At 72.9% G+C, this 56,654-nt stretch carries 48 protein-coding genes and 3 pseudogenes (2 of these 51 only partly in view); 28 read left to right on the forward strand and 23 right to left on the reverse strand.

Annotation, left to right across the window (positions count from 1 at the left end; all coding sequences use genetic code 11):
* On the reverse strand, positions 1-357 hold the 5' portion of the coding sequence (locus ACLF5H_RS25995; protein WP_421678433.1) for a hypothetical protein. It extends 126 nt beyond the left edge of the window; 357 of the gene's 483 nt are visible here — the first part of the coding sequence; it begins with the start codon at positions 355-357; its stop codon lies off the left edge, out of view.
* Between the two features lie 212 nt (positions 358-569).
* On the opposite strand from ACLF5H_RS25995, the gene ACLF5H_RS26000 reads away from it, so the two are divergent.
* Positions 570-1,775, forward strand: a complete 1,206-nt coding sequence (locus ACLF5H_RS26000) for a PP2C family protein-serine/threonine phosphatase (protein ID WP_421678434.1) — start codon at positions 570-572, stop codon at positions 1,773-1,775.
* 118 nt (positions 1,776-1,893) lie between these two features.
* Positions 1,894-3,108, forward strand: a complete 1,215-nt coding sequence (locus tag ACLF5H_RS26005; protein WP_421678435.1) for a hypothetical protein — start codon at positions 1,894-1,896, stop codon at positions 3,106-3,108.
* 18 nt (positions 3,109-3,126) lie between these two features.
* On the opposite strand, the gene ACLF5H_RS26010 is transcribed toward ACLF5H_RS26005, so the two are convergent.
* From ACLF5H_RS26010 to ACLF5H_RS26020, 3 genes are all read right to left on the reverse strand, one after another.
* Positions 3,127-5,085 (reverse strand): Ig-like domain repeat protein, encoded by a 1,959-nt coding sequence (locus tag ACLF5H_RS26010; RefSeq protein WP_421678436.1) that lies wholly within the window; start codon positions 5,083-5,085, stop codon positions 3,127-3,129.
* A 121-nt stretch (positions 5,086-5,206) separates the two neighbouring features.
* On the reverse strand, positions 5,207-6,469 hold the full coding sequence (locus ACLF5H_RS26015) for an amidohydrolase (RefSeq protein WP_421678437.1): 1,263 nt from the start codon (positions 6,467-6,469) through the stop codon (positions 5,207-5,209).
* Positions 6,470-6,580: 111 nt separating this feature from the next.
* Positions 6,581-6,760, reverse strand: a complete 180-nt coding sequence (locus ACLF5H_RS26020; RefSeq protein WP_421678438.1) for a hypothetical protein — start codon at positions 6,758-6,760, stop codon at positions 6,581-6,583.
* Positions 6,761-6,872: 112 nt separating this feature from the next.
* Between ACLF5H_RS26020 and ACLF5H_RS26025 the strand changes: the two genes are divergently transcribed.
* A complete protein-coding gene (locus ACLF5H_RS26025; RefSeq protein ID WP_421678439.1) occupies positions 6,873-8,216 on the forward strand; it encodes a tetratricopeptide repeat protein in 1,344 nt (447 codons plus the stop codon).
* 66 nt (positions 8,217-8,282) lie between these two features.
* On the opposite strand, the gene ACLF5H_RS26030 is transcribed toward ACLF5H_RS26025, so the two are convergent.
* Positions 8,283-9,068 (reverse strand): hypothetical protein, encoded by a 786-nt coding sequence (locus tag ACLF5H_RS26030; RefSeq protein ID WP_421678440.1) that lies wholly within the window; start codon positions 9,066-9,068, stop codon positions 8,283-8,285.
* Positions 9,069-9,303: 235 nt separating this feature from the next.
* Between ACLF5H_RS26030 and ACLF5H_RS26035 the strand changes: the two genes are divergently transcribed.
* The 5 genes from ACLF5H_RS26035 (at position 9,304) to ACLF5H_RS26055 (ending at position 14,627) form a co-directional block, all read left to right on the forward strand.
* Entirely contained in the window at positions 9,304-10,272 is a 969-nt protein-coding gene (locus ACLF5H_RS26035) for a nucleoside hydrolase (RefSeq protein ID WP_421678441.1), read from the forward strand.
* 94 nt (positions 10,273-10,366) lie between these two features.
* The gene (locus ACLF5H_RS26040) at positions 10,367-12,013 is read left to right on the forward strand and encodes a glycoside hydrolase family 13 protein (protein WP_421678442.1); all 1,647 of its coding nucleotides are present in this window, start codon (positions 10,367-10,369) and stop codon (positions 12,011-12,013) included.
* Positions 12,014-12,146: 133 nt separating this feature from the next.
* A complete protein-coding gene (locus tag ACLF5H_RS26045) occupies positions 12,147-12,848 on the forward strand; it encodes a DUF6445 family protein (protein WP_421678443.1) in 702 nt (233 codons plus the stop codon).
* A 58-nt stretch (positions 12,849-12,906) separates the two neighbouring features.
* On the forward strand, positions 12,907-13,575 hold the full coding sequence (locus ACLF5H_RS26050; RefSeq protein WP_421678444.1) for an SDR family NAD(P)-dependent oxidoreductase: 669 nt from the start codon (positions 12,907-12,909) through the stop codon (positions 13,573-13,575).
* Positions 13,576-13,682: 107 nt separating this feature from the next.
* Positions 13,683-14,627 carry an MIP/aquaporin family protein gene (locus tag ACLF5H_RS26055; protein ID WP_421678445.1) on the forward strand — a complete coding sequence of 315 codons (945 nt, stop codon included), beginning with the start codon at positions 13,683-13,685 and terminating at the stop codon, positions 14,625-14,627.
* Between the two features lie 41 nt (positions 14,628-14,668).
* Here ACLF5H_RS26055 and ACLF5H_RS26060 read toward each other — a convergent pair whose 3' ends face one another.
* Genes ACLF5H_RS26060 through ACLF5H_RS26070 form a run of 3 tightly spaced genes read right to left on the reverse strand, consistent with a single transcriptional unit; the run spans position 14,669 to position 16,619 of the window.
* Positions 14,669-15,079, reverse strand: coding sequence for a VOC family protein (locus tag ACLF5H_RS26060; RefSeq protein WP_421678446.1), 411 nt, complete (start codon positions 15,077-15,079; stop codon positions 14,669-14,671).
* Between the two features lie 48 nt (positions 15,080-15,127).
* Positions 15,128-15,517, reverse strand: a complete 390-nt coding sequence (locus ACLF5H_RS26065) for a helix-turn-helix domain-containing protein (protein WP_421678447.1) — start codon at positions 15,515-15,517, stop codon at positions 15,128-15,130.
* Between the two features lie 49 nt (positions 15,518-15,566).
* Positions 15,567-16,619, reverse strand: a complete 1,053-nt coding sequence (locus ACLF5H_RS26070) for a PucR family transcriptional regulator (RefSeq protein WP_421678564.1) — start codon at positions 16,617-16,619, stop codon at positions 15,567-15,569.
* A 251-nt stretch (positions 16,620-16,870) separates the two neighbouring features.
* Here ACLF5H_RS26070 and ACLF5H_RS26075 point away from each other — a divergent pair.
* The 3 genes and pseudogenes from ACLF5H_RS26075 to ACLF5H_RS26085 form a co-directional block, all read left to right on the forward strand.
* Positions 16,871-19,112: pseudogene (locus ACLF5H_RS26075) on the forward strand (SPFH domain-containing protein); the annotation flags it as partial.
* A 136-nt stretch (positions 19,113-19,248) separates the two neighbouring features.
* The gene (locus tag ACLF5H_RS26080; RefSeq protein ID WP_421678448.1) at positions 19,249-24,093 is read left to right on the forward strand and encodes a DNA repair ATPase; all 4,845 of its coding nucleotides are present in this window, start codon (positions 19,249-19,251) and stop codon (positions 24,091-24,093) included.
* A 246-nt stretch (positions 24,094-24,339) separates the two neighbouring features.
* The gene (locus ACLF5H_RS26085) at positions 24,340-24,921 is read left to right on the forward strand and encodes an HD domain-containing protein (protein ID WP_416484539.1); all 582 of its coding nucleotides are present in this window, start codon (positions 24,340-24,342) and stop codon (positions 24,919-24,921) included.
* Here the strand turns inward: ACLF5H_RS26085 and ACLF5H_RS26090 are convergent, their stop codons facing one another.
* The 3 genes from ACLF5H_RS26090 to ACLF5H_RS26100 form a co-directional block, all read right to left on the reverse strand.
* Positions 24,922-25,104: a DUF397 domain-containing protein gene (locus ACLF5H_RS26090; protein WP_421678449.1), complete on the reverse strand. Its 183-nt coding sequence runs from the start codon at positions 25,102-25,104 to the stop codon at positions 24,922-24,924.
* A gap of 250 nt (positions 25,105-25,354) precedes the next feature.
* Positions 25,355-25,660: a hypothetical protein gene (locus ACLF5H_RS26095; RefSeq protein WP_393953733.1), complete on the reverse strand. Its 306-nt coding sequence runs from the start codon at positions 25,658-25,660 to the stop codon at positions 25,355-25,357.
* Between the two features lie 23 nt (positions 25,661-25,683).
* Complete coding sequence (locus ACLF5H_RS26100) at positions 25,684-25,878, reverse strand: hypothetical protein (protein ID WP_421678450.1); 195 nt, start codon at positions 25,876-25,878, stop codon at positions 25,684-25,686.
* Between the two features lie 123 nt (positions 25,879-26,001).
* Between ACLF5H_RS26100 and ACLF5H_RS26105 the strand changes: the two are divergent.
* Positions 26,002-27,347: pseudogene (locus ACLF5H_RS26105) on the forward strand (hypothetical protein).
* Here the strand turns inward: ACLF5H_RS26105 and ACLF5H_RS26110 are convergent.
* The 3 genes from ACLF5H_RS26110 to ACLF5H_RS26120 all read right to left on the reverse strand — a co-directional run bounded on the left by ACLF5H_RS26110 (position 27,325) and on the right by ACLF5H_RS26120 (position 29,007).
* The gene (locus tag ACLF5H_RS26110; RefSeq protein WP_136100445.1) at positions 27,325-27,858 is read right to left on the reverse strand and encodes an NUDIX hydrolase; all 534 of its coding nucleotides are present in this window, start codon (positions 27,856-27,858) and stop codon (positions 27,325-27,327) included. The pseudogene ACLF5H_RS26105 and the gene ACLF5H_RS26110 sit on opposite strands and share 23 nt — an antisense overlap.
* Positions 27,859-27,971: 113 nt before the next feature.
* Positions 27,972-28,163: a DUF397 domain-containing protein gene (locus tag ACLF5H_RS26115; RefSeq protein ID WP_136100444.1), complete on the reverse strand. Its 192-nt coding sequence runs from the start codon at positions 28,161-28,163 to the stop codon at positions 27,972-27,974.
* 7 nt (positions 28,164-28,170) lie between these two features.
* On the reverse strand, positions 28,171-29,007 hold the full coding sequence (locus ACLF5H_RS26120) for a helix-turn-helix domain-containing protein (protein WP_421678451.1): 837 nt from the start codon (positions 29,005-29,007) through the stop codon (positions 28,171-28,173).
* A 195-nt stretch (positions 29,008-29,202) separates the two neighbouring features.
* On the opposite strand from ACLF5H_RS26120, the gene ACLF5H_RS26125 reads away from it, so the two are divergent.
* Positions 29,203-29,637 carry an ATP-binding protein gene (locus ACLF5H_RS26125; RefSeq protein WP_136100442.1) on the forward strand — a complete coding sequence of 145 codons (435 nt, stop codon included), beginning with the start codon at positions 29,203-29,205 and terminating at the stop codon, positions 29,635-29,637.
* 55 nt (positions 29,638-29,692) lie between these two features.
* Here ACLF5H_RS26125 and ACLF5H_RS26130 read toward each other — a convergent pair whose 3' ends face one another.
* Positions 29,693-30,886, reverse strand: a complete 1,194-nt coding sequence (locus ACLF5H_RS26130) for a permease (RefSeq protein WP_421678452.1) — start codon at positions 30,884-30,886, stop codon at positions 29,693-29,695.
* Positions 30,887-30,997: 111 nt separating this feature from the next.
* Here ACLF5H_RS26130 and ACLF5H_RS26135 point away from each other — a divergent pair, with 111 nt between their 5' ends.
* Positions 30,998-31,429, forward strand: coding sequence for a GNAT family N-acetyltransferase (locus ACLF5H_RS26135; protein ID WP_421678453.1), 432 nt, complete (start codon positions 30,998-31,000; stop codon positions 31,427-31,429).
* 35 nt (positions 31,430-31,464) lie between these two features.
* On the opposite strand, the gene ACLF5H_RS26140 is transcribed toward ACLF5H_RS26135, so the two are convergent.
* Both ACLF5H_RS26140 and ACLF5H_RS26145 read right to left on the reverse strand, forming a co-directional pair.
* Positions 31,465-32,499, reverse strand: coding sequence for an aminoglycoside phosphotransferase family protein (locus ACLF5H_RS26140; RefSeq protein WP_421678454.1), 1,035 nt, complete (start codon positions 32,497-32,499; stop codon positions 31,465-31,467).
* Between the two features lie 49 nt (positions 32,500-32,548).
* Positions 32,549-33,178, reverse strand: a complete 630-nt coding sequence (locus ACLF5H_RS26145) for a phosphatase PAP2 family protein (protein ID WP_421678455.1) — start codon at positions 33,176-33,178, stop codon at positions 32,549-32,551.
* A 312-nt stretch (positions 33,179-33,490) separates the two neighbouring features.
* On the opposite strand from ACLF5H_RS26145, the gene ACLF5H_RS26150 reads away from it, so the two are divergent.
* From ACLF5H_RS26150 to ACLF5H_RS26185, 8 genes are all read left to right on the forward strand, one after another.
* Positions 33,491-34,909 (forward strand): hypothetical protein, encoded by a 1,419-nt coding sequence (locus tag ACLF5H_RS26150; RefSeq protein ID WP_421678456.1) that lies wholly within the window; start codon positions 33,491-33,493, stop codon positions 34,907-34,909.
* Positions 34,910-34,985: 76 nt separating this feature from the next.
* Positions 34,986-35,765, forward strand: a complete 780-nt coding sequence (locus tag ACLF5H_RS26155) for a GntR family transcriptional regulator (protein ID WP_421678457.1) — start codon at positions 34,986-34,988, stop codon at positions 35,763-35,765.
* 245 nt (positions 35,766-36,010) lie between these two features.
* Positions 36,011-37,273 carry an MFS transporter gene (locus ACLF5H_RS26160; protein ID WP_421678458.1) on the forward strand — a complete coding sequence of 421 codons (1,263 nt, stop codon included), beginning with the start codon at positions 36,011-36,013 and terminating at the stop codon, positions 37,271-37,273.
* A 159-nt stretch (positions 37,274-37,432) separates the two neighbouring features.
* Positions 37,433-38,488: a sphingomyelin phosphodiesterase gene (locus ACLF5H_RS26165; protein WP_421678459.1), complete on the forward strand. Its 1,056-nt coding sequence runs from the start codon at positions 37,433-37,435 to the stop codon at positions 38,486-38,488.
* Positions 38,489-38,786: 298 nt separating this feature from the next.
* Positions 38,787-40,847, forward strand: coding sequence for a TolB family protein (locus ACLF5H_RS26170; RefSeq protein ID WP_421678460.1), 2,061 nt, complete (start codon positions 38,787-38,789; stop codon positions 40,845-40,847).
* Positions 40,848-40,971: 124 nt separating this feature from the next.
* Positions 40,972-41,916, forward strand: a complete 945-nt coding sequence (sigJ, locus tag ACLF5H_RS26175; RefSeq protein ID WP_421678461.1) for an RNA polymerase sigma factor SigJ — start codon at positions 40,972-40,974, stop codon at positions 41,914-41,916.
* A gap of 119 nt (positions 41,917-42,035) precedes the next feature.
* Positions 42,036-43,232 (forward strand): NAD(P)/FAD-dependent oxidoreductase, encoded by a 1,197-nt coding sequence (locus tag ACLF5H_RS26180; protein ID WP_421678462.1) that lies wholly within the window; start codon positions 42,036-42,038, stop codon positions 43,230-43,232.
* A gap of 198 nt (positions 43,233-43,430) precedes the next feature.
* A complete protein-coding gene (locus tag ACLF5H_RS26185) occupies positions 43,431-44,159 on the forward strand; it encodes a hypothetical protein (protein WP_421678463.1) in 729 nt (242 codons plus the stop codon).
* A gap of 485 nt (positions 44,160-44,644) precedes the next feature.
* On the opposite strand, the gene ACLF5H_RS26190 is transcribed toward ACLF5H_RS26185, so the two are convergent.
* Complete coding sequence (locus ACLF5H_RS26190; RefSeq protein ID WP_421678464.1) at positions 44,645-47,704, reverse strand: AfsR/SARP family transcriptional regulator; 3,060 nt, start codon at positions 47,702-47,704, stop codon at positions 44,645-44,647.
* Between the two features lie 336 nt (positions 47,705-48,040).
* Between ACLF5H_RS26190 and ACLF5H_RS26195 the strand changes: the two genes are divergently transcribed.
* Complete coding sequence (locus ACLF5H_RS26195; RefSeq protein WP_421678465.1) at positions 48,041-48,478, forward strand: PPOX class F420-dependent oxidoreductase; 438 nt, start codon at positions 48,041-48,043, stop codon at positions 48,476-48,478.
* Positions 48,479-48,545: 67 nt separating this feature from the next.
* Here the strand turns inward: ACLF5H_RS26195 and ACLF5H_RS26200 are convergent, their stop codons facing one another.
* Positions 48,546-49,166, reverse strand: coding sequence for a rhomboid family intramembrane serine protease (locus ACLF5H_RS26200; RefSeq protein ID WP_421678466.1), 621 nt, complete (start codon positions 49,164-49,166; stop codon positions 48,546-48,548).
* A 114-nt stretch (positions 49,167-49,280) separates the two neighbouring features.
* Entirely contained in the window at positions 49,281-49,724 is a 444-nt protein-coding gene (locus ACLF5H_RS26205; protein WP_421678467.1) for a VOC family protein, read from the reverse strand.
* A gap of 95 nt (positions 49,725-49,819) precedes the next feature.
* Here ACLF5H_RS26205 and ACLF5H_RS26210 point away from each other — a divergent pair, with 95 nt between their 5' ends.
* Positions 49,820-50,845 carry a helix-turn-helix transcriptional regulator gene (locus tag ACLF5H_RS26210; protein WP_421678468.1) on the forward strand — a complete coding sequence of 342 codons (1,026 nt, stop codon included), beginning with the start codon at positions 49,820-49,822 and terminating at the stop codon, positions 50,843-50,845.
* A 204-nt stretch (positions 50,846-51,049) separates the two neighbouring features.
* On the opposite strand, the gene ACLF5H_RS26215 is transcribed toward ACLF5H_RS26210, so the two are convergent.
* Entirely contained in the window at positions 51,050-51,928 is an 879-nt protein-coding gene (locus ACLF5H_RS26215) for a hydrolase (protein ID WP_421678469.1), read from the reverse strand.
* 92 nt (positions 51,929-52,020) lie between these two features.
* On the opposite strand from ACLF5H_RS26215, the gene ACLF5H_RS26220 reads away from it, so the two are divergent.
* The gene (locus tag ACLF5H_RS26220; RefSeq protein WP_421678470.1) at positions 52,021-52,623 is read left to right on the forward strand and encodes a TetR family transcriptional regulator; all 603 of its coding nucleotides are present in this window, start codon (positions 52,021-52,023) and stop codon (positions 52,621-52,623) included.
* Here ACLF5H_RS26220 and ACLF5H_RS26225 read toward each other — a convergent pair.
* Positions 52,593-53,648: a ScbA/BarX family gamma-butyrolactone biosynthesis protein gene (locus ACLF5H_RS26225; RefSeq protein WP_421678471.1), complete on the reverse strand. Its 1,056-nt coding sequence runs from the start codon at positions 53,646-53,648 to the stop codon at positions 52,593-52,595. The genes ACLF5H_RS26220 and ACLF5H_RS26225 overlap by 31 nt on opposite strands.
* A 119-nt stretch (positions 53,649-53,767) precedes the next feature.
* Between ACLF5H_RS26225 and ACLF5H_RS26230 the strand changes: the two genes are divergently transcribed.
* Entirely contained in the window at positions 53,768-54,424 is a 657-nt protein-coding gene (locus ACLF5H_RS26230; protein ID WP_421678472.1) for a ScbR family autoregulator-binding transcription factor, read from the forward strand.
* Positions 54,425-54,536: 112 nt separating this feature from the next.
* Complete coding sequence (locus tag ACLF5H_RS26235; RefSeq protein ID WP_421678473.1) at positions 54,537-55,325, forward strand: Fpg/Nei family DNA glycosylase; 789 nt, start codon at positions 54,537-54,539, stop codon at positions 55,323-55,325.
* Positions 55,326-55,757: 432 nt separating this feature from the next.
* On the opposite strand, the pseudogene ACLF5H_RS26240 reads toward ACLF5H_RS26235, so the two are convergent.
* Positions 55,758-56,314 (reverse strand): annotated as a pseudogene (locus tag ACLF5H_RS26240) (flavodoxin family protein).
* 217 nt (positions 56,315-56,531) lie between these two features.
* Here ACLF5H_RS26240 and ACLF5H_RS26245 point away from each other — a divergent pair.
* Positions 56,532-56,654: the start of a hypothetical protein gene (locus tag ACLF5H_RS26245; protein WP_421678474.1), read on the forward strand. The gene runs 1,290 nt beyond the window's last position; the window shows 123 of its 1,413 coding nt (coding positions 1-123); its start codon is at positions 56,532-56,534; its stop codon lies beyond the right edge, outside the window.

Here is a 56,654-nt window from a genome sequence, read left to right on the forward strand (position 1 = left end):
GTAGAGCCAGCCGAAGGCGATGCCGACGAACGCCGTCCACAGCAGCGCGTGCACCTCCCGGATCATCCGGGGGGCCAGCGCCAGCAGCGCGACGCAGACCACGGCGAAGACGAGGGCGCTGACGAACCCGAGCAGCAGGTTCCAGCCGGTGATGGGGCCGCCGCCGCGGTTGTCGGCCGCGACCCAGTAGCCGTAGACGAGGGCCAGGACGACGGGGACCGCGATCCGGGCGATGCGATGGGTGCGGGCGCCGAGGACGTCGGGTGTCCGGCGCTGGTCGGGGGAGGCGCCGGCCTGCACCTCGGGCGCCGGGGCGCGCCGGGGGATTCCGCCGGGTGCGGGTGCCGCATGAGTCATGAGAGCACTCCTCTCTCCTCGCCCCCGTTTCGCTATCCAATGCACACCTGGGGGCGGGCTCTGGCAAGTCGGCCGCCGCGCCGGGCCCGCAATCACGGGGATCGCGGGGGTTTCGACGGCGGGCCGGTTCCGGACACCCGCGCCCGGAGCGCGGGTGCCCGATAGATACCCGTTTCCGGTGTTCATCCGGGAATCCTGGAGACTCGAACGGCATGAGCGGGACGAGGTACCAGCGGTGGCGCCCAGGCATCTGCGGACGCGGATACGCCTGGCTGCTGCCCTCGCTCACGCTCGTCGGCATCGCGATGCTGGATCTCAACACCGGCGCCGAGTTCCGGATCGTCTCCTGGATCGTCCTGGTGCCCGGCATCGCCTCCGCGGTCTGCGGGGTGTGGACCACGGCCGGTTTCGCCGTGCTGTCGATGGTGACGTACGTCCTGGTGGACAACGCCTGGCCGGAGCAGTACAAGGCCGGTCTGCCCGACTTCCTGCTGATCGCCCTCGGCGGTGTGCTGGCCATGGTCGCGGCGGCGGTGCGGATGCGGCGTGAGCGGCGCGTGCTGCACATGCAGGACATCGCCGAGACCACTGTACGAGCCGTGCTGCGGCCGCTGCCCAAGCGCTGGGCCGGTCTGGAACAGGCGGGCGTGTATCTCGCCGCGGACGTGGAGGCGCAGGTCGGCGGCGACTTCTACGACATCCAGCCCGGTCCGTACGGCACCCGGGTGCTCGTCGGCGATGTGCAGGGCAAGGGCCTGGGCGCGGTGGAGGCGGCGGCCGCGCTGCTCTGCAGCTTCCGGGAGGCGGGCTACTTCGAGGAGGACCTGCGGACGGTCGCCGAGCATCTGGAGACCCGTATGGTCCGGCACCGCATGCACACCGCCGTGGTCGGCAGCCAGAGCGGGGACCGGTTCGCCACGGCCGTACTGGTCGCCTTCTCCCTGGAAGCCCCCGGGATGGTCGACGTCATCAACTTTGGTCACGGGGCGCCGCTCGCGGTCGGGCCGCACGGGGTGCGGGAACTGCCCTGCGGCGACGGGGTGCCGATCGGGCTGGGCGACCTGGTCGGAGGGCTGCCGCCGCTGCACCGGGTGCCGCTCGCGCGGGACGAGACGCTGCTGCTGCTCACCGACGGGGTGACCGAGGCCCGCGACGGCCGCGGCGAGTTCTACGACGTGGTCCGCGACATCGGCGCCGCGGTCGCCGCCGAGCCCCGCTGCGCCGAGCCCGGCCGCCTGGTCCGGCGGGTCCGCGACGGCGTGCTCCGGCACAGCCGGAGCCAGCTGGCCGACGACACCACGGTCTTCGCGGTGCGCCGGCTCCCGGAGGGCGAGGTGAGCCCGGCTCCCGCGCCGGCGCCGGGGATGTGGGAGGCACGGGCCCTGCCGGGGCGGGGCCGCGGATGGGGGGCGGGATAAGAGCCCCGAACGGGGCCGATCCCCCGTCCCGTGGCGCGTCGCGGGGGGCACAGCGGTTACGGTGCTGACGGGAGAGAGCGGATCCGCAGGGACCGCAGGGCCTACAGGGGGAGGGACCATGCCCGGAACCGTGCTGCTGCTCGCGGCCTCGCCGCTGGGCCGGGGACGCCTGGTGGACGCGGCCGCCGTGCTGCCGGTGCTGGCCGCCGTCGCCCCCGCCGTGCTGTCCGGCACCGACACCGCCAACGTCGTGGAGCTCGCGGACCCGGTGGAGCCCCAGGGCGTCCTCACCCGGCTGCGCGCCGCCGCGGCCGCGCCGGGGCCGCTCACCGTGTATCTCACCGGCCAGCTGCACCTGGACCGGCGGCAGCGGCTGCCGCATCTGGCGCTGGCCCGCACCACCCCGGCCACGGTCCGCTACACCGCGGTGCCCTGGCACTGGATCCGCGAGGAGCTGCGGCTGCGCGCCCCCGGGCAGACGGCCCTGGTGGTCGACCTGCACGCGGACCCGGAGGTCTGGCGGCAGCTGCACGAACAGCCGCTGGACTGCGGTCGCACCACCGCGGTCTACGGCCGGATCGCCCCGCCGCACGGGCGCCGGAGCCCGGCCGAGCCGTCGTACATGAAGACGGTCGCCACCCTGCTGCGCAGCGGCCACCGCCCCCCGCTGGACGAACTCCACCAGCAGGCGCTCGCCCGCATCCCGGAGGAGACCCCGGCCAACATCCTGCTGGCCCCGGTCGCGCCCGCGGGGCCGTATGCGGGGATCCCGCACCAGGCGCCCGGCGGGACCTCCGGGTTCGGGCCGGGTGTGGGCGCGCAGCAGACGTACGGCGGTCCCGTCGGCGCGGGCGGGGGACCGGGTGTCCCCCTCGACGTGCCCCCGCCGCCCGGGAACCCCGTCCCCGAGGCCCCGGATCCGCACGCCGCCGTCAGCACCGCCGTGCGGGCCGGGCGGCACGAGGAGGCGGACGCGATCGCCGCCCGGCACCAGGAAGCCGCCGCGGACGAGCACGGCCCTGCCTCCGAGGACGCCCTGCACTGGGCCGAGGTGCGGGCCGATCTCGCGATGTTCGCGGGGGACGCGGCGCGCAGCTGCCAGGGCTGGATGGCGGTCGCCGAGAGGCGGCTCGCGGCCGGGCAGGAGGGGGACGCGCCCGCCGTGGAGGCCGCGGTGGACCGGGCGCACCACCAGTGGGGCCGGATCGACGAAGCGGCGCGGGCCCGTGAACTGGGGCCCGCGCTCGCTGAGTTGCGGGCCCGGGTGCCGGGCCGCCGGCAGGGCGCGCTCGAAGACGTACGGCGGCAGCTCAGGGAGCTTCAGGAGATCTGAACCGCCGCCGCCCGGCGGCTACTTGGTGAAGGTGAAGTACTTCCAGGCGCCGTGCGTCGTGGAGTTCACGATGTCGCCCGAGGTGCCGTTGATGTACGAGGACCGGACCCGGAAGCGCCAGCCGACGTCCTGGCCGTGGTCGCCGGTGATCGTGACCGAGGAGGTGCCGTTGTCGGCCAGCCCGAAGTACTCGGGGTCGCCCGGGTACCACTTGCCCTGGTAGTACACCTCGAACTCGAACTTCTGCGACCGGCCCGGGTAGTACGTCATCTTGGTGTTGACGACCGGGTTCTTGGTCTTGTGGAAGAAGTAGTAGGTGTGGCCCCAGGTGGACTTGGACTTGTACGAGCCCGACACCGAGGTGGAGACGCTCACCCGGTCGTACACCGTGCTGGTCGCCGTGGCCGAGCCGTAGCGGGCGTCGCCGGTGAACCTGGCGGTGACCTTGGTGTCCCGGTACAGGTTCATCCAGACCGAGAGATTGCCGTGTGAGTCCACCTTGCCGGACTTCATCAGCTTGTTGGGCCGGTCGGTGCCGTAGGGATCGGCCCAGATCTCCACCGAGCGGTTCTTGTACGTCGAGCCGAGGTGCGCGGTGAACTTCACGGACTTGCCGTAGTCGTACGTCTTGCCGTTGTTGCCGATGCCGATCGACGGCTTGGCGCGGGAGACGTCGACCGTGCCGGAGCCGGAGCCCGCGGTGTGCTGCGCGTCGCCCGCGTAGGCGGCCCTGTACGTGACCTTGCCACCGGCCGGCGGGGTGTCGGTGAAGGAGAAGGTGCCGTCGGCCTTGACCGTGACCGCCTTCAGGGCCTTGCCCTTGGGGGAGTCCAGGTCGGTGCGGGTGACGGACAGCGTGGTGCCCGCGGGCAGCGCGACCGTGGCGGTGACCTTGCCCTTGACGGTGAGCTGCTTGGCGCGGGCGGCGCTGGCCGGGGCGCTCACGGTGACGGCGGTGACCGCCTTCGCGGGCGCGCTCAGGACGCGCAGCGAGTAGGCGCCCAGGCTGTTGTACGACACCGCGAACAGCCGGGAGGCGTCCGGCGCCCAGGCGAGCGCGGAATCGGCGAGCTCGTCCGAGCCGGACGAGTTGCCGGTGTTCGGGAAGTCGTAGGTGCGCACCGCGCTCTTGGCGCCCGGCTTGTAGACGAAGACGTCCGGGTTGTACCAGCCGTCGACACCCGCCGCCACGGTGCCGTCGGGCGCGACGGCCACCGCGTTCGGGTAGGTGTCGCTGGCGTAGACGCCGTCCGGAGTGAGGTCGGCGGTCTTGAACACCGGGTGGTGGTACGGCGATCCGCTCGCGGTGATGACGTCCTTGCCGTCGGGCGTCACGGCGAGGTCGCGCAGACCGTCGCCCGCACTTGTGCTCGCGAGCCGGGCGGGCGCGCCGGTGGAGACGTCGTAGGAGACGACCGTGCCGGAGCTGTCCCCGCTCTCCCCGGCGACGAGGGTGTCCGAGCCGGGTGCCGCGTCCAGGAACGGACCGGCGTACCAGCCGCCGCCCTGGCCGAGGGTGACCTCGTGCTGCTCGGAGGCGAGGTCGACGGAGCCGATGTCGCCGCTGCCGCTCGCGCCGTAGCCGAACCAGAGCCGGCCGCCCGCGATCGCGACACTGACCGGCTGACCGCCCACGGCGTAGGGCGCGCCGGGCGTATCCGTCGCGGTGTCGACGACCGCGATCTGGTCGGCGCCCTTGACGGCGGCGTACAACGTGCCGGAATCCGGCGACAGTTCGAGGCCGGTGACGCCGGGCAGCGAGGTCAGCTGCTTGCGCACCTTGCCGCTGTAGTCGGTGACGACGATCTTGCCGTTGCTCGGGTCGCTGACGAAGACCTGCTGGTGGAGCCCGTCGACCACGACGTCGCCGACCTGCCTGACGGGCAGGGCGGTGGCGGTGTCGGCGGACGCCGGGGTGGCGGCGAGGACCGCCGAGCTGAAGAGGACCGCCAGGGTGGTGGCGGTGAGAGTGCGCATACGCACGCTGATTTGAACCCCCCGGAACGAATGAAGACATGAGCGCCTTCGGGCACGGCGGCGCGAACCTTCATATGTGCGCGCCCTGTGTGCCCTGTGTGGCGAGTATGCGAAGACTAGGTCATGCCTCTGACAACAGCGCCAGCGCCCCCGAGACCAGGGTGCGCACGCCCGGGGCGACGGTGGCCGGGTCGGGGGCGAAGTGGGGGCTGTGGTTGCTGGGGACGGCGGCGAGCTTCTCCGGGAGGGTGTCGCCCGGCGCCTCGTTCCAGATGTCGTGGGGCGTGGTGGTGACGAACCAGTACGCGTAGGGAATGGCGCCGTCCAGGGCGAGTTCGGGGAAGTCCTCGCTGCCCATCGCCGGGCCGGGGTCGAACACCGTGGCCGCGCCGAAGAGTTCGCGGTGCGCGGCGGCCACGGCGGTGTCGGTGGCCGCGTCGTTCACGGTCACCGGGAAGGTGGCGCCGATGGTCACCTCCGGCTCCCGGGGGCAGCCGGCGGCCAGGCACTCGCCCTGGGCGATCCGGCGGATCGCGGCCAGCATCCGCTGCCGTACCGCCTCGGACTGGGTGCGCAGGTTCAGGGCGATGCGCGCCTCGTCGGGGATGATGTTGTGCCGGGTGCCCGCCTCGATCCGGCCCACCGTGAGGACGGCGGACTCGCCCGCGGCGACCTCGCGCGAGACCACGCTCTGGAGCCGGGTGACGAGATAGGCGGCGGTCACCACCGGGTCCACGGTCGCCTCGGGGCGCGAGCCGTGGCCGCCCCGGCCGTGCACCACGATGTCCACGTCCGTCGCCGCCGACATGATCAGCCCCGGCGCGTGCGGGTACAGGCCCGCAGGGCCGGGCGCGGCATGCTGGCCGAGCAGCACGTCGGGCCGCCCGAAGCGCTCGTACAGGCCGTCCGCGAGCATCCGCCGGGCGCCCTGTCCGGACTCCTCGGCGGGCTGCCCCACCATCAGCAGGGTGCCGCGCCAGGTGTCCCGGCCCGCGGCGAGCGCGGCGGCGGCCCCGGCCAGCCAGGTGACATGCAGATCGTGTCCGCAGGCGTGCATCACACCGTCGGTGGCGGAGGCGTACGGCAGCCCGGTCGCCTCGGTGACGGGCAGCGCGTCCATGTCGGCGCGCAGCAGCACGGTGGGGCCGTCGCCGTTGGCCAGCCGCCCGACGACGCCGGTGCCGCCGACGCCCTGCGCCGTCTCGAACCCGGCGTCCGCCAGCCGCCCGGCCAGCTTCCCCGCGGTGCGGTGTTCGCGCAGGGACAGCTCGGGGTGCCGGTGCAGATCCCGGTAGAGGTCCTCGAGGCCGGGGAGCGGGAGGTCGGCGGTGAGGTCCCGCGCGGTGCGGGCGGCGGTGGCGGCGCTGGCGGCGGCAGAGGTCATGCGGGCAGGTTAGGCGGGTGGCGGGGATTGCGATACCGGTGGGTCCCTTGGGTCCCTTGGGTCCCTTGGGTCCGGCGGGTCCCTTGGGTCCTGTGGGTCCCGTGGGTCCGGTCAGCGGCCGGCCTCCGCCGGGGCCGAGGCGGTGACCTGCTCCTCGGGGGCCGCCGGTGCCGAGGCGCGCGCCGGGCCCGCGTTGGCCGCGAGTATCAGGGACGCCGCGGCTATCACGGCGGCGGCGACGGCCCTTCGCGCGGTGGAGTATCCGTAGGGAGCGGATGGACGTCCGTACACGGCGACCTCGCAACACGACAGCGGCGTATTAAGCAGGTTTAATCCGCCGTTTAACCTAGAGGCATTCCGAGCCGAACGGCAAGGTCCGGCGGGCCAGTTGGGGGTTGCTGCGGTGCGTGAACGGGACGATCCGGAGACGGTGGGGCGGCGGGTGCAGCGGCTGCGCGGCGAGCGCGGGCTGACCCAGCGGCAGCTGGCCGAGCCGGCCTACACACCGGCGTACATCTCCACCCTGGAGGCGGGCCGGGTGCGCGCCTCGGACGAGGCGCTGCGGCACATCGCGCGGCGGCTCGGCGTGAGCTTCGAGGAACTGGCCCTGGGCCGTCCCGCCCATCTCGCGACCGAGCTGCGGCTGCGGCTCACCGAGGCCCGGCGGACGCTCGCGGACGGACGGGCCGAGGAGGCGGCGGGGCGGTATGCCGGGCTGCTGGCCGAGGCGGAGGCGCACGGCCTGCCGGGCGAACAGGCGGCCGCGCTGCTGGGGCTCGGCGAATGCGCCCTGGAGACAGGTGAGTTGGCGAGCGCCCACACGCATTTCGAGCGCGCCGAGGAACGCCTCGCGGACGCCTCCCCGGCGGCCCGCGCCCCCGCCGTGCGCGGCCGGGCGGTCGCCCACTATCTGGCGGGTGAACTCCGGTACGCCGTCTACCTCCTGGAGACCACTCTCGACGAGCTCAACCGGGGCGGACTGCACGACCCGGACGCGCTGCTGCTCCTGTACGCGAGCGTCATCGGCCCTTATCTGGACATGGGCGCCCACGCGCGCGCCGCCCAGGCCGCCGAGTTCGCGCTCGCGCTCGCCCCGCGCGCCGGGGACCCGGCGCTGATCGCCCGCATGCACCGCTCGGTGGCCCGCACCCTGCTCGCCGAGGGCCGCCCCGCCGAGGCCGACGCCTCCCTCGCCAAGGCCGCCGAGCTGTACCGCCAGCTCCAGCTGCGCACCGAGCTGGCCAACTGCCACTGGATGCGCGGCTATGTGCATGCGCAGAACGGCCAACTGGACGCGGCGGAGGCCGAGTTGAGGCAGGCGCTCGCCATGCTCTCGGAAACCAGCGCCGCCCTCTACCGCAGCCAGGCCGCGGTGGAACTGGCCGATGTGCTGCACCGCCTGGGCCGCTCCACGGAGGCCGGGGCGCTCCTTGAGGGGGTGCTGGGCGACTTCTCCTCCGAGCGCGGCGCGATGCACGCCGCCGCCGCGCACCGGCTCCTCGGCATCATCGCCGAGGACGCCCGTGACACCGAGTCCGCCGAGGAGCACTACGTGCGCGCCCTCAGCCTCCTGGAACGCGCGGGGGCCGCGGGCGATCTGGCCGACCTCTGCCGCCTGCTGGGCGACCTCCTGCGCCGCACCGGCCGTACGGAGGCCGCCCTGGACGCCTACCGCACGGGTCTGGGCCACCGGACCACCCCCGGCACCACCACCCTGGGCCCGGCCCCGGCCCAGCCGCCCCTCTGAACCCTCGCCCCCTCGCCCCCCTCGCCCCCCGAACCCCCCGACCTCTACACCCCCACCCCTCCGCCCCTACACATCCACCCGCCCCTGCCTGCGCACCTCCGCCAGCCGCAGCGCGCCCACCTGCACGGCCGCCTGGGTGGCGTCGTTGGGGACGTCGCCCAGGCCGCCGTTGGTGAAGGCGAAGGCGTCGTCGCCGACGCGGACGGTGGCGACGTCCAGGGTGAGACGGACGTCCCGGTCGTCCTCGGTGGTGGCGGAGACGGTGATGTGCAGGCCCTGCCGGGCGTCGCCGACCTCGGGCAGGGCGAGTTCGGAGACCTGGACGTCCTCCTGGAGGTTCTGCTGGGTGACGGCGTCGAAGCGGGCGCAGTTCGCCGGCATCGTGCGCAGCCAGTTCAGCGCGGCGTCCACGTCGGAGGGGCGGCGGGCGCCGATCTGGTAGCGGAGCTGGGCGTCGGTGTCGGCGTCGTCCAGGCCGACGGCGATCCGGGCCGGGCCGCCGAGGAGCTGGTCGCTGTAGAGGGCGTCGAGGAGTTTCTGGCACTCACCGGCCGAGGTGCTCGCCTTCAGCATCCCGTCCCGCCAGGTCGCCGCCCCGCGCGTCGCGGTCCAGGGGGCGCCGAGATCGCTCTGGCCGAGGAGCGCGGCCTGCGCCTGCGCGTCGGTGAGCGAGGAGCCGTCGGGCCGGGCGGGGGCCTTGGAACCCTTAGCCGGCCGGTCGATCGTCGGCAACGGCTGCGGCGCCGTCTCCGGCTGCTTCAGCGTCAGCGCCGCACACCCCCCGATGCCGAGCAGCCCGAGCCCGGTCAGGAACCTCGGCAGGCGACCGCGCGGGCGTATCCCCTCGAACATCACGCTGCCTCCCGTTCCTGGTGCCTCCTCCCACGGCACCACCACCCCGGCCGCCCCACCAGCGCGGAAGGCCGGACGGGTGAGACGTACGAAAGGGGCGGGTGAGACGTAGGAAGGGTCCGGTCGGCGCGCCCCGCGCGGTCCGCCTGAACTAGGGTGTGACCCCCTCGCGCCCTCGCGCCCCGCACGTCCCCCGTCGGGCCGAGCAGCGCCCCTCCGCCGTGAAGGAGACCCCATGCCCGGCCGCCCCGTGCCCGTGATCATGGACTGCGACACCGGGGTCGACGACGCCCTCGCGCTGCTGTTCGCCGTGCGGCATCCCGGGATCGAGCTGCGGGCGGTGAGCTGTGTGGCCGGGAACACCGATGTGGACGGGGTGGTGCGGAACACGCTGACCGTGCTGGAGCAGGCCGGGGCGCCGGAGATACCCGTGGCGCGCGGGGCCGCGCGGCCGCTGCTGGAACCGGCCCGGCCCGCCACGCATGTGCACGGGACGGACGGCATGGGGGACCTGGGGCTGCCCGCCCCGGCCCGGCGGCCCGCCGAGGTGGACGCGGTCACCCTGCTGCGCCGCGAGATCCTCGCCTCGCCCCGCCCGGTCACCCTGATCCCCACCGCGCCGCTGACCAACATCGCGCTGCTGCTGCGCACCCACCCCGAGGTGACCCGCAACATCGAGCGGATCGTCTTCATGGGCGGCGCGATCGAGGTCGGGAACGCCACGCCCGTCGCCGAGTTCAACGTCTGGCACGACCCGGAGGCGGCCGCCGTACTGCTCACCGCCGGGGTGCCGATCACGATGTACGGCCTGGACGTGTTCCGGCAGGTGGTCGTGGCCGCCGAGGACGTGCGGCGGCTGCGGGCGAGCGGGGACCGCGGGGCGCGGCTCGCCGGAGAGCTGCTCGCGCACCGTCCGGCCACCCAGGGCGAGCCGCCCGAGGCGGAGGAGGCGGGCGGGCTCGGGGACGCGGGCGCGGTGTGCGCGGTCGCCGACCCGGGCGGCCTGACCACCCGGCCGCTGCCGGTCGAGGTCAGCCTCGCGCCCGGGCCGGGCCGCGGGCAGACGATCGTGGACCGGCGGCCCCGCCCCGGCGAGGCCGAGATCCATCACGGGGAGCGCGAACGGCCCCTGATCGACGTCGCGTCGGCGGTCGACGCGCGCCGGTACACGCGGCTGTACCTGGAGACGGTCGGACGGCCCTGACGCCGGGTCCGGTTTCCAAGGTTCTCTTTCCGGGCAATGTGGACAGATTCTCTACGTCGCGTCCGCTTCGTCCGTCGTACCGAAGGGAACCCGTATGGCAGACCTCTCCTCCAGGAGCCCCGACTGGTGGCGGCAGGCCGTCATCTACCAGGTGTATCCGCGCAGCTTCGCCGACGCCGACGGGGACGGGCTCGGGGACCTCAAGGGCATCACCCAGCGCCTGGACCATCTCGGCGCGCTCGGCGTGGACGCCCTGTGGCTGAGCCCCTTCTATCCGTCCGAACTCGCCGACGGGGGGTACGACGTCGCCGACCACCGGGACGTCGACCCGCGCCTGGGCAGTCTGGACGACTTCGACGCCCTGGTCGCCGAGGCGCACCGGCTGGGCCTGAAGGTCGTGGTGGACCTCGTGCCCAACCACACCTCGCACCAGCACCCCTGGTTCCAGGAGGCGTTGCGCTCCGGGCCCGGATCCGCCGCCCGCGAGCGGTACGTCTTCCGGCCCGGCCGGGGCTCCCGGGGTGAACTCCCGCCCTCCGACTGGCAGTCCGTCTTCGGCGGCAGCGCCTGGCACCGGGTGGCCGACGGCGAGTGGTACCTGCATCTGTTCGCCGCCCAGCAGCCCGACCTCAACTGGGACAACGAGGAGGTGCGCGCCGACTTCCGCACCACCCTGCGGTTCTGGTCCGACCGGGGCGTGGACGGCTTCCGCGTGGACGTGGCGCACGGCCTTGCCAAGGAACTGACCGAGCCGCTGCGCGACATCGGCGGCATCGGCGCCTCCGGGGAGACCGCCCTGCTCCGTGTCCCGCCCGGCGACCACCCCTACTGGGACCGCGACGAGGTGCACGAGATCTACCGCGACTGGCGCAAGGTCTTCGACGCCTACCGGCCGCCGCGCAGCGCCGTCGCCGAGGCCTGGGTCCCGGGCCCCCGCCGCGCCCTGTACGCCCGCCCCGACGAACTCGGCCAGGCGTTCAACTTCGAGTATCTGGAGGCCGGTTGGAGCGCGGAGGAGCTGCGCCGCGTCATCACCGAGGAACTGGCCACCGCGCGGGCCGCGGGCGCCGCCGCCACCTGGGTGCTGTCCAACCACGACGTCGTACGCCACCACTCCCGGCTGATGCTCCCGCCCGGTACCGACCCCGGTGCCTGGCTGCTGTCCGGCGGTCACGCGCCCGCGGTCGACCGGGAGGCGGGCCTTGGGCGAGGGCGGGCCGCGACCCTGCTGATGCTGGCGCTGCCCGGGGCGTCGTACCTCTACCAGGGGGAGGAACTCGGGCTGCCCGAGGTCGCCGACCTGCCCACCGAGGTGCTCCAGGACCCGATCTGGGAGCAGACCGGGCATGTCCGCAAGGGGCGTGACGGCTGCCGGGTGCCGCTGCCGTGGACGGCGGACGGGGCGTCGTACGGCTTTGGACCCGGCGGTGCCTGGCTACCGCAGCCGGCCGGTTTCGGGGCGTACGCCGTCGAGGCGCAGAGCGGGGTGGAGGGCTCGACGCTGGAGCTGTACCGCACCGCGCTGCGCCTGCGCCGCAAGCTGCTCGACGGGGAGTCGCTCATCTGGTCGACCAACTCCCCTGAAGGAGTGCTGGACTTCAGCCGCTGCGAGGGGTGGCGGTGTGTCGCCAACCTGGGGGCGGCGGAGGTGCCGATGCCGGCCGGGGAGGTGCTGCTGAGCAGCGGGCCGTTGCCCGGGGGCGGGGGGCTGCCGCCGGACACGACGGTCTGGCTCGGCTGACCCGCGGGGCGAAGGGGCCGGTCACCGGCGGGCCGGCCTCATTGCCGTGCTTTGGTGTACATGACACATGGTTGGGGAAACGTTGACCGGTCCTCGGGAGAAGGCGGGGAGAAAGCGGGCCTAGATTCGCCGCATGCCCCCACAGCCACCTCCCAGGATGCCCGCGGCCCGCCCCTCGGGGGCGCTGCCCGTGCTGCCCTACCGCAAGCCCACCAAGGGCCGCGACTACTGGGTCCTGGACGACGTCCTGCCCGACGTGGACGCCGTACGCGCGCGCTGTCTGGCCAAGGACGACTGGGTCGAGGGCTACCCGTACACCTCCGAGACCTGGCCGGGGCTGCGCGCCCTGCCGGGGCTCGAACCCGCCGAACTCGCCGTCGTCGAGCGGCTGGTGCGGAAGGCGACCGGCGCCAAGGAGCTGTGGGTGCAGAAGGCGCCCGGCGGCGGCACGCTCAACCACAACTGCGTGCAGGTGGTCGGCGCGGGCGAGAGCCGGCCGCGCCCGCACACCGACTCGCGCGCGCTGTGCCGGTACGCGGCCGTGCTGTACCTCAACCCGGGCGTCCCCAAGGACTGCGGCACCAGCTTCTACCGCCAGCACCTGCCCGGCGGCCGGCTCGGCGGCAATGTCGTCCAGGCCCCGCACAACAACCTGGTCGAGGCCCTCGGCACCCGCTTCGTCGCCCCGGACGCCTTCGAGGAGGACGTGCGCGTCCCGCACAAGTACAACCGACTGCTGCTCTACAACGCCAACCTCGTGCACAGCGCGACCGGTTACACCGGCGCCACGCTGGAGGACAAGCGCATGACGGCCGTCTTCTTCTGGATGGCCTGACACCCGGCCCGGCCGCCCGGGGTGCGGGGAGGACCGGCGTGCGGTGCGGATGGTGGGCGTGAGCGTTGTCGCCATCGTGGGCGCCGGTCCCGGACTCGGCGCCGCCGTCGCCCGGCGGTTCGGGCGCGAGGGGTACGACATCGCCCTCGTCGCCCGCGACCACGACCGGCTTGAGGCGCTGGTCCGGGAGCTGGCCGAGGACGGCGTCGCCGCGCGCGCCTTCCCCGCCGACGTCCGCGAGCCGGAACGGCTGGCCCGCGCCCTCGCGGGGGCCGCGCGGGAGCTGGGCGCCGTCGAGGTGCTCCAGTACAGCCCGGTGCCGCACAAGGACTTCATGCGGCCCGTCCTGGAGACCGGCCACCGGCAGCTGACCGGGCCCATCGAGTTCTCGGTGTACGGCCCCGTCGCCGCCGTGCAGCAGGTGCTGCCCGGGATGCGGGCCCTGGGGCGCGGAACCATACTGTTCGTGAACGGGGGCACGGCCGCGGTGCCGCATGTCGAGCGGGCCGGTACGTCCGTCGCGTTCGCCGCGCAGAGCGCGTACGGGCATCTGCTGCACGAACGCCTCGCCGCCGACGGCATCCATGTCGCCCAACTCGTCGTCCCGGGCGCCATCACCCCCGGCCACGCCCGCAAGGACCCCGCCGTGCTCGCCGAGATGCTGTGGGGCATGCACCGGGAGCGGCACGGATTCCGGCACTTCGCCGACGACCTCGACAGCCGCTGACGCATCACGCGAAGGGGTGACGGCCCCTCGGCCCACCCTGCGTGAAGAGCATTTGTGAGCCAATATGGGGACGTTGGCCGTTTTGCTCCTCTCCAAGGGGGCCCCTCATGGCTGTCGAGATCCCGTCACTCATCAAGCCCTCCAAGTTGCGGGCCAGGGGCGGTCTGCTGGGCGAGTGCCTGGCGGAGTTCCTCGGGACGTTCGTGCTCATCGCCTTCGGCTGCGGAGTGGTCGCGATGGCCGTCGCCGCGCTGCCCGGCTCGGGCCGCGCCGCCACGCCCACCACGATCTTCCTCGCCGCCGGTGACTGGCTGCTGATCACATGGGGCTGGGCGATGGCCGTCGTCTTCGGCGTCTATGTGGCCGGTGGCGTCAGCGGCGCCCACCTCAACCCCGCGGTGACCCTGGCGATGGCGGTGCGCCGCGGCTTCCCCTGGGTCAAGGTGCTGCCGTACTGGTTCGCGCAGCTGGTCGGCGCCTTCACCGGCGCGGCGCTGGTGTACCTGGTCTACCACCAGGCGATCGGCGCCTACGACGCCGCTGCCTCCGGACCCAAGGTGAACGGGCATACGAACGCCACGTTCTCCATCTTCGCCACCTTCCCCGCCGCTTACTTCCACGGCGGGATCTGGGGCCCGCTGATCGACCAGATCGTCGGTACGGCCTTCCTGATCATGTTCATCGTCGCCGTCATCGACCTGCGCAACACCGCGGTGCAGGCCAATCTGGGGCCGCTGATCATCGGCTTCATCGTGGCCGCGATCGGCATGTCCTACGGCGCCAACGCGGGCTACGCCATCAACCCCGCCCGTGACTTCGGGCCCCGCCTGTTCACCTGGTCGGCCGGATGGGGAAGCCTGGCCTTCCCCGGCAGCGTGTCCGGCGTGTACCGCGACTACTGGTGGATCCCGATCGCCGGACCGCTGATCGGCGCCGTCATCGGGATCCTGGTGTACGACCTGTTCATCGGGGACGTGCTGGTGCTGCGCGCCAAGGACGAGGAGCTGCCCGAGGCGGGCGTGGTCCGGCAGGTGGAGACGACGGAGGAGTAGCCCCCGCCGGGACGGGCCGGACGCGGCACCGGCGCGGGGCCTCAGGCCCTGGGCTGGGTGAAGCGGATGCGGTTGCCGAAGGGGTCGCGCAGCCCGCAGTCGATCCCGTACGGACGCTCGGTGGGCTCCTCGGTGAACTCCACGCCCTTGTCCAGCAGCGTCTTGTAGGTGCCCCGGCAGTCGTCCGTGGTGAAGATGAGCCAGCCGCCCATGACGCCCTTGGTGACCAGCTCGCGCACCTGCGCCGCCGTCTGCTCGGACATCGCGGGGGCGCCCGGCCGCTCCAGCAGGATCTGCCGCTCGGGGTGTCCGGGGACGCCGACGGTCAGCCAGCGCATGAAGCCGAGGGGGACGTCGGCGGTGACCTCCAGGCCGAGCTTGCCGACGTAGAAGTCGAGGGCCTCGTCCTGGTCGAGGACGTATATCTGGGACTGTGTGATCGCGTTGAACATGATGTCCACGCTAGCGAGCGGACGGCGCGAAAACTTATCCGAAACTGCTCAGACGGGCCGGGTCCAGGCCATCGTGAAGCACGTCGGCACGGCCGCGGCCACCGCCGCTACGCGGTACGCGCGCGGCGAGCTGCCGACGATGTCGCGGAACGTGCGGCTGAAGGTGCCCGGACTGCCGAAGCCGACCTCGAAGGAGATGTCCGTGACGCTCCGGTCGCTCTCGCGCAGCAGGTACATCGCCCGTTCCACCCGGCGGCGTTGCAGATAGCGGTGCGGTGTCTCGCCGAAGGTGGCCCGGAAGGTGCGCGCGAAGTGGGCCGGTGACACCCGCGCGACACGGGCCAGCGCGGGGACGTCCAGCGGTCGCGCGTAGTCGCGGTCCATGGTGTCCCGCGCGCGCAGCATCCGCCGGTTGGTGTCCTCGGTGGCGCGGCTCATCGCACCCGTCTCCCCTCATGTCCCGTGCGTAGGACCGGAGTCCGGCGCCTCACAGCGGCCGCTCGGGCCAGTCCAGCAGCCGGGCCCCGATCACCGCGGTCTGCAGCATGTAGCGGTGCGCGGGGTCGGCCGGGTCGGCGCCGGTGAGCTGGTGGATGCGCTCCAGGCGGTAGGTGAGCGCGCGCACGCTCAGCGAGAGCCGGCGGGCGGCCTCGGCGGCCACGCAGCCGGAGTCGAAGTAGGCGACCAGGGTCTCCAGCAGCGGCACCGCGCCGCCCCGGGCCGCGGCCAGCGGGCCCAGCGTGTGCTGCACCAGATCGGCCATCGCCTGCCGGTCGCGCGCCAGCACCGGGTAGACCAGCAGGTCGGCGGCGTGCAGCACCGGACCGGGCAGCCTGAGCCGCTCGGCCATCTCCAGCGCGGCCAGGGCCTCCTCGTACGACTGCACGACGCCGCCGGGGCCGGTCTGCGGGCGTCCGACGGCCACCCGGCCGCCGTCGGTGGCGGCGGACGCCTGCCGGGCGAAGAAGTCGAGGACCTCGGCGGTGTCACCGGGCGCGATGCACAGCAGCCGGCCGTTCTTGGTGGTGAGCAGGATGCTGTGGGAGTCGAAGCGGGCCAGCACCTCGGCCTCCACCCGCCGGGCGACGGCGCCGCCCTCCCCGTAGGACCGGGAGCCCTCGGCGACCGCGACGGCGTGCGCGCGCGAGAGCCGCAGCCCGAACCGTTCGGCGCGCTCGGCGAGTCGGCCCAGGTCACTGCGGCCGTAGAGCAGATCGTCGATGAACTCCCGGCGGGCCGCCTCCTCCCGGCGTACCGTCAGCCGCTGGGCGCGCTCGTAGCCTTCCGCGAACACATCGACGGCCTGCTCCACGGCGGCCAGTGCCGCGAGGGTGCTCTCGGCCGAACCGGGCCCCACCGGCCAGGCGGCGCGGGCGGCGGCCAGGTGCGCGACGACCAGGGCGCGCAGCCCGAGCCCTGCCTCGGCGGCCTGTTCGCCCAGCGTCCGACGGGATTTCAGCTCCTCGCGGGTCAGCCGCCGGCCGGTGCTCGCGACCTCGGCCAGCACCCCCGCGAAGCCGTCCAGATAACGCTCGGACATCCCCTGCTCGCTCACCCTGCCCCGATCCCCCGTGATCTTGACGTGCCGGTGACGCTTTCTTAGCGCGGTTCCGGCATGCAGACAGTAGTGAAGACTGCCGGAAACCGGCAATGCGGAAACGGTCCTCCGGGCCGCACCATCCTCTGCGGGGAGCACTACGGAGGGTTCCGGTGCCGGACATCGCGGGGGGATGCCCGGCACCGGGGCCTCGGGGGAGCTCCGACCCACCGTCTGACGCAAGGACGTATGCCATGGAAGCCCTCGGCGTGCTCGTCGCCGCCTGTGTGATCATCGCCGTGCTGTTGCTGCTCGGGTTCTCCCGGCTGTACCGCAAGGTCGATCAGAGCCAGGCCCTGATCGTCTCCAGGACGCGGCGCGTGGATGTGTCCTTCACCGGACAGGTCGTGCTGCCGATCCTGCACAAGGCCGAGGTCATGGACATCTCGGTGAAGACCATCGAGATCAGCCGCTCCGGCCGGGACGGGCTGATCTGCCGGGACAACATCCGCGCCGACATCCGGATCCTGTTCTTCGTCAAGGTCAACAAGACCGTGCAGGACGTCATCAAGGTCGCCCAGTCCGTGGGCACCGAGCGGGCCAGCCACCAGGACACGCTCCAGGAGCTGTTCCACGCCAAGTTCTCCGAGGCGCTGAAGACCGTCGGCAAGCAGATGGACTTCACCGACCTGTACACCAAGCGTGAGGAACTGCGGTACCACATAATCGAGTTGATCGGCGTCGACCTCAACGGCTACCACCTCGAGGACGCCGCGATCGACTACCTGGAGCAGACGCCGCTGACCCAGCTGGACCCGGCCAACGTCCTGGACGCCCAGGGCATCCGCAAGATCACCGAGCTGACCGCCGTCGAGCATGTGCGCACCAACGAGGCGAAGCGCACGGAGCAGAAGGAGATCACCCGGCAGGACGTCGACGCCCGCGAGGCCATCCTGGAGCTGGAGCGCCGGCAGGCGGACGCCGAGATCAAGCAGCGGCGGGAGATCGAGACGTCCCGCGCCCGCGAGGAGGCGGAGACCGCCCGGGTGATGGAGGAGGAGCGGCTGCGCGCGCAGACCGCGTTCCTGCGCACCGAGGAGCAGCTGGGGGTGCAGCGGGAGAACCAGGCCCGGGAGATCGCGGTCGCCGCGAAGAACCGCGAGCGGGTCATCGCGGTGGAGAACGAGCGCATCGAGAAGGACCGCCTGCTGGAGGTCATCGCCCGGGAGCGGGAGACGCGGCTGACCCAGATCTCCGCCGAGAAGGAGGTCGAGGCGGAGAAGCGGGAGATCGCCGAGGTCATCCGGGAGCGGGTCGCGGTGGACCGTACGGTCGCCGAGCAGGAGGAGTCCATCAAGAAGCTGCGCATGGTCGAGGAGGCCGAGCGCGAGCGGCAGGCCCTGGTCATCGCCGCCGAGGCGGAGGCGCAGGAGAAGCTGGTCAAGGACATCAAGGCCGCGGAGGCCGCCGAGCAGGCCGCCACGCACCGGGCCGCCGAGGAACTGACCCTCGCCGAGGCCCGGTTGAAGACCGCCGACCTCGACGCGCGGGCCAAGCTGCGGCTCGCCGAGGGCGTGCAGGCCGAGTCGGCGGCCGAGGGGCTCGCCGCGGCGCAGGTCCGGGACAAGGAGGCCGAGGTCACGGTCAAGGCCGGGCGCGCGGAGGCGGAGGCCACCGAGGCGCGGCTGCGGGCGGAGGCCGAGGGCGCGCAGGCGAAGGCGCTCGCGGAGGCCGAGGGCGCGCGGGCCAGGGACCCGGGACGACCTCGCGGCCGCCCTCGCCACCCGCCGCGGCCGCCTCAAGACCACCCTCACCGACCAGTCCGTCCTCGCCGGTCTCGGCAATCTGCTCGCCGACGAGATCCTGTGGCGGGCCGAGGCGGAGGGCGCGCGGGCGAAGGCGCTCGCGGAGGCCGAGGGCACGAAGGCGGCGGCGCTCGCGGAGGCCACCGGGATCGGCGAGAAGCTGAAGGCCGAGGCGGCGGGCCTCACCGAGAAGGCGGCGGCGATGGCCGCGCTGGACGAGGCCTCGCGCGGGCACGAGGAGTACCGGCTGCGGCTCCAGGCGGAGAAGGAGATCCGGCTGGCCGGTCTGGAGACGCAGCGGCAGGTCGCCGAGGCGCAGGCGACGGTGCTGGCCACCGGCCTGGAGAACGCCGACATCGACATCGTCGGCGGCGAGTCCGTCTTCTTCGACCGGCTCGTCTCGGCGGTGTCCTTCGGCAAGGGCGTCGACGGCTTCGTGGCCAACTCCCGCACCGCCCAGACCCTGGCGAAGCCGTGGCTGGACGGGTCGGGCAGCTTCACGGAGGACCTGAGCCGGGTACTCGGATCGGTGGGCACGGCCGACATCCAGAACCTGACGGTGTCGGCGCTGCTGATGAAACTGATGAACGGCGGCGGCGCGGAGGCGTCCCAGTTCGGCCAGCTGCTGGAGAAGGCGGGGGAGCTGGGGCTGGCGGAGGTGCCGGTCGCCTCGCTGAACGGGGCCGTCCGAAGCTGAGGCGAGCGCCCCGAAAGGGCGCGGGGCCGCATCGGTATGCGGCCCCGCCGCGTGGGCGCGAGCGGCCACGACGCACCCGCACTCCGCCCCTACGGCGGATCCGAACCCCGCTGAACCACGAAAGGCGACCATGGCCACCGAGACCGTCGACGCCGGCACCTACGACGTCCTCCGCGACCGGCTGGCCGCACACGCCGCCGAACTGGCACGGCGGGCCGAGGAACTGAACACCCGCCGTGCGGAGGAGTTCGGCTCGACCCGCCTCGCCCTCGCCTCCACCACCAACCTCAAGACCCCCCACGCGAGCCTCCGGCAGGACATCGTGGCGGTCGGCGACCGCCTCCTGCTCGGCAGCCGGGCCCGCGGCAGCGAACCCGTCCTCGCCCTCTACGACCGCGACGGCAACCCCCTCCCCGAGGGCGAGGGATTCCTCGAAGACCCCGCGTTCCTCCGCGAGTTCACGGCCCTGACCCGCTACTACCGCGACGCCCACCTGCTGCGCCTGCGCCGCATCGACGGCCGTCTGCTCGCGGTGTTCCGCACCGGCGAGAAGGCCGACGACATCCGCGCGCTGCGCTGGACCCTGACCGAGGACGGCCGCGCCGAGTTCCTGGACGCGCGCGGCGAGCGCGACGACGTCGTACCGCCCGCCCAGGACGTCACCTGGACCGACACCGGACGCGCCGACCATGTGCTGGGCCGGGAGCCGTACGTCGCCGTGCCCGGCGGGCTCGGCGTCGCGGCCCTCGGCGGCACCCTCACCGTCCGCGCCGAGGACGGCGCCGAACTGTACGCCGAGCCCGTCACGGAACCCCTCCAGTCCCTCGCCGACGCCGCCGTCGCGTATGCGAGGGTCGGCCCCCTGACGCTGCTGCGCGTGCGGCCGTACAAGGAGGACACCGGCCGCTATCTGGTCTTCAACGCGCTGACCCGGACGGTCGTCCGCCTCGACGGCATCGGCCAGGCGTGCCGCCGGCTGCCCGAGGAGCAGGGCGTCGTCTTCCCCGGCGGCTACTGCCTGGCGAGCGGACAGCACAAGGCGTACGAACTCGACGTGCGCGGCCTTGAGTTCGAGCAGGAGGTGCGCGCGCCCAACGGCGAGGACGTGCTGTACGCGTTCCGGGACCGTACCGGCGGCGGCACGCTCCTGCTGTCGTACAACACCCTGCGCAAGGAGGTCGCGACCCCGCTGCCCTGCCAGGGCTGGGCGCTGTTCGAGGACGGCGCGCTCGCCGTGCTGCGCGCCGGGGGCGAGGAGCCCGCGCACACGCATCCCCTCCAGTGGTGGACCTCGCCGTACGTCTCCGATACCCGTGCCGCCGCCCTGCGCACCGGCACCGGTCCGCTCGCCCGCGTCGGCAACGCCGATCTCGTGCGCGGCCTCGCCGACTGCCTCTCCGTGGCCCGGCTGGTGGCCGACGGCATCACCACCGGCGAGGGCTACCGCGCGCTGACCGCCGCGTGCGTCCGCGCGGCCGACACCCACCACTGGCTGGCCGACCCCGAACTCGGCGGCATACAGGAGCCGTTGGCCGCCGTATGCGAGACCGCCGAACAGGTGCTGGCCGAGTTCGAGACCGTACGCGAGCTGACCCGGGCCGCCGCCGAGGCGCTGGAGGAGGCCGCCGAGCGGATCGCGGCCGTGGTGCGCAGGCTGCGCGGCGAGGCCCCGCGCGAGGCCGCCGCCTGGGTCCGCGGACTGACCGAACTCCGGCACACCCACGGCCACTTGCTCACCCTGCGCGAGCTGCGACACGTGGACACCGAGCGGGTGGCCGCGCTGGCCGCCGAGGCGGAGTCCGACCTGGCCGCGTTCGGCAGGCGCGCGGTGACCTTCCTGTCCCGCGAGGACGCCTTCATCGCCCAGCGCGCCGAGGTGGAGCGGCTGGTGGCCGACGCGGACGCGATCAGCACGGTCGCGGGCGCCGGGCCCGTCACCGAGCGGCTGGACGAGCTGGCGGACGGGCTGCGCACCGTCACCGAGGTGGTCACGGGCCTCGACATCGCCGACGCCACCGTGCGCACCGCCGTACTGGAGCGGATCGCGGACGTCCTGGGCGGCGTCAACCGGGCGCGCGCCACCCTGGACGCCCGCCGCCGCGGTCTCCAGGACCAGGAGGGCCGCGCCGAGTTCGCCGCCGAGAGCGCCCTGCTCGCCCAGGCCGTCACCGCCGCGCTCGCCGGTGCCACCACCCCCGAGGCGTGCGACGACCAACTCGCCTCTGTGCTGGCCCGGTTGGAGGACCTGGACGGCCGGTTCGCCGAGTTCGACGACTTCCTGACCGAACTCGCGGGCAGCCGCACCGAGATCTACGAGGCGTTCGCCGCCCGCAAGCAGTCCCTCGCCGACGTCCGGGCCCGCCGGGCCGAGCAACTCGCCGTATCGGCCGGGCGGATGCTGGAGACGGTCGCCCGGCGCGCGGCGGGGCTCGCCGACGCCGACGCGGTCACCGCGTACTTCGCCTCCGACCCGCTGGTCGCCAAGATCGTCCGGACCGCCGGTGAACTGCGCGACCTCGGCGACAGCGTCCGCGCCGAGGAACTCGACGGCCGTCTCAAGGCCGCCCGGCAGGAGGCCGCCCGCGCCCTGCGCGACCGCGGCGAGCTGTACGCCGACGACGGCCGCACCCTGCTGCTCGGCGGCCACCGCTTCGCCGTCAACACCCAGCCGCTCGACCTCGCCCTCGTCCCGGCCGCCGACGGCCTCGCCCTCGCGGTCACCGGCACCGACTACCGCGCCCCGGTCACCGACCCCGGCCTCGTCTCGATGCGCCCCTACTGGGACCGGCAGCTGCCCTCCGAGACGCCCGAGGTCTACCGCGCCGAACACCTCGCCGCCCGCCTCCTCACGGAGCACGGCCCGGCCGCCCTCGCCGCCGCCGACGACCTGCCTGGCCTGGTCCGCCGGGTGGCGCAGGAGTCGTACGACGAGGGCTACGAGCGCGGCGTCCACGACCATGACGCGACCCTGATCCTGACCGCGCTGCTGCCCCTGTACGACGCCGCGGGCCCGCTGCGCCACGAGCCCGCGGCCCGCGCCCGTGCCCAGCTCTTCTGGACCCACGGCACCACGGAGCCGGACCGCGCCGCCTGGAGCCGCCGCGCCGGGTCCCTGGCCCGCGCCCGCGACGCCTTCGGGCCGACGGCGGCACTGGGGGAGCTGGTCGCGGAGCTGGCGGCGGCCCTCGGGGAATGGGAGCAGTCCGACGCCCCCGAGGGCGCGGACCGGGGCGTCGACCGGTGGTCCGCCGAGGCGGCCGCCGCCTACCTCTTCGACGAACTGACCGGCGGCACCGGCCCCGAGGACTTCGTGCTCGGCGGCGCAGCCCGCGCCCTGCTCGACAAGTTCCGGCAGGCGCTGGCCGGTTCGGACTACGGCCGCGACCTGGAGGGACTGACCGAGCTGCGGGCCCGTCGCCAGGTGGTCGAGGCATGGCTGACCGCGTACGCCGGCGCGAGCGGCAGCGACGCCGCCCCCGGCGAGCTGGCGGAGGCGGTCGCCGCCGAACTGTGCCCCGGCCTGCCCCGCTACGACGGCGACGCCCGGCTCACCACCACCGTCGAGGGCCTCCTCGGCGCCCATCCCCGGGTGGCGGGCGGCCGACTGGAGCTGCGCCTGGACGAATTCCTGGCCCGTACCGCCCGGCACACCGCGCACGACGTGCCCGGGTTCCGCGCCTACCAGCGCCGCCGCGCCGCCCTGCTCGCCGCCGAGCGCGAACGGCTGCGCCTGGACGACCACCGCCCCCGGGTGATGTCGGCGTTCGTCCGCAACCGCCTCGTGGACGAGGTCTACCTCCCGCTGATCGGCGACAGCCTCGCCCGCCAGCTGGGCACCACCGGCGCGGACAAGCGCACCGACACCGGCGGCCTGCTCCTGCTGGTCTCGCCGCCCGGCTACGGCAAGACGACGCTCATGGAGTACGTCGCCGACCGGCTCGGCCTGATGCTGGTCAAGATCAGCGGCCCGGCGCTCGGCCACTCCGTCACCTCGCTGGACCCGGCCGACGCCCCGAACGCCACCGCGCGCCGCGAGATCGAGAAGATCAACTTCGCGCTCGCGGCGGGCAACAACACCCTGCTCCACCTGGACGACATCCAGCACACCTCGCCCGAACTCCTCCAGAAATTCATTCCGTTGTGCGATGCCACCCGGCGCGTGGACGGCGTGTGGGACGGTGCGCCCCGCACCTACGACCTGCGCGGCAAGCGGTTCGCGGTGTGCATGGCGGGCAACCCCTACACGGAGTCCGGGGAGCGGTTCCGCATCCCCGACATGCTCGCCAACCGCGCCGACGTATGGAACCTGGGCGACGTCCTGACCGGCAAGGAGGACTCCTTCGCGCTGAGCTTCGTGGAGAACGCCCTGACCGCCAACCCGGTCCTCGCCCCCCTCGCCGCCCGCGAGCGCGCCGACCTGGAGCTGCTGGTCCGGCTGGCCGCGGGCGACCCGACGGCCCGCCCCGACCGGCTGTCCACCGCACTGCCGCGCACCGAACTCGACGCCGTACTCGCCCTGTTGCGCCATGTCCTCGCCGTCCGCGACACGATCCTCACGGTCAACGCCGCCTACATCGCCTCCGCCGCCCAGTCCGCCGACGCCCGCACCGAACCGCCGTTCCGCCTCCAGGGCTCGTACCGCGACATGAACAAGATCACCCAGCGGCTGCGCCCGGTCATGAACACCGCCGAGCGCGACGCCGTCGTCCAGGACCACTACACGGCCGAGGCCCAGACCCTGACCACGGGCGCCGAGGCCAACCTCCTCAAACTCGCCGAACTGTGCGACGAGTTGGACGCCCCCCGCTCGGCCCGCTGGACGGCCATCAAGTCCGCCCACATCCGCACCCGCACCCTCGGCGACCCCGACCAGGACCCACTGACCCGCGCGGTCGCGGCACTGACGGTACTGGCGGACCGGGTGGCGGCGGTGGAATCGGCGATCATCCGGGCGACCGGTAACGCCCCCGGCTGACGCGTTCGGCCGGCGTCGGCTCGCACCACCGGTGGCGGTGACTTTTTCGGCCTCGACCTCCACATCCTGTGGGCGCTGCTCGCCGTCCGCCCGGACTTGCTGCGCGGCCGGTCGGAGGCCGGGGAGATGCTGCGTGGACGTCTTCCGGTGATGTTGGATGACTCCGGGCTTTCGCCGCAGGCGCGGCGGGAGCTGGAGGGCATCCGGTACGCGATCCGCCTCGCCGAGGCGTGAAAGGGGACATCAGTGGATGACCAGGACCTGGCGGACGTGGCCCACTTCCTGTGGGAGGCGGGCACGCTGAAGGCGGCCCGGCGAACGGGCTGGTGGATGGCGGGCGTTCGGGACCCCGAGAGCGTCGCCGAGCACGCGTGGCGTACGTCCGTCATCGCCTCGGTCATCGCCACGCTGGAGGGCGCCGACGCCGCGCGTGCCGCGCATCTGGCGGTGTGGCACGACTCGCAGGAGACGCGTACGGGTGACGTGAACCACCTGGGCAAGAAGTACGCGGCCCCGGGGGACCCGGCCGCGGTGACGGCGGACCAGACGGCGGGCATGCCCGAGGTCCTTCGCTCCGCGATCCGTGCCGTCGTCGCCGAGTACGAGGCGCGCGAGACACCGGAGGCCGTCTGCGCGCGCGACGCGGACAAGCTGGAGTGCATGTTGCAGGGCCTGGAGTACAAGGGGCAGGGGTACGAGGCGGCCCAGCGGTGGGTCGACAACAGCCGGTCCCGGATCGTCACCGAGTCCGGCCGGCTGCTCGCCGACCAACTGCTGGCTCAGGCCCCGCTCGACTGGCTGCGCGCGGCCATGGGGGAGCGCGGCTGATCAGGAGCGCGCGTTCTTCAGGGTCTCGATGAAGGGGGTGAAGACGGGGAGGGGGAAGGTGAGGGTGGCTCGGGTGGGGGTCTTGGAGTCGCGGACGGATACGTGGGTGGGGGTGTCGGCGATTTCCACGCACGCGTCGCCGTCTCCCGGGCCCGAGTAGGACGACTTTCGCCAGTTCTCCATAGGAAGCCTCACAGTTTCTTCGTCGTCGAGCCGCCTCAGTGCGGGGTCCTGGAGTGGTCGCTGAGCTGCTTGAGGCGGTGCCGGGAGCGGGGCTTTTCATGCCGGATGCGCGCCCCGGCCCTCTTCCCGGGCCTGAGGAGTAGATGACCACCGAGGAACGGGGATGCGATCAGAAGGTAAGCCATCAGCGGCCCTCCTGCCGGTTCGAGGGACATACGCGCGCCGGACGACTCGATGTGCGGGCTCGTGGTCAATCGCTGCACGAGACCTCCTCCAGGGCGGCTTCCCAGGTGTGGTGTTCGGCGTGACCGTCGAACAGACAGCAGGCCTCACCGTCGGGCCCTGTTGCGACCACCGGGCAGTCCGGCAGGGCGATCAGCTCCGCTTCGGTCCTTTCGCGCCAGCGAAGCCACGTCGCGGTCCCGTATTCGCCGGTGTCGCTGAACAAGCCGTAGTGCTCACCGTCGTCGTGCGAGGACAACTGGCACTGCACCGCCATGTCGACGTGTTCAGTGGTGGACTTCTCCCACGCTTCCTGCACCAGGTCCAGGGGCACCCGGCGCGAGTGCTTGCACCGCGTCACGACGTCACCCGCCAAGATCCGCTGGAGTTCCGCTCCGCGCACATGAGGCACGCGCAGGGCGGCAAGCGGCCGGAGTCGTCCGGCACCACCGGGTCGTTGCCCACGCGTACCTCCGTGGTAGGTCCCCACGTCCGGCCGGAGTCGTGCGAGACCCGCAGCGTCATCCGTACCTCGTCCTGTCCGTTCGCCATGGTCAGGAGCATCCCGATCCACAGGCTGGACGAGAAAGGCCAAGCGGGATACCCAACTTGGGTAGCATCACCAACGGTTGACCAAGCACAGCGGTCCGTAGTTCTCACGCCGGAGCGTGCCCGATGCCTGAGCCCCGCCGTTCGAAGGAACTCCCGGCCGGCCTGCTCACGGACCCGGCGATGATCGAGGCATGCCAGGCCAGAGACTTCAGCCGCATCTTTTGGCTGGTCAAAGTACGGGCAGGCATCTACCCGTCGATGATTGCGCGACGTTGCGATCTCACCCCGAGCCGCGTCGGCGAGGTGATTACCGGGCGGCGACAGCTGCTGCACATGGACGTGGTCGAACGGATTTCTGAGGACTGCGCATCCCGGGCCATCTGCTCGGTCTGGCCCGGCGTTCGTGGGAGACCCCACAGACCCTGACCGTCACACCACGAGAACCCTTCGAGGGGCCGACGTCCGTCGACGTGCGGTCGGCCGTGGGGCTACCCGGGGCCGACGTGGACAGCATCCTCGCCCTGGCAGCCGAGCGGGACCTCAGCCCGTCGATGCTGGACGCGCTGCATTCGTCGATCTCGGACTACTGGCGCCGGGACGACGAACACGGCGGCGAGACCTTACGGCCAGCGGTCGTCGGCCAACTCCGCTACGTCATCGGCCTGCTCAAAGAACAGCGACCGACACCCATGCGGGACGGCCTGCACAGCATCGCGGCTGAGCTGGCCCGGCTCACCGGGTGGACCTACTTCGACGCTCGCCAGTACAACCAGGCACGCGCCTACTTCACTGAAGCCCTCGGGTTGGCCAAGGCCATCGACGACCGTCAGTTCACGGCCAATGTTCTCGCCTGCATGAGCCTCCAGGCCACATATCAGGACAAGCCTGGGGACGCTCTCGCCCTCGTCGCAGCAGCCCAGGACCAAGCCCGAGGGGCGGAGGAGACGACACCGCGAGTGCTGGCCATGCTCGCGATGCGCGAATCGTTCGCTCACGCCACCCTCGGGAACCACGGTGCCACCCATGCCGCGATCTCGGAGGCCCGCACCCACTTCGGCCGGATCAGCGCCGACGATCCAGACCCGGCCTGGGCCACCTACTTCGACGAGCCGAAGCTGATCGTGGACACGGGTATCGCACACGGCCGCCTGGGCGAAGCCGCCCTCGCGGAGCCGTTGATCGCGGACGCACTACGTCGAGAGCACCGATCGAACCACCGGGGCCGGGCCTTCCACGCCTTCTGGCTCGCCCGCACTCAGCTTCAGCGTGGCAAGCTTGACGAAGCCTGCCACACAGCCATCGATGCCCTCGTCCCGGCGGCGGCCGTCAGCTCGCAACGAATCGTCGGCCACCTCCGGGAGTTCTACGAGCAGTTGGAGCCCTTCCGTCGGGAGCCGACCGCGATGGCGTTCGAGTCCCGGCTTCGGGAGATGCTGTCGTGCCAGGTCAGCGGATGGCCTCGTCCATGAGCACGTAGAGCAGGCCGACGAGGGAGCCGCTGCTGACGATCTCGCGGCGGTCGATCATGCCTCGAACGTCGGCCAGCGGGATCCACTCGATCCGGTCCGACTCGTTCTTCTCGGTCGGCGGACCTTCATACATCGCTCCGTCGGCCCGGAAGACATGGTGCTGGGAGTCCGTGATGCCGTTGGCCGGCTCGGCATAGATCAGGGGCTTGATGGAACCAGGACGCCATCCTGTCTCCTCCAGCACTTCGCGAGCTGCGGCTTCTTCCGGGGTCTCGCCCTCTTCGACCAGACCCATGGGCAGCTCCCAGGCCCATGAGTCCGTGATGAAGCGGTGTCGCCACATCATGAGAATCTCTTGACGTTCGTTGACGACGGCGGCCACGGCCAGGTGCCGAAGCCGGACGACGTGGTACTCCCACCTGCGCCCATCAGGCTGTTGGACATCGACGAGGCATAGATTTACCCAGGGGTTCGTGTAGATCTGTCGCTCACCGTGCGTCTTCCATTCCATACCTGCGACCCCTCTCGATCGGCCTCCAGGATCTCAGAGCACGCGGGAAGACTCCCGCGTGTCCTGGCGGCGGGGCCAAGAGTTCGTGAGCTGGGGCTCGGTTGGATTCAGGGTCACAGCCCGTCCGAGCGCGCACCCTTCAGGGTCTCGATGAAGGGGGTGAAGACGGGGAGGGGGAAGGTGAGGGTGGCTCGGGTGGGGGTCTTGGAGTCGCGGACGGATACGTGGGTGGGGGTGTCGGCGATCTCCACGCATGCGTTGCCGTCGCCTGGGCCCGAGTAGGACGACTTTCGCCAGTTCTCCATGGGGGCCTCACAGCTCCTTCGCCAGCCGGTTGATGAAGTCACGTGACCGAGAGGGGTCGAGGGACGCGGCTTCCACTTTACGGAAACTCGTTCGGTAGGCGTTGAGTTGAGCCTCGGAGTCGATGAAGGCCGAGCCGTGCAGCGTGTCGCGAAGCACCGTATCCAGCTTGGGCAGAGGGCCGCAAACGTGCGTCATCGTGCTGGAGGCTCTGGCGAAGTCGTCCAGGTCGAAGGGGATGACCCGCACGGTCACATGGTCCGACTCGGACAACTCCAGGAGTTGTTGAAGTTGGTTTCGTGAGGCGGCGCGGTCGCTGACCCTGATGCGCAGAGCAGCCTCGTGAATCACCGTCTCGTACGGTTGGGCGTGCTGCTGGCGCCGCATGCGGTGGCTGAGCCGCACATCCAGTTCCTCTTGGGTGAGCTCGGGAACTCGGGCGGAGAAGACCGCGCGAGCGTAGTCCTCTGTCTGCAGCAATCCCGGTACGTACAGGACCGACACCTCGCGCAGGAGGCGGGCGTGGTGCTCCAGTTCGGCGAGGTCCAGGAACGACGTCGGCAGCAGCCCCTCGTACTCCTCCCACCAGCCGTGCGTCCGTTCGGTGGCCATCGCCACCAGTGCGTCGATGAACTCGTGATCGGTGCAGGCATAGTGCGAGGCCAGGCGCCGGAGACGCTGTTCTCCCACGCCTGCGACACCGGACTCGATCTGGCTGATGGCCGGACCGGAGACCCCGAGCAGGGCGGCCGCCTCCCGGACCGCGAGCCCTGCGGCCTCGCGAAGCCTGCGCAGCTCCAGCCCCAGGCGCAGCTGGCGTGCGGTCGGCTCGCGCCTCAGAACCATCGGGTTCTCCTTGCTCCAACGCATCTGCTGATGCCGCTCGTTCGGGGGCAGATGACGCGATTCGCTTGCTTGGGATTACACGTTAGCCCTACTGTCGGTGACGTACCGCACACGCAGCGGAAGTGCACCGCACCCGCGGCAACGCCACCCTGCGCGCGTTTCAACCCCCCACTCACTCCCCGGAGTTGATCACCTATGCCTGAAAGCGAGTCCTGGGACTACACCCTCTGCATCCCCAACGACCCGAGGGCGGTGACGGTTTCCCGCCGTACCCTCCGTCTTATCCTCACCCTCCACGGTCTGATCGGCCTGGTGGACACCGCGGAGCTGCTGGCGGCGGAGCTGGTCTCGAACGCGGTGCGTCACACGAAGGGTCCGGCGGCGCTGCGGGTGCGCCGTACCCCGGAGGGGGTGGTGTGGATCGGGGCGTGGGACACGGATCCGCAGTCGCCGCCCGTGGCGCAATCCCTTGCCGAAGCGGGCGAGTTGGAGGGTGGCCGGGGGCTCGGGCTCGTCATGGCGTGCGCCGACCACTGGGGGTGGCAGCCGTCGGCGCGGTTCGGGGAGCGGGGCAAGTTCGTATGGTGTGAACTCGGTTTCAGGGCGACCGCCGCGCTGAGTCCGGTGTGAAGCCCCTCTGGAGTCGCCCCCTTGGAGTCGTCTCTCTGGAGTCCGGCGGGTGGCCTCAGGCGTGGTGGTGGTCGTGGTCCCCGCGCCCACCGCTCCCGCGCCCACCGTCCCCACCCTCCTCCGGCCCCCCGCCCATCGTCCGCAGCATCGCTGTGCCGCCCGTGCGCAGGAAGCGGATGACGAGGGAGGCGGCGAGGAGGAGGAAGGCGATGTTGAGCCAGGTCGTGTAGTTCCAGCGGATGCCCTCCTCAGGGAGCCGGGCCACGGCCTGGTCGGGGATGAGGCCGAGGCCGCCGAAGAGGAACTCCACCGCGTAGCCGGCCACCGCGATGGCGGCGAAGAAGGTGGCGAGCAGGAAGCCGGCCATGCGGGGGCCGTAGTACTTCCGGTAGATGTTGAGGATCGGCAGGATCAGCAGGTCGGCGTAGATGAAGGCGATCACGCCGCCGAAGCTGATGCCGCCCTTCCACAGGACCACCGCCAGCGGCACATTGCCGATGGAGCAGACGAACGTGGCGACGGCGACGACCGGGCCGATCAGCGGGCCGATCAGCTTGGCCGCGAGGGGATGGCCGGCCAGGAAGAAGGTGTGCCAGAAGTCGTCGGGCACCCAGGCGGCGATGGCCCCGGCGATCAGCAGCCCCGCCACCAGGTCGCGCAGGATCGCGGCCCACTCCATGACGAAGATGTGCGACACGGAGGTGAGCCCGGCGCGCGAGAGCAGCCGGCGCAGGAAGCCGCCCTCGCCCCGGACCGACATGTCCATCGCCGCGTGGCCCTCCATCGACCCGGCGACCCCGCGCTCGGCCTGCTCCCGGGCCCCGCGCAGCAGACGTTCGCGCAGGAACACGCGGAACAGCACCGCGAGTACGACGATCATGATCGGGCCGCCGACGAACTCCGCCGCGGTGAACTGCCAGCCCATCAACAGGGCCAGGATCACACCGAGTTCGATGACGAGGTTGGTCGAGGCGATCTCGAAGGCCATCGCCGCCGTGAAGTTTGCGCCCTTGCGGAACAGGGAGCGGGCGAGGGCGACGGCGGCGTAGGAGCAGGAGGACGACGCGGCGCCGAGACCCGCGGACAGGGCGAGCGTGCGCGGCCGGTCGTCGCCGAGCAGTCGTACGACCGTCTCGCGGCGCACCACCGCCTGGACGACGGCCGAGAGGGTGAAGCCGAGGATCAGCGCCCAGGTGATCTCCCAGGTCATCGATCCGGTGATGGACAACGCGTGCCCGATCGCGTGCATGCAGCGCACTCCCTTCACGGTGGTGCGGTTCCGCCACTCGGCCGAGAGTACCCCCATGGGGTATTTCGAAACGTGGGTATGGTCCGGTTCGGCGATCGGTATCCTCCGCGCATGGATATCCGTGTGGAGGTCGTACGGGAGCCGTCCCGGGAGCTGGTCGACGCCTTCGGGAGGCTGCTTCCGCAGCTGTCCTCGGCCGCCGTGCCCCTGGACCGCGCCGCGATCGACCGGCTGGTGGCCTGTGACACCAACACGGTGCTGGTCGCCCGCACCCCCGAGGCGATCGTCGGCACCCTGGTCCTGGTGCTGCTGCCCCTGCCGTCCGGGCTGCGCGGCCGGATCGAGGACGTGGTGGTCGACGGCGCGGCGCGCGGCCGGGGTGTCGCGGGGCTGCTGATCGAGGAGGCGGTACGGCTCGCCCGTAAGGCGGGCGCGCGCACGCTGGACCTCACCTCCCGCCCGGACCGCGCCTCCGCGAACCGGCTCTACGAGCGGATCGGCTTCCGGCCGCGGGAGTCCACGGTGTTCCGGCTGAGCGAGTAGGCGTCCGCCGCTTCGGCGTGAACGGCCCCGCCGGGTCAGGGAGTTGGCAGGATCCGGCGCAGCGCCGCGCGAGCCGGTGGGGCCCAGCTGGGCTTGCCGCCGGGGCGGCCGCGGCGGCCCGCCTCGCCGATGAGGAGGCAGCCGAGGGCGCGGAAGAGCGCCCAGCCCCGGGCACGGCGCAGGGTCGCGGCGTCGGCGGAGGGGGCGGAGGGGGCGGAGGGGGCGTGCGGGGGATCCTGTACGGCGTCCCGCGCGGGGTCCTGTACGGCGCCTCGCGCGGGGTTCTGCGCGGGGTTCCGCGTGGCCCGGTACGCGGGCCGGTACGCGGTGCGGAAGCGGTCGATGGCGCCGTCCGGCAGGAGGGTCCAGGCGGCGGCGAGATCGCAGGCCGGGTCGCCCGCGCAGAGGTCCCCGAAGTCGATCACGCCGCAGAGGGTGCCGTCCGCGGTGAGCACGTTGGCCGGGTGGAGATCGCCGTGCAGCCATACCGCCGGGCCGGACCACACGGGCGCGGCGACGGCGTCCGCCCAGATCGCGCGCATCGCCCGGACCGGCTCGGGATCGGGCAGCAGCCCCAGTTCGAGCGCCGAGGCGAGCCCCCGTTCGAACTGCCCGGCCAGCGGCGCCAGCGGCCCCCCGCGCTCCCGGCCGGCGGGCGCGTCGTCGGGGGCGGGCCGGTGCAGGGCGGTCAGGAAGCCGGCCAGGGCGTCGGCCGCCTCCCGGCCGCGCGTCGCGGGGGCCAGATCGGCGGGCGTGCCCGGCACCCAGGTGGTGACGATCCAGGGCCGCGGAAACCTCGCCGAGGGGGCGCCGAGGCGCTGCGGGACGGGGACCGGCAGGGGCAGGCGCGGGGCGAGGACGGGGAGCCAGGTGTGCTCCTTGAGCAGCAGCGCGTCCGCCGTCGCGGTCGCCCAGGGCAGCCGCACCGCGAGGTCGTCGCCGAGCCGCCACAGCTGGTTGTCCCAGCCGCGCGCGCCCAGCCGCAGGGGACGTTCGGCGAGGTCCGGGTGCTGGGCGCGCAGGAGGTCGCGGATCAGGTCCGCGGTGAGTTCGGTGCCGTCGGGAGCCATGCGGGGCAACCGTAGCCGCCCCGCGCGGTACGTCGGAAGGGACCAGGGGTCAGGAGGGCTGCGAGGTCAGCAGCGGGCGCAGGGCGCCCGTGCGCAGGCGCTCCACCAGCGGTGGGGCGACGCGGCGCAGCACGAGGACGGTGGCGAGCGAGACGACGCTGCCGACCAGCGCGCCCACGGCGACGTCGTGCGGGTAGTGCGCGCCGACGTACACCCGGGAGGCGCCCATCGCGATCGCGGTGACCAGGGCGAGGGCGCCGAGGCGGCGGCTGATCAGCAGGAGGGCCACGGCGAAGGCGAAGGCGACGGTGGTGTGGTTGCTGGGGAAGGCGTAGTCGTCCGGCGCGGGGCACGCCTCCAGGAGGAAGTCGTGGGGGAGCGCGCGGCACGGCCGGGGCTCGTCGAAGACGTCCTTGATCCCGCTGTTGACCACGTAGGCGAGGACGACGCCGACCGGCGTCGCCAGCACGGCGGCCATCACGGTGCTGCCCTGTCCTCTGGCCCGCCACCACGCCACCAGCAGATACACCGCGAACAGGCCGATGCCGAAGGCGCTGAACAGCGTCGCCGGTTCGTTCAGCCAGTGCGTGTGCCGGGCGAAGTCGGTGACGTCGGTGTACAGACCGCCGTCTATCGCCGCGCCGTCGAGCGCCTGGGTGGTCGGGGAGGAAGTCGTCATCAGATGGGTCTCCGGGGCCGTGCTGCGTGTGCCGCGGACTCCGGGAAACGGGCGCGGGCACCGATCGGACGTACGGATGAAGCGCGGACGTCTCAGAGGTAAACGTCTACAAGTCTGTAGACGATATCAGGTTACGACGCGGGGTGCCGCCCCAGCTATGACACGAGGTGCCGGCCCACCTGTGACGCGAGGTGCCGACCCGACCTGTGCCGCCCCACCTGCGCCGCCCCGGCTGACCCGAACGGCCCCGCCCTGCTCGCGCCCGCGTGTGCGGGGCGGTGCGCTGGTGATCTGCACGGCGAGGAGGTGCCAGTGACGAACGGCGCGACCCCCGACCACCCCGGCGACCCGGACCGCCCCGACCGCCCGGAGCGACACGACGGACCCGGCCGCCCGCACCACTCGGACCACCCTGACCGCCCCGACCGCCCCGACCACTCCGAACTCGACGACCTCCGTTCCCGCCTCGCCGCCCTCGAGGCGGAGCGGCACGCGCGGCACGGTGGGGCGGCGCGGCCCCGGCGGCGGCCCGCCTCCGCGCTCGCCGCCGTGCTCCTCGTGATCGGCTGCCTCCTCGCCCCGCTCGCCGTCGTCGCCACCTGGGCCGCCGACCTGGTCGGCGACACCGACCGCTATGTCGCGACCGTCGCCCCGCTCGCCGGGAACCCCGCCGTGCAGGACGCCGCCGCGAACCGGGCCACGGACGCGCTGATGGACCGGATCCAGCTGCCCACGCTGCTCTCCGACGTGGCGCCCAAGGACCGGCCCCTGCTGGAGAGGGCGCTGGGCGGGCTGGGCGGGGGCCTGGAGAACGCCGTACGGGGGTTCGTGCACGACCAGGCCCGCAAGGCCGTCGCCTCCTCGGCCTTCAAGACGGTCTGGACCGACGCCAACCGCCGGATCCACGCCTCCCTGGACAAGGCGCTGACCGGCACCGGAGGCGGCGCGGTGCAGTTGAAGGACGACACCGTCACCCTCGACCTCGCCCCGCTGATCGAGGACGTGAAGAAGCGCATGGTCGACGCGGGGATGACCTTCGCGAGCCATATCCCGGCCATCCACGCCCAGTTCACGATCCTGGAGTCCCAGCAGGTCGGCAAGGTGAAGACGTACGTACGGCTGCTGCGGATCGCCGGAAACTGGCTGCCGGTGCTCGCCGTCCTGCTGATCGCCGCCGGTGTCCTGCTGTCGCTGCGCCGCCGCCGCGCCCTCGTCGCGGGCTGCCTCGGCGCGGCCGTCGCCACCGCCGTGCTCGGCATCGGGCTGCGCGTCTTCCGCCTGTTCTATCTGGACCGGCTGCCCGCCGATGTCTCCCCGGGCGCGGCCGGCGCGGTCTACGACACCCTGACCCGCTTCCTGGAGACCGCGGTACGGATGGTGATCGTGCTCGGCGTGGTGATCGCGCTGGGCGCCTGGCTCAGCGGACCCGGACGGCGCGCCGGACTGGTGCGGGGCCTGTGGACCGACGGCATCGGCGCGGCCCGCGGCACCGCCGACCACGCGGGCCTGCGCACCGGCCCGGTCGGCCCCTTCGTGCGCCGCCACCGCGCCTGGTTCACCTGGATCCTGGTCGCCGTCGCGGTGCTGGTCTGCCTGCTGTGGCCGTACCCCACCGGCTGGGTGGTCCTCGGGATCGCCCTGTGCCTGCTGTTCGTCCTTGCGGTGGTGGAGTTCCTGGCGGCGCAGCCCCCGCCGCGACCCCTGCGCGAGGGCCACGCACCGCGTTCCTGATCCATCAGCTTTCCGCCCGCGCGATAGCTTTCCGACTCCGTCCGGACCCCGTCCCCGTGAGACCGGAGAGCCGTCCATGCCGCCCGTGCCGCCCAAGCCGCCCGCGCCCCCGGAGGCGCCCTACCTCGCCGTCGCCGACGCGCTGCGGGCGCGGATCCTCGCGGGCGAGTGGCAGATCGGCGGGCGGCTGCCGTCCCGGGCGCGGCTCGCGGAGGAGTACGGGGTCGGGCGCAATGTGGCGCAGCGGGCCGTGGACCGGCTGATCGCCGAGGGGCTGCTCGAAGGGCGCGCGGGGTCGGGGACGTACGTACGGGCGCCGCGCGAGCGGCTGCCGATGATCCGGGCGCGCCGCCACGGGGGCCTCGGGCACCCGGCCACCAGCGTCGCCGAGCGGGGCCGGGCGGGCGCGTGGGACTTCCACACCCGGGTGCGCTTGCCCGCGCCCGCGGCGATCGCCGAGCGGCTCGCCATCGCGCCCGGCGACGCCTGCGTCAGCACGCACTACGAGTTCCTCGCGGACGGCCAGCCCGTCCAACTCTCCCATTCCTGGGAGCCGTTGGCGATAACCGACGGCACCCCGATCGTGCTGCCCGAGCAGGGACCGCTCGCGGGCCGGGGCGTGGTCGAGCGGATGCGCTCCATCGGGGTGCACGTCGAGACCGTGGCCGAACTGCCCCGCCCGGCCCGCGCCACCCGGGAGCAGGCCCATCTGCTCGGCATCAGCCTCGGCGATCTGGTCCTGCGGATCGAGCGGACCCTGTACGACTCCGGGGGCCGCCCGGTGGAGACCGCCGACATCATCGTCCCGGACGCCCGCCGGGAGGTCCTCTACGAGTTCGCCGTCGACCGGGGATAGGGCCTCTCTCCCGGAACTTGTCGGGGCCGCGGGGTCTGGCACGCACCCCCCCACGGCCTCAGGGGCGCGGGGGCACCCCCAGCGGCTCGCCGCCCCCCGACGCTCGGCCTCGCTCGCCGGGGCACCCCCGTCGCGTCGACGCACCCCTCCGCCTCGCGGCCGCACGCACCAGACCCCGCTCGGGTCAGCCGAGAGGGGCCGTTGCCCGCGGCCGACCCGATCCGAGAGAAAGGCCCTGGCCGCCGATGCCCCCGCGCCCCGCCACCCGGTCCGCACTCCTGCGTGACCGGGACTTCCGGCTCCTGTCCGCCGCCACCGCGCTCGGCCAACTCGGCGACCGCGTCGTCTTCCTGGCGCTGCCCCTGGTCGCCATCACCCTGCTGCGCGCCGACGCCTTCCAGGTCGGCCTGCTGACCGCGGCCACCACCGCGGGCTCCCTCCTCGTCGGACTCCCGGCGGGCGCCTGGGTGGACCGGGTGCGCAAACGACCGGTGCTGATCGCCGCCGATCTCGCCCGCGCCCTCCTTCTGCTGTCCGTCCCGGCGGCCCACTGGTCCGGACTGCTGAGCGTCGACTGGCTGTACGGCGTCGCCCTCGTGCACGGCCTGCTCACCGTCTTCTTCGAGGTCTCCTACGCCAGTTACCTGCCCCACCTGGTCGGCCGCGCCCGGCTCCTGGAGGCCAACTCCACGCTCTCCGCGATCCGTTCGGCGACCAGCATCGGCGGCCCGGCACTGGCGGGCCCGCTGGTGGGCGCCTTCGGACCGGCCGGCACGCTCCTGGCGAGCGCGACCGGGACGGCCTTGTCGGCACTGCTCGCGCTCGCCATCCGCGACCACGAGGAGAAGGCCGTACGACCGGACACCCGGCCCCGGCTGTGCCGCGAGGTGCGGGAGGGGCTGCGCTTCGTGCTCGCCCACCCGGTGCTGCGCGCGACGGTCCTCGGCGACGCCCTCTTCAACCTCTCCCTTGCCATGTACCAGGCCATGCTCCTGCTCTTCCTGGAGCGGGAGTCGGGCCTCGACGCGGCCGGGGTCGGCCTGATCCTCTCCGGGATGGGATGCGGCGCGCTGCTGGGCGCGCTGTCGGCGACCAGGATCGCGCGGCGGCTCGGACCGGGCACGGCCGTCTGGCTCGCCCCGCTGGTCACCTGCCCGCCGACCGCGCTGATCCCCCTGGCCCGCCCCGGGTGGAGCCTCTGCCTGGCGGCGGCCGGTCTGGCGGCGCTGAGCTTCGGCGGTGTCGTACGCCTCGTCGCCCAGGCCGGATTCCAGCAGTCCCTCACCCCGGACCGGCTGCTGGGCCGGATGAACGCGACCGCCCGGTTCGTCTCCTGGGGCGGCCTCCCGCTCGGCGGACTGCTGGGCGGCGCCGCGGGCACGGCGTTCGGGGCACGGGCCGCCCTGCTGATCGGCGCGGTCGGCATGACGCTGGGCTTCCTCCCCGCCTTCCTCTCTCCGCTGCGCACAGCCGACCGGGGAAGATCACGGCTCTACAAGCCGAATTGACGCCTCCAGGCGCCGACTTGTCCAGACACCTTTTCTCTTCTGTCTGTCCATGGACCGCTTCATCGGCGTTCTTCCGGTCGTACCGGCGCGCCCCTAGATTCCCGCTGTCATGTACGCGCCCCGCTTACGGTCAGGGGCTCACTTCCAGCAGGAGAGCGCATGGTCTCGCGTCGTACCGCTACCGCCCTCACCGCCACCGCGGCCGCCACGCTCCTCGGGCTCGCCGTCTACCCGGCCCCCGCGGCCAGCGCGGCCAGCGCGGCCAGCGCGGCGGGCTCCGGCACCAGCCTGTCGGTGTTCGCCTGGAACGTCGACCTCGGCACCGCGATCGTGGACAGCACCCAGAACGAGAAGGCGGCCCAGCGCACGCCGGTGATCGAATCAATCGTTCGGCGGCACGGCGCGGACGTGGTGGTGCTGGACGAGGACTTCAACAACACCTCGACCGCCGACATCGTCGGCAAGCTGTCGGACCTGTACCCGTACCACACCCCGGTGGTCGGCCAGACCTGCTCCGGCGGCGGCTGGACCGGCATCAGCGGCGACTGCTCCAACTCGCCGTTCGTCATCAACGGCGGCACGATGATCCTGTCCAAGTACCCGATCACCGCCCAGTACGCGCACGTCTTCAGCAACTCCACGTCCGGCACCTGGGACTACCACGCCAACAAGGGCGCGGCGCTGGTCCGGATCGCCAAGGGCGGCACGCAGAGCTGGGTGATCGGCACCCACCTCCAGGCCGACGAGTCCGGCACCTCCACCGACACCACCCAGTCCACCCGGCTCGCCCAGCTCCGCGAGATCCGCTCCTGGGCGGACGGCATCGCCGGCACCGGCGGTCCGGTGCTGATCGGCGGCGACCTGAACGTGGAGTACTACGGCGGCCGGTCCCGCGGCGACCACGCCGACGCCCAGACCGCGGTGAACGGCGTCCTCGGCACCCCCGCCACCGACCCGGGCCAGACCCTGCGCACCATGGACTGCCCGGTCTCCGCGTGGTGCCAGTACATGTCCGGCGTCGAGACCTTCCCCAAGGACTACCGCGACGACGTTGACTACCTCGGCTACCTCAACGCCCCCGGCCGCCCGGTTCCTTCCGCCGTCTCCCCGGTGAAGGTCGACTTCGACCCCCAGTCCGGCTGGACCACCGGCCGGACCGACACCAACGCGCCCAGCGACCACTACCCGATCGAGACCACGTTCCAGCTCAACTGAGGCTGAGCAAAAGGGGGTTCGGTCCTCCGGTGCCTCCTCGTGGCGCACCGGGGACCGGGCCCGGACGGAGTTCCCCCGGTCCGCGTTCCGTCGTACCGCGCGTGTTCATCCATTGTTCGGACGGCTTCACCGGTGTCCGGCGCGCCCTTCACATACCGTCCTGCTGCCGATGGGCGATCACCGGTCGCCGGAGCTGCCGCGCGACCCTACGCGCGCGCCGGAAGCCCGTCCGTCACGACACGGCCGGGCACCAGGCCGGGACGCCCGCGGCGCGGAACACTCACTCTTGGGGGGCTCGTTGAACTCTCGTACGCGTCGCCACCTCGCGACGCTCACCTCGGCCGCCTCGCTGGCGGCCGGACTGCTCGGTGCCGCGGCACCGGGCGCGCAGGCCACGCCGACCGCGCCGGACACCTCGACCGGTCTGCTCAGCCTGTACGGCGGCACCACCGGCGCGCAGACCGTCAACTCCGACGGCACGGGCCTGCGTTCGGTGCCGGGCATCACCAGCGCGAACCACGCGCTGAACTGGGCGCCGGACGGCAGCAAGGTGGTGGCCGCCGGGGGCCGGGTCACCACCGGCCGGGTCACCGGCGCCACCTCGCTCGTCACCCTGCCGGCGGCCACCGGCACGCGCACCGGCGCGCCCGACGAGGACCCGGTCTACTGGCAGGACGGCAGCTCCGTCGTCTACAGCACCGGCGGCCAGCTGGTCCACGGCCCCTCGGACGGCTCCTGGGCCCCCGAGCCGCTGCTCACGAGCGCCCAGGAACCGGCGTCGGCGTACGACGTCCACCCGACGGCGAGCCCGACGGGCATCCTCGCCTTCGAACGGCGCACCACCGGCGGCACCAACCAGGGCATCTGGCGGTACGACCCGGGCAACGACACCGTGACCCGGATCGTCGATCCGGGCTCCTCGCCGGTGTTCTCGGCGGACGGCACCCAGCTGGCCTTCACCCGCCAAGTGGACGGCTGGTCACAGCTGTTCGTGGCCGACGCCGACGGCGGCAACGCCAAGCAGATCACCACCGACGCCTCCGACCACCTCTTCCCCACCTGGGACCCGGCCGGTCACCGGCTCGCCTACGAGGCGCACAGCGCACCCGCGGGCGGCTCCGGCGACGTCCAGACGGTACAGCTGCTCGACCTCACGGACGGTACGACGAAGCAGATCACCGGCGCGGGCCAGGGCGCCAAGCCCGCCTGGCAGCCGCTGCGCCAGAACTACCTCGCCCGCGTCTACGGCACCGGCCCCATCACCATCGACGCGGCCGCCTCCCGCTGGACCTACGACAAGACCGGCGCCGCGCATGTGCCCGGCCTGGTCACCGCGCGCTCCGCGGTGCTGGTCAACAAGTCCAACGCCACCTACTCGGCGCCCGGCATCGCGCTCGCCGCCGAGAAGCAGGGCCCGCTGCTGATGACCTCGGGCAGCGGGCTGGACTCCGCGGCCGCCGCCGAGCTGAAGCGGTCGCTGCCCAAGGGCAGCACCGTCTATCTCAACGGGCCTGCGAAGCTGCTGAGTTCGAAGGTGGCCGACCAGGTCACCGCGCTCGGCTACAAGGCGCTGCGGATGGACGCGACCGATCTGTCCGGGCTGTCCGCGCGGGTCGCCAAGCAGATCACCGCGACCCCGTCGTGGATCTTCCTGGCGGACGGCGGCGAGTACCACGACCCGATCGCCGCGGCCACGGCCGCCGGTGCGCTCGGCTACCGCGGCACCGGTGTGGTCCTGCTGACCAACGGCAAGACCGTCCCGTCCTCGGTGAAGAGCTACATCAACGCGCTGAACCCGAAGACCACGAACCTGGTGACCGTCGGCTACAACGCCGACCAGGCGGTGCAGCACACGGCGTTCACCAAGTCCTGGAGCTACTGGGCCATCGGCGGCAAGGCCCACGAGGACGTGGCCGCCAACCTGGCCCGCTTCTGGTGGTCGGCGCCGAACTCCGCGGTCGTCGAGGACACCTGGGCCTGGCAGAACGCCGCGGCGGGCGGCGCGGTCACCGCGACGTACGGCCCGATGCTCTGGTCCACCGAGGGCACGCTGTCCGCGCAGGCGTCGGCCTATCTGAGCCAGGAGGCCGCGAGCGTCTCGGTCGTGGAGACCTTCGGCGGCAACTCCTCCTACCCGCCTGCCAACCGCACCGCCATCGGCGACGCGATCGCCGCGAGCAGCGCCTGGACGTCCACGATCTGGGCGGCGGGCGGTGACCTCCCGGCGGCGACCGCCCGGGGTGCCAAGGCCCCGGCCCTGGTCGCCGGGGGCGGCGCGGCGACCGTCGGCCGTCCGGCGCCCGGTGCCGGTCCCGACCGCACCCACCTGCCCGCTCCGGACGGGCACACCGCCCGCTGACCGGGCACCCGGCAGACCGGTGGCCCACCGACACCTGGTGGGCCACCGGCCCTCTGTCGGCGTGCGGCTGACCGGCCGGGATTTCCGGGGCAGTTGACCGGTTCCGCGGGCTAGGATCCCGGTCATGGCCCTGACCGTGGACGACGTGGACCGGTTCGAGGCGTCCAGGCACCGGCTGGAAGCCATCGCCTACCGCCTGCTCGGCTCGGCGAGCGAGGCGGAGGACGCCGTACAGGAGACGTACCTGCGCTGGCAGGCCGCCGACACCGGGCGCATCGAGGTCCCCGAGGCGTGGCTGACCAAGGTGCTCACCAACCTCTGCCTCAACCAGCTCGCCTCCGCCCGCGCCCGCCGCGAGACCTACGTCGGCGCCTGGCTGCCCGAGCCGCTGCTCGCCGGGGACCCGATGCTGGGCCCCGCCGACACCGCCGAACAGCGCGAGTCGGTGTCGTACGCCGTCCTCACCCTGCTGGAGCGCCTCACCCCGAACGAGCGCGCGGTGTACGTGCTGCGCGAGGCGTTCGACTACCCGCACCGGGAGATCGCGGCGATCCTCGACCTCACCGAGACCGCCAGCCAGCAGATCTTCCACCGCGCGAAGAAGCATGTCGCCACCGGCCGGGCGCGCACCGAGATCGACGAGGCGGCCGCGCGCCGGATCGTGGACGAGTTCCTCGCCGCCGCCACCAGCGGCCACACCGAACCGCTGGTACGCCTGCTCACCGAGAACGCCATCGCGGTCGGCGACGGCGGCGGCAAGGTGCCGGCCCGCGCCCGCGCGTTCGAGGGCGCCCGCGCGGTCGCGACCTTCATGCGGGGCCTGTTCAAGCCCGGCAAGGCCAAGCGCAACCTGGTCGGCGGCTCGCCCGACCTCCATGTCTCCCTGGTCAACGGCGCCCCCGCGCTCGTCGTGGTGCTCGACGGGCGGGTCATCGGCATCACCTGCCTGGAGATCACCCGGCAGGGCATCGCCGCCTTCCGCAGCCAGGTCAACCCCGACAAGCTGGTGCGCGCGACCCGGCGCTGGGCGGCCGGTGAGCACGGCGAGCCGGTGCTCAAGGTCTTCTGACGCCCGCGCGAGGGGTGTGTGACGCGGGTCACGGCCCGCTCCTGTCAGGAAACGGCGGGCCGCCCGGTTCAAGGGGCGAACCGCTTGGGACACCGTCCCATGAGCGACAGGAGCAGGCCATGCAGCACCGCGTCATCGTCCTCGGCGCCGGATACACCGGAGCCATCGCCGCCGGCCGTCTCGCCCGCCGACTGCGCCGCGAGGACGTCGCCATCACCCTCGTCAACGCCGAGGCCGACTTCGTCGAGCGCGTCCGGATGCACCAGCTCGCCGCCGGACAGGAACTCCCGCCCCGGCCCCTCGCCGCCCTGCTCACGGGCACCGGCGTCACCCTGCGGCTCGCCCGGGTCACCGCCGTGGACGCCGACCGGCGGGCCGTCACCGTCACCGGGGAGCGGGGCACGGCGGAGGAACTGCCGTACGACACCCTCGTCTACGCCCTCGGCAGCGGATGGCACGACCAGGGCGTTCCCGGCGTCGCCGAGCACGCCCACGACCTCGCGAACCGCCCCGGCGCGCTGCGGCTGCGCGCCCGCCTGGCCGAGCTGACGGCCGGTGCCCCCGTGGTCGTGGTCGGCGGCGGCCTCACCGGCATGGAGGCCGCGACCGAACTCGCCGAGACCCGCCCGGACCTGGACATCGCCCTGGCCGTCCGCGGTGATCTGGGCGAACGGTTCTCCCCCAAGGGCCGCCGCCATCTGCGCGCGGTCTGCGACCGGCTCGGCATCACCGTGCACGAGCACACGGACGTGACCGCGGTCGCCGCCGACCACGTCACCACCGCCGACGGCACCGTGCTCCCGGCCGCCGCCACCGTGTGGACCGCGGGCTTCGCCGTGCACCCGATCGCGCGGGCCACCACCCTGGAGACGGCGGAGAACGGCCAGATCGTCGTCGACCGGTCGATGCGCTCCGTCTCGCACCCGCGGGTGTACGCCATCGGCGACGCGGCCCTCGCGATGGGACCCGGCGCCAAGCCGCTGCGGATGTCCTGCGCCTCGGGGGTGCCCGGCGCCTGGCAGGCGGCCGACGCGATCGCGGCGCGGCTCAGCGGCGGGAAGGTGCCGGTGACGCCGGTGCGGTACTACCAGCAGTGCGTCTCCCTGGGCCGCCGGGACGGCCTGATCCAGTTCGTCACGGCCGACGACCGCGCCGTCGATCACGCCCTGACCGGCCGCCTCGCCGCCCGCTACAAGGAGGCCATCTGCAAGGCCGCGGCCTGGGGCGTCGCCCATCCGCTGCTGGTGCCGGGCCGGGCGCGGAGGGTGGCGCCGGGGGCCGACCGGGCGTCCCGCGTCCTCGAACCACGGGCGTGACAGCGGGAGTTGAGGTGACGGGGACGTCCGGAAAGCCTCTCGACACACGGGAGTCGGCCCGGGTTCACCCGCCCTTGGCGCGGCTTCACACCGGCCGCACTCTCGCACTACGTTAGAGATTGAACGACCGGTGCCACCAGGGGCCGAGCCGTGGAGAGGCGGCCGTGTGCGTTCCGTCCCGAGCGCGCAAGGAGCCGCATGCCGCCCTCGTCCTCGCCACCGACCGCCCACCACATCACGGGCGTCGACCGACTGCTGACCGCCGCCGTACGGCTGTCCGGCACCCTTCCGGCGACCCGCTCCACCCTCGGGGTGGTCCGCGGCCGCCACCCGTCCGAACGCGAACGCACCACCGCACTGCGCGCCCGACTGGTCGAACGGGGCGTCGCCAGCCTGGAGTTGAGCCCGGCACCGGAGCCGGGGGAGCGCGCCGGTGCCGGGCACGGGCTGCCGCCGAGGTCGGTGGGGCTGCTGGTGCACACCCCCGGGGTGCGGCCGGAGCAGGCGATGCGGGCGGCGGCGTTATGGCGCCTGCCGCTGCTGATCGACCGGCCGGACGGGATGCCGGGGGCGGGGGCCTGCCACCAGGACGTCATCGGCATCCACCTCGCGGACCGCGGCTATGAACTGGCCCTGCGTCAGGTCGACCTGGTGTCCCAGAACACCGACCCGGGGCCCGTCCGCCTCATCCTCGACAACGAGAAGATCACCATGCCGGACGGCCGCCGCCTCGCCGTCACGACGACCGGCTCGGGGCTGCTGGAGGTACGGGGCGAGCCCTTCGGGAGACGCCGGGTACGCCGCCTGCGCTTCGAACGGGCCTGGGGCGCCCACCGGTTGGACGTGGACGGCGTCCCGATGGGCGAGGTACGCGCGCCGTTGCGTATGGAGGCGGATCCGGGGCGGCTGCACATGGTGCGGGCCTGAGCCTCGGCCCCGCACTGCGGAGCGGTGTCCGAAGCTCGGCCCGGCATGGCGGTCGTCGGCCGTCCGCCGGTAGGCGTCCATCGCTCCCGCGGCCGGGCTGGCTCCGCACCGGCGAGCCGTTCTTCGCTTTGGCCAAGGTCTCTCCGCCACAGACATCGGGGACGCCTTCTTGGTGGCGGGCGACGGGCTGAGGGGGTTCAGGGGGCCGCCCTGCCTCCAGGGGCGGGGCGGGTGGCCTGCGTGGGGCTATGGGCTCTCAGGAATATGGGGGCGCCGACAGCAGATGGTTAAGTATCGCAAACATCATGCACGTCATGGTGACCAAAATGGTCGGCTTCATCGGCGTTGCTCTCTCGATGCACGGAGACACTATGAATCACACGAACAAACGTTCGTCATCGGACGCTTGACGATCATGTGTGCGGGTACTTTTGCAAACTCCGTGCCCGAAGTCAATTTGGTGACCGTGCGAGAGAAAGGGCTGGTCAGTCCCGCTGCTGTTGCCGGGGAGCGGTGCGCGCGGTGGCGAGGGCCCCCGCGGCTCGGGAAGCTTCCGCGGGAGCGCCGATTTGCCTGCTCACGGCGAGGCTCTCCTCGAGGTGCGCCATCGCCTGCGTCACGCGACCGGTGTCCAGTTCGGCGACAGCGGCGTCATAGGCCGTGTCGACCACCTCGCCCGCGGCGTTGATGCGCCGGGCGAGGGTGAGTGCGGCGATGTGGAGCGGTACCGCCTGCTCGCTGCGGCCGGCCGCGCGATGCGCCTTGCCGATCCGGTTGAGGGCGAGGGCCTCCCCGCGCCGATCGGCCACGGCCCGGAAGACCTCCAGGGAACCCTGCGACAGGGTCAGCGCCTCTTCCGTCTGCCCCAGCCCTATCAGGGCGTTGGCCAAGTTCATCTGAAGAGTTGCTTGCTCTCTTCTGTCGGACCTTTGCGTCGCGAGGGAAATGGCTTTTCGGTAGGCGATCTCGGCAGATTCCAGATCGCCCGTTCGCGTCGATACCTCAGCCAGATTGTTGAGCGAAACAAAGATGCCGCGCTCGTGGCCGATCGCGGTGAATTCGGAAAGTGCAGAGTTGAAGCAAGCCAGTGCGGCATCGTTTTTGGCAAGGCTTAAGTAGGTCGAGCCCAATATGTTGTGACTACGAGCCGCCTGGAGCCCATTTTCCATTTGCATACGAGAATCAAGGGTCTGTTCTTGTAGGGCTTGCACCAGCCCGTACTGGCCCGTCTGCCACAGTGGAATGCAGAGCTGGTTGACACATTCGCACTCCAGCTCCGGATCCCCCAGGGTGCGTGCCAGCTCCAGGGCTTCGCGTGCGGCCGAGATCGCTTCGTCGTAGCGGGAGCGATGACTGTGCGCGACGCCGAGGTCGAGCAGCGCCCGTGCCTGCGCTTTGCGGTCCCCTGCGACGGCCCAGTGCGCGACGGCCCGCCTGAGCAGCGTCTCCGTCGCGGTCAGCCGTCCCCGTGTGTCCAGCAGCTCGGTCAATACATGCACGGACAAGGCGAGTTGACGCTCGGTTCCGTGCGCGCTGATCCAGCCCAGCGTGTCCGCGAGGTTGCCGCTCTCGGTGATCAGCCATTTCTCGGCCGCGGGTACGTCATCGATCTCGGGAAGGCTGATGAAATCGTCGGCGTCCAGGCTGGTACGAGAACGGTAGGGGTGTACTAGACGGTCCGCGCGATCCGCCGCCCCCATATAGAACGTCGCCAGTCGCGCCATCGCCGCCCGCGACTCCGTTTCCTCCGCGTCGCTCAATGAGCGCGCGTAGGTACGCAGAAGATCGTGCAGGGTGAAGCGATGCGGGGCCGGTTCGGAAACCAGATGCTGGGTGAGCAGCTGCTCCAGCGCCCGCTCGGTCACGGCGAGGGGCAGACCGGTCAGCGCCGCCACCGCGTGCGGCCCGAACTCCATTCCGGTGTGGAGGCTCGTCCGGCGGAAGACCAGCTGTTGTTCGGCGGTCAGCGTGCGATAGGACAGCGCGAACACATGCTCCAACGTCCGTTCACCGTCGCGGAGTTCATCGAGCCCGCCCGCTCCGGCGGTCAGCTGCCGCAGCAGGTCCGCCGCGGTCCACGACGACCTGGCCAGCAACCGGCTCGCCGCGATCTCCACGGCCAGCGGTAAATGACCGCAGACGCGGACGATGTCCGCGATCTCCGCCGCCCGGGACCGCCCGCCCGTGCCGAGCCGCCGCTGGAAGAGGGCGATCGCGTCGTCGCTCGGCAGCACGTCGAGCGAGACCGACCGCGCGCCCGGCAGGCCCGTGAGCCGACGGCGGCTGGTCACCACGACCGCCGTCGGCGAGGCGCCGGGCAGCAGTTGCCGTACCTGCTCCGAGCAGACCGCGTCGTCCAGGATCACCAGCATCCGCCGGTCCCGCGCCAACGACCGCCACATCGCGATGAGTTCCTCGGTGTCCTGCGGCAACTCCTTGCCTTCCGGGCCGAGCACCCGCAGCAGCGTGGTGAGCGCGCGGTCCGGGGCACCGGCCGTCCGGTCCGCCGCGTGGCCGCCGAGCCGTACGAAGCAGCGGCCGTCGGGATAGCGGTCCGCCACCTGGTACCCGCAGTGCACCGCCAGCGCGGTCTTGCCGACGCCCCCCATCCCCTCCACGGTCACCACGGCACCCGACTCGCCCCCGCCCTCGCCCCCGCCCTCGGACAGGGCCGAGGTGAGCCGCCGTAACTCCGCGCGGCGGCCGATCCAGGGGACGTCCCGCGGCAGGTTGTCCGGCACGGGACGGCCCACCCGTGCGGCGGGCCGACGGCGGGGGCCCTGGCCGTACAGCGCGCCCGCCGGGGTGCCGGCCAGGATCCCCTCCTGGATGCGATGGAGGCGCCGGCCCCCGTCCAGACCGATGTCCCGGATGACCCGTTGCCGGGTGCGTTGCAGCAGCTTGGTCGCCTCCGCCGTACGGCCGCCGCCGTGCAGCGCGACGGCCAGCAGCCCCACCAGGGCCTCGTCCACGGGGTGTTCGGGTGCCAGGGGGGCGAGGACCGGCACCGCCTCGGTGAACCTGCCCGCGTTCATGAGGAGTTCGGCGCGGGTCATGGCGGCGATCAGGGCCGTCTCGCCCACCGTGGCGCGCAGGTGGTCGGGCCAGGAACCGGAGATCCCGGCGAGCGGCTCGCCGTACCGGTGGGTGTCCGCCCGTTCCAGCAGCTGGAGCGCCGCGTCGTCGTCGCTGCCCTTGAGCGCGCGGGCCTGTTCGACGCAGCTGGTGTAGGCGCGCAGGTCGACGCGGTCGGGGTCGACATGAAGGACGTACGAGTTCGTCCGGCTGGTGATGGTCGGCGCGTCGGGGTCGGCCGTCCGCAGGGCGCGGCGCACCCGGGAGATATGGGTGTGCAGCGTCTCGCGGGCGGTGGCCGGGGGGTGGTCGTCCCAGATGCGGTGGACCAGGCTGTCCACGCTCACGGACCGCCCCGCGTCCCAGGCCAGCGCGGCCAGGGCGGCCCGGGACTTGGTGGGCCCCAACGGCCCGGCCCGCCCGCCGACGCGCACCTCGATCGAACCTGAGAGCCGAATCTCGAACTCCACCAGAGTCCTCCCGCCGGGCCTGTACTGGCCGGGCATACGAGAGTGTCATGACCCCGCTCACGCTGGCTATGCGCGCGCCGCACGATTCCGAATGTGACCGATAAACAAGATATTTTCCCGGGCCCGGCGCCCGGGGCTGGGGGTTCTGCGGGGGACGAGCCCGCAGGGGCGTCCCGGGGCGGTGCCGGGTGGCGGGAATCGGCCCGTGCTGTCCCCGTGCGATCCCCGTGTGGTCCCCGTCCGGTCTTCACATGATCTTTCCGGAATCATCGATTCCGCCGACGGTTGTCCGTGTCACGGTGGTCGGACCGATGATGATCAAGGAAAGGGGCCGCCGTGGCGGTGGAACTGACGGAACCGGTGCGGGAGCGACTGGAGGGGACGAACTTCTGGTCCGTGGCCACGGTGTCGCCGGACGGGGCGCCGCACGCGACGCCGATGTGGGTGGGGCTGGAGGACGGGCTGATCGTCTTCAACACCTCGGTCGGGCGGATCAAGGAGGAGAACCTGCGCCATGACCCCCGGGTCCACCTCTCCCACGCCGACGCCGAGAACCCCTACGACCGGGTCCTGATATCCGGCCGCGCGGTGCGCCTGGTGACGGGCGAGGAGGCCGAGCGGGGGATGGACCGGCTGGCGCGCAAGTACCTGGGACAGGACAACTACCCGTGGCTGATGGAGGGGGAGCGGCGGGTGCATGTGCTGGTCGAGCCGGAGAGGGCACGGCACGTGGTGGGGGTGGAGCCGTTCCGGGCGGGGGTGCTTCCTTCTTGAGCCTTCCGGCCGTGCTTCTTCGGGCCGCCGGTCGTGGTCGCGTACGGCGGTGTCGGGCGCGCGGCGCTCAGACGCCTGACGCCCCTCGGCGGCGCCGCAGCAGCAGCCCCGCCCCGATCACCGCGCCCGCGAGGGCGGGCAGGCCGTGGATGTCGCGGAAGGCGTTGTCCGCGACCGCTGCGGCCAGCACCGCGGCGCCCCAGACGCGCACCCGGTCGAGCAGGGGCTTCGGCCAGCCCTGCTCCTGGGCTTCGAGGAAGAGCCAGGACACCAGACCGCCGGCCAGGCCGAGCACGGCGACGGAGTTCCCGGCGCCGTGCGGCTGCCAGACGTAGCCGAGGCCCTCACCGATCGCCGCGGGCGCCAGGTACAGCGCCAGCACGCCCTTGGCGCCGAAGATCCGTTCGGCGGGGATGCCGAGGGCCATGACGGCGGGCACGGTCACCAGGGCCTGCCAGGCCGGGGACTGCACCAGCAGCGGGGACAGGGCGCGCCACCACTCGCCCGACGCCAGCGCGCCGGGATCGCGGCGCAGCGCCGCGAGCACTCCGGGGAAGGCGAACTGGGCCGCGGTCACCGCCCCGGTGACCAGGAACAGCGTCGCCGTCACCTGCGGCACCCGCCGACCGCGGGCGCCGGGCCGGGGCTCCGGGGCCGGTGTCCGTTCGTCGTGCCGTGCGCTGGTCACCCCGTACAACTCCCTTCCGCGCCATGGTCGTTCGGCCGCGCGACGGGACGCCCGCGCGGCCGGTCCATGCGTTGCACGGGCCGCCCGTGTCCCGCTGGAGCGGCTTGCCGGAGGCTATCGCGCGTGGTCGCCGGCCGGTGCGACCGGCTGTGCGGATCGGCGGTCCGCGAACTTCTCGACGGCGGCCGGGGTGACCGGCGTGAAGAAGTTGACGAGGTTGCCGTCGGGGTCGCGCAGCAGCAGCGAACGGTTGCCCCAGGGCATCGTGGTCGGCTCGGTGACGAACTCGGTGACGAAGCCGGACAGGTCCTGGTGGACGCGGTCCACGTCGTCGACCAGGAACTCCGTGATCACGCTGTGGTTGTCCGCCGGGCGGGCGGAGCCGGGCGCGAACAGCGGGACCGTGCGGGTGCCGGCGATCGCGAGCGTGGCGCCCGCGGGCCGGAGTTCGGCGAAGTCCTCGGTGGCCCAGGCCGCCCGCACCCCCAGGGCGCGCTCGTAGAACGTGACGAGGCGTGCCACGTCGCCGGTGATGATGCGGATCGAGACGAAGTCCATGAGATCTCCCTGGCCGTGCTTGAGACGTGCTGTGTTCCGCAGGCTAGGAGAAATAGTGGACAGAATCGGTCCTCTATCGGCGTTAGATTGTGCGCATGCCCCGACCCACCGGCCGCGTCCTGACCCTCCTCGAACTGCTCCAGTCGGGCGGCACCCGGACCGTGGCCGAACTGGCCGACCGCCTCGGCGTCGAGGGCCGGACCGTGCGCCGGTACGTGGACCAGTTGATCGACCTGGACGTGCCCGTGGAGTCGGTGCGCGGCCGCTACGGCGGCTACCGCCTCGCCCCCGGATACCGGCTGCCACCGCTCATGCTCAGCGACGACGAGGCACTGGCCGTCCTGCTCGGCCTGATCGCCGGGCGCCGCACGGGGCTGACGACGGCGCAGCGCACGGCGAACGAGACGGCCTCGGCGAAGATCCGGCGCGTCCTGCCCCGGCACATCGCCGGCCGCCTGGACACCCTCCTGGACGCCCTGGCCTTCACGGACGAGCCCGGCACGTCCGCCGCCGGGGACCCACCGGACAGCGCCGTCCTCCTCACCCTCGCCGACGCGGTACGCCACCGCCGCCCGGTCTCGGTCCGCTACACCGACCGCGCGGACCGGCGCAGCGAACGCACCCTGCACCCGTACGGGATCGTCGCCCACGCGGGCCGCTGGTACGTCACCGGCGAGGACGCCTCCCGCGCCGAGGACCGCACCCTCCGCCTGGACCGCATCACCGCCGCGCGCACCCTGCCCGGCACGTTCGAGGCGCCGTCCGGCCCCGACCCGGCCGAGCGCGTCCTGGCCGCCTTCGCCACCGCCGCCTACCGCCACCAGGTCACCCTGCGGATCCACGGCACCCCGGCCCGGATCCGCACCCGCCTGCCCGCCACCGTCGCCACGGTGAGCGATCCCGCGGCGGACTCGGACTCGGACTCGGGCTCGGGCTCGGGCTCGGGCTCGGACCCGGCAGCCGAACGCTGGCTGCGCGTCGAACTCCGCGCGGAACACCTCGACTGGCTCCCCCCGCTCCTCGCCTCCCTGGACCGCCCCTTCGTGATCGAGGGACCGGACGAACTGCGCTCCCTGATGGCGGAGTTCACGGAGCGGCTGACGTCCTACGCCCGTGCCTGACCGGGCTCGCCGTGGTCCGGGGGGGCATGACGGTGGTGCGCCCGGCCGCGCGGTGCCCCTTTCCGCCGTGGCCTCGGCACCGCCGATGCCAGAAAGAACGCGTCCCCGGGCCTGCCATCGGCCCGAGGACGCGTCCTCTCATCTCGTCCATGTGTTCCGGCTACGGGTCGGCACTCCAAGGCCCGTCCCGTCAGCGGGGCACGGCTACGGGTTCGTCCGCCGCGGCCGACGCGCCTGCGCCCCGCCCCGGCCGTTCCCGCCACGAGCACCGGCGCTCTGACCGCCCTGGCCGGCACCGCTCTCGCCGCGCACGGCGGCACCCTGGCCGCTCCTGCTCCGGCCCGAGCCCTGCCCGGCGGCCCAGCGCGACCACACCGCCAGCGCCCGGCGGGCGGCGCCCAGCGCGGGGGCGCAGAACATCGGTCCACCGGCCAGCTGGGCGGGGGCGGTGTGGCAGCGGGGCCGGTCCGGCGCGTCGTCCCGGCCGCGCAGCAACTCGTCGAGCGGGAAGGTGAGATGGCCCGGTACGAAGACGTCCCGCAGGACGGCGGTGTGGCTGCCGGTGCCGCGCAGCCCGGTGGCGTCCCAGGTGTCGGCCACGTCCACCGCGTCGGCGGGCACCGCGAGGACCCGTATCCCGCCCGCCGGCTCCGGCGCCGCCACCAGCACCCAGTCGGCGCTGTCGATGCCGCTGACACAGCCCCAGGTGCCGGTCACGCGCCACCCGCCCGGCACCGGTTCCGCCCGCCCGGCCGGCGGCATCAGCCCGGCCGCGATCCGCACGTCGGGCGACGCGCCCCACAGCCGCCGCTGCCCCTCCTCGGGCAGCAGCGCGGCGAACCGCCCGTGCGCCGCCCACAGCATGGCGACCCAGGCGGCCGACGGGCATGCCTCGCCCAGCTCCGCGATCCTCGGCAGCAGGGCCCCGAACCCGCCCTCCGCGCCGCCCCAGCGGCGCGGTACGAAGTGCCGGGCCGCCCCGGCCGCGGTCAGGGCGGTGACCACCTCGCCGGACAGCCGGCGGTTACGGTCGGCGGCCCGGGCGTGTGCGGCGGCCGTGTCGAAGGCGCTGGTCCAGGGCATGCGAACTGCTCCTTAAATAAAGTGCGTTCATGAAGGTATTATTTGAGGGGCCTCGGTTCAGTGCCGAACCCGCCCCTCCGAAGGGACTCGCGATGGCGAAACAGGCGCGCTCGCGCCGCACCCACGAACTCGTCCTCGACGCCGCCGCGGCCGAGTTCGTCCGGCACGGGTATCCGCGCGCCAACCTGCAGCACGTGGCCGCCCGCACCGGACTCACCAAGGGCGCCCTGTACGCGCACTTCGCCTCCAAGGAGCACCTGGCCAGAACCCTCACCGACCATCTGGACCAGGTGGTGGACGAGGTCCTCGCCCGGCACGCGGCCGCGGACCTGCCGGCGTACCAGCGGCTGCGGGCCCTGTCCTGCACGCTCGCCGAACGCATCGAGTCGGACGTGCGGTTCAACGCGGCGCTGCGGCTGGTGATGGACGAGGCCGCCTCGGCGCCGAAGCCGCCAAGGCTGCTGTCCGATCTGCGCGCCCTGGCCGCCGAGGCGGTGGCGAGCGCCGGGAGCGGGGGAGTCCCGGCGGAGCGGCTGTCGACCGAGTCGCTGGCCGATCTCGCCACCGTGATCCTGATCGGCTCGTACTGCACGGCGCCCGACCCCGAGCGCAGCGGTCTCGCCGAGCGGGTGCGCGATCTGTGGGACGCGGTCGGGGCGGTGCCTCAGGCCGCGGACGGTACGACGCCCCGCTGAGCACCGGCACCGGACGCGCTCCGGTCGACGGCCTCCCACAGGGTCCGGCAGGTGGCGACCGGCTTGCCGGACTGTACGGCGTCCAGGGTCAGCCGGGTCCGGCCGGAGCCGGTGTTCGGGTGCAGCTCGCGCACCAACAGCTCGATGGGCGCGTCCAGTTCGCCGAAGGCCAGGCAGTCCAGCTCCATGCCGAGCAGGGCGTGCCCGGCGTCCCGCGCGGTGTCGCCGGGGTGCAGCAGCAGATGGCCGAGCTGGCGGAACCCCTCCAGGGTGACCACCAGCGGCACATGGTCGCTGGGGTGGTCGAACAGCACCGGGTGCGCCACGTCGATGAGCAACTGCCAGGGGCCGTCCGCGCGTTCGCGCACCAGGACGCTGTCCTTGGCGCGCAGTCGGCCGACCGTCGCCGGGTGCGCCCGGTGCGGGAGGCCCGGCGCCGGTGTGGGCACACCGGCGCCGCAGGGTCTGACGCGTCGGCCGCGCAGCATGGCGTACCGCTTGTCGTCCACGGCCACCACATGCAGCGCGCCGCGCCCGCAGACGCGCCCGCCGACCGTGAGGACGACCTCCAGGCGCATGCCGAAACGATTCGGCGGGCGGTTGTTGACCCAGATCCACTGGGCCTCCAGGACCGTCGTCAGCGGTTCGCCGCCGACGCGCAGGGCGTCCCGGTCCGTGATCTCGAACTCCGCGCCGAAGCCGATGAAGCGGTGGGTGAGCGGCACGTCGTAGTAGGCGTGCGCCAGATAGACGAGGGACTGGCGGATCGTCTCCATGAACAGCAGCGGGTCGCTGGTGCCGTCGCTGCCCGGCGAGTAGAGGGCGTGGTCGCGCGGCCACTGGGCGGCCACCAGGAAGCTGTGCTCGCCGGTGCGGACGGCGTCGGTGAGGAAGACCTCCGCGATCGCCGCGCGGTGCACCATGTGCCGGGGCACCGGCTGAAGGAAGCTGAGCTGTGGGCGCTCGGGCCGGGCGGCGGACCCGGGCAGCGGAGCGAGAAGTGGACGGGCGACAGGCTGATGCATGGTCTGGACCCCCAGTGAATGTATTCACGCAGACGAGCAACACCGGCACGACTCTTCCGGACATCGGACCGCCGCTTACAATACATTCCCGAAGGTATCTTTCAAGGAGCGCCCGGAGGATGGACAGCATGGCCGTGGAACCCAGTGCCCCCAGGTCCCTGCCCGACCGGGGCACCGCCCCCCGGCACCGGGACACGGGCCTCAAGCAGCAGCGCGCCGTGCGAACCCGGGGACAGGTGCTCGACGCCGCGGCGGAGGCCTTCGCCACCCGGGGCTTTCCCACCGTGACCGTGCAGGACGTGGCCGAGCTGGCGGGGGTGACCAAGGGCGCGGTCTACTTCCATTTCGCCAACAAGGAGGCGCTCGCCCAGGCGGTCGCCGAGGAGTTCTACCACCTGCTCGGGATCATCGGGCAGGAGGTGAAGGAGGCCGATCTGGCGCCGCTTGAGGCGGTGGCGGAGCTGCTGATGCGTACCGCGGCCGCCTTCCGCGACGACACGATGGTGCAGGCGGGCGCGCGTCTGCAGATCGAGCGCTCGCTGATCGGCGCCGAACTGCCGATGCCGTACCTCGGCTACACGCGGGCCGTCACCGGCTGGCTCCGCCAGGCCCATGAGGCGGGGCAGCTCCCGGCGTCCGTGGACCCCGAGGCCACCGCCCGCGTCCTCGTCTCCGCCTTCTTCGGCGCCCAGCACATGTCCTGGGTCCTCAACGACCGCGCCGACATCGCCGAACGGGTGGCGGAGATCCTCACGGCGGTGGTGCCGAAGGCGTAGAGGTAGAGGTAGGGGGACGGACGGGGCCGCCCGCGGCGGGATCGGCCCGCAGCGAGGGAGGCTCCCATGGACCCCGGCATCGGCATCCCCACCCGGCGGGCACGTCTCCGTCATGCCTGAGCTCCCCGACGTCGAGGGCTTCCGCCGCCTGCTGGACTCCGGTGCCCGGGGCCGCGTCGTACGCCGGGTCGACGTCCGCGACACCGGTGTCCTGCACGGCATCGGCGCGCGCGGATTGCGGGACGCGCTGGAGGGGCGGCGGTTCGCGGAGCCGGAGCGGCGCGGGAAATGGCTGCTGGCCCGCACCGACGGACCCACCCTGCTGCTGCACTTCGGCATGACCGGCCTGCTGCTGTGGGCCGACCCGGACGACCCGGTCGAGGCCCATGACCGCGTCCTGTTCACGCTGGCCGACGACCGTCGGCTGCGCTACCGCGACCAGCGCAAACTCCGGGGCCTGTGGCTGGCCCACGACGAATGCGAGGTCGAGCGGCTGCTCGCGGGCCAGGGCCCCGACGCGCTGACGGTCACCCGGGACGACCTCGCGGCCGCCCTCGCCACCCGCCGCGGCCGCCTCAAGACCACCCTCACCGACCAGTCCGTCCTCGCCGGTCTCGGCAATCTGCTCGCCGACGAGATCCTGTGGCGGGCCCGGCTGCGCCCCGACCGCCGGGCCCGCGATCTCACCCCGGCCGAACTCCGGCGCCTGCACACCCAGCTGCGCCGCACCCTCCGCTCCGCCGTGCCCACCGGCCGCGTCCCGCCCCGCGCCTCCTGGCTCACCGGCCACCGCGACGACCCGGACCCGGCGTGCCCGCGCTGCGGTACCCCGCTGCGCCGGACGCGGCTGGGGGGCCGGGGGACGGTGTGGTGCCCGCGGTGCCAGGGGGACGGGGACTGAGCCGCCCCCGGGAGCCCGGCCCACGGAGAGGCGCCCCCTCGGGGTGTTGGCGAACCGCTCCCGCCGACGGCGGCCGGTCCGCCGCCGAACGCCTGTCGACGGCGGGCGCCGATCCGACCGCCCTCGGCTGCGGTGCGCGACCGGTACGCGACGTACACCGGCGGCGAGATCGGCGTACGCGAGGTGCCCCTGGCGGTGAGATCGGCGTACGCGAGGTGCCCCTGGCGGTGAGATCGGCGTACGTGACGTGCCCCTGGCGGTGAGATCGGCGTACGCGAGGTGCCCCTGGCGGTGAGATCGGCGTACGCGAGGTGCCCCCGGCGGTGAGATCGGCGTACGCGAGGTACCCCCGGCGGTGAGTCCGGCCGCACGGACCACCCGGACCCGAGCCCGGCGTGCGCCTGCCCGCTTCCCGCAAGCGCGGGCCGCCGCCTAGCCCTCTTCCGGGAAGCGGGCCGGCCGGGCCTCTCCGGCGAAGAACGTCTTGGCCCGTACGACCGCCCGCTCGTCGTCGAGCACCTGCCCCGGCCGGGTGCCGTTGCCGAGCAGCACGCCGCCGAAGTTCATCCCCATGTAGGCGGCCGAGTGGTGCAGGGTGAGCTCCAGCGGCCGGGCCACGGACTCCTCGCGGTGCGCCATCGCCGTCACGCCCCACAGCGAACGCCCCGCCATCGCCGCCCTGAAGCCCGGGTCCGGCGTGGACAGCCACTTCGACCAGTAGTCGAGGTAGCGCTTGGCGTACGAGGACAGGGAGTACCAGTACAGCGGGGAGACGATCACGATGTCGGTGGCGGCGAGCGTCGCCCGCCGCAGCGCGGGGGCGTCCCGGCGTGCCGGGTGTCCACGAAGCCGGGCAGCGGCAGCCGCGCCAGATCCAGCCAGCGCCGCTCGGTCGCCACCGGCAGCTGCTCGGCCGCGGCCCGTGCCAGCAGCTCGCTGTTGCCGCCCGGCCGGGCGCTGGCGAGAAGGAAGAGGAACGAACGGTCCACGCGAACCCCCGAGTACGTGCGACTGAGTACCTCGCGTGCAACTCCGCCCACCGCCACGGTATTTCCCGCCTCCGCCACCACTCCCCGCTCACCGGGGCGTCCGCTCCGCGCACCGATATCGCGACTGACAGACCGCCGGAGCGGTGCTTATGATGCTCGCGATGAAGAACTTCTCCTCGTACGGATTGGGGGAATCGTTCGCTCAGGGTGAGTGCTGATGGCATCTCACTTCGCGAACGACCTTCCGCCCCACCTGCTGATGTGGCAGCGCGTGCGCGAGTACGCCGTGCCACCGTCCATGATCGAGACCGCGACCGCACGCCGTGCGGCCGGCGACTGG

It is taken from the genome of Streptomyces sp. LaBMicrA B280 (genome assembly GCF_049222185.1).
GTDB lineage: Bacteria > Actinomycetota > Actinomycetes > Streptomycetales > Streptomycetaceae > Streptomyces > Streptomyces murinus.

Bases quoted from the DNA above. Each gene is read 5' to 3' on its own strand.
- ACLF5H_RS26000 (WP_421678434.1), top strand. From the start codon at position 570: ATGAGCGGGACGAGGTACCAGCGGTGGCGCCCAGGCATCTGCGGACGC.
- ACLF5H_RS26005 (WP_421678435.1), top strand. From the start codon at position 1,894: ATGCCCGGAACCGTGCTGCTGCTCGCGGCCTCGCCGCTGGGCCGGGGA.
- ACLF5H_RS26010 (WP_421678436.1), bottom strand. From the start codon at position 5,085: ATGCGCACTCTCACCGCCACCACCCTGGCGGTCCTCTTCAGCTCGGCG.
- ACLF5H_RS26015 (WP_421678437.1), bottom strand. From the start codon at position 6,469: ATGACCTCTGCCGCCGCCAGCGCCGCCACCGCCGCCCGCACCGCGCGG.
- ACLF5H_RS26030 (WP_421678440.1), bottom strand. From the start codon at position 9,068: ATGTTCGAGGGGATACGCCCGCGCGGTCGCCTGCCGAGGTTCCTGACC.
- ACLF5H_RS26035 (WP_421678441.1), top strand. From the start codon at position 9,304: ATGCCCGGCCGCCCCGTGCCCGTGATCATGGACTGCGACACCGGGGTC.
- ACLF5H_RS26040 (WP_421678442.1), top strand. From the start codon at position 10,367: ATGGCAGACCTCTCCTCCAGGAGCCCCGACTGGTGGCGGCAGGCCGTC.
- ACLF5H_RS26045 (WP_421678443.1), top strand. From the start codon at position 12,147: ATGCCCCCACAGCCACCTCCCAGGATGCCCGCGGCCCGCCCCTCGGGG.
- ACLF5H_RS26055 (WP_421678445.1), top strand. From the start codon at position 13,683: ATGGCTGTCGAGATCCCGTCACTCATCAAGCCCTCCAAGTTGCGGGCC.
- ACLF5H_RS26060 (WP_421678446.1), bottom strand. From the start codon at position 15,079: ATGTTCAACGCGATCACACAGTCCCAGATATACGTCCTCGACCAGGAC.
- ACLF5H_RS26065 (WP_421678447.1), bottom strand. From the start codon at position 15,517: ATGAGCCGCGCCACCGAGGACACCAACCGGCGGATGCTGCGCGCGCGG.
- ACLF5H_RS26070 (WP_421678564.1), bottom strand. From the start codon at position 16,619: ATGTCCGAGCGTTATCTGGACGGCTTCGCGGGGGTGCTGGCCGAGGTC.
- ACLF5H_RS26080 (WP_421678448.1), top strand. From the start codon at position 19,249: ATGGCCACCGAGACCGTCGACGCCGGCACCTACGACGTCCTCCGCGAC.
- ACLF5H_RS26090 (WP_421678449.1), bottom strand. From the start codon at position 25,104: ATGGAGAACTGGCGAAAGTCGTCCTACTCGGGCCCGGGAGACGGCGAC.
- ACLF5H_RS26100 (WP_421678450.1), bottom strand. From the start codon at position 25,878: ATGGCGAACGGACAGGACGAGGTACGGATGACGCTGCGGGTCTCGCAC.
- ACLF5H_RS26110 (WP_136100445.1), bottom strand. From the start codon at position 27,858: ATGGAATGGAAGACGCACGGTGAGCGACAGATCTACACGAACCCCTGG.
- ACLF5H_RS26115 (WP_136100444.1), bottom strand. From the start codon at position 28,163: ATGGAGAACTGGCGAAAGTCGTCCTACTCGGGCCCAGGCGACGGCAAC.
- ACLF5H_RS26120 (WP_421678451.1), bottom strand. From the start codon at position 29,007: ATGGTTCTGAGGCGCGAGCCGACCGCACGCCAGCTGCGCCTGGGGCTG.
- ACLF5H_RS26125 (WP_136100442.1), top strand. From the start codon at position 29,203: ATGCCTGAAAGCGAGTCCTGGGACTACACCCTCTGCATCCCCAACGAC.
- ACLF5H_RS26130 (WP_421678452.1), bottom strand. From the start codon at position 30,886: ATGCACGCGATCGGGCACGCGTTGTCCATCACCGGATCGATGACCTGG.
- ACLF5H_RS26135 (WP_421678453.1), top strand. From the start codon at position 30,998: ATGGATATCCGTGTGGAGGTCGTACGGGAGCCGTCCCGGGAGCTGGTC.
- ACLF5H_RS26140 (WP_421678454.1), bottom strand. From the start codon at position 32,499: ATGGCTCCCGACGGCACCGAACTCACCGCGGACCTGATCCGCGACCTC.
- ACLF5H_RS26145 (WP_421678455.1), bottom strand. From the start codon at position 33,178: ATGACGACTTCCTCCCCGACCACCCAGGCGCTCGACGGCGCGGCGATA.
- ACLF5H_RS26155 (WP_421678457.1), top strand. From the start codon at position 34,986: ATGCCGCCCGTGCCGCCCAAGCCGCCCGCGCCCCCGGAGGCGCCCTAC.
- ACLF5H_RS26160 (WP_421678458.1), top strand. From the start codon at position 36,011: ATGCCCCCGCGCCCCGCCACCCGGTCCGCACTCCTGCGTGACCGGGAC.
- ACLF5H_RS26165 (WP_421678459.1), top strand. From the start codon at position 37,433: ATGGTCTCGCGTCGTACCGCTACCGCCCTCACCGCCACCGCGGCCGCC.
- sigJ (WP_421678461.1), top strand. From the start codon at position 40,972: ATGGCCCTGACCGTGGACGACGTGGACCGGTTCGAGGCGTCCAGGCAC.
- ACLF5H_RS26180 (WP_421678462.1), top strand. From the start codon at position 42,036: ATGCAGCACCGCGTCATCGTCCTCGGCGCCGGATACACCGGAGCCATC.
- ACLF5H_RS26185 (WP_421678463.1), top strand. From the start codon at position 43,431: ATGCCGCCCTCGTCCTCGCCACCGACCGCCCACCACATCACGGGCGTC.
- ACLF5H_RS26205 (WP_421678467.1), bottom strand. From the start codon at position 49,724: ATGGACTTCGTCTCGATCCGCATCATCACCGGCGACGTGGCACGCCTC.
- ACLF5H_RS26210 (WP_421678468.1), top strand. From the start codon at position 49,820: ATGCCCCGACCCACCGGCCGCGTCCTGACCCTCCTCGAACTGCTCCAG.
- ACLF5H_RS26215 (WP_421678469.1), bottom strand. From the start codon at position 51,928: ATGCCCTGGACCAGCGCCTTCGACACGGCCGCCGCACACGCCCGGGCC.
- ACLF5H_RS26220 (WP_421678470.1), top strand. From the start codon at position 52,021: ATGGCGAAACAGGCGCGCTCGCGCCGCACCCACGAACTCGTCCTCGAC.
- ACLF5H_RS26225 (WP_421678471.1), bottom strand. From the start codon at position 53,648: ATGCATCAGCCTGTCGCCCGTCCACTTCTCGCTCCGCTGCCCGGGTCC.
- ACLF5H_RS26230 (WP_421678472.1), top strand. From the start codon at position 53,768: ATGGACAGCATGGCCGTGGAACCCAGTGCCCCCAGGTCCCTGCCCGAC.
- ACLF5H_RS26235 (WP_421678473.1), top strand. From the start codon at position 54,537: ATGCCTGAGCTCCCCGACGTCGAGGGCTTCCGCCGCCTGCTGGACTCC.